The organism is Nocardia sp. NPDC057440 (genome assembly GCF_042802915.1).
Classification (GTDB): Bacteria; Actinomycetota; Actinomycetes; order Mycobacteriales; family Mycobacteriaceae; genus Nocardia.
The window spans coordinates 98,425-155,775 of record NZ_JBHVDF010000016.1; the positions used below are offsets into that span (position 1 = coordinate 98,425).

The following is a 57,351-nucleotide window of genomic DNA, read 5'->3' on the forward strand; positions in this document are numbered from 1 at the left end:
GGCCGGTATGACTCGAACCGCTTGCGGAGGTCGACAGAGTTGCCGGCGCCGCAGGCATCTCACTCACCACCGCCACCGCCACAGCCCCCTCCACCGCAACCACCCCCGCCGCTGCAGCCGCCGTCTCCACCACCACTGCAACCGCCACCGTTGATGTAGCTACCGAGTGCGGCGCCGCCGCCGGCCTGCGCCGCCCGAGCCCGGCCCGCAGCAGTCCACGACTCGGCACGTTTCCGCTGACGAAGGAAACGGACACCACTGACCCCCACCAACACGACCGCGATGAAGAAGGCAACGCCGCCCGCGACGGGATAGAACCCCACCAGCACAGCGCCCGCGAGCACAAAGACAACGGCCATCAATACATACATCAGAACTTCCCCCTCCCAAGCAGTGCACTCAGTTTACCGGGTGCCTCCGACAGATCCATGAAATAGCCTGCGGCACTTGGATGATCAACTCGGTGTCGGCACGCTATGTCCTGCATCACGACAACCCGCTCGATGCGCCGATCACGATCGCGCTAGACCATGCGTCGGCTAGTGTCAATCGGACACTCGACTGGTTGTATTCGGGGGAGGTTTGGACATCCGGCCGACTGGGCACTGTACCGAGAGGTATAAAAACGTGGAGGTAACGCGATGGTGGGCGGACGGCCCCGACAGTTCGACCCCGATGCCGCCCTCAACCGGGCGATGGACGTGTTCTGGCGCCAAGGATACGAAGGCACAGCACTCTCGGACCTGACCGAGGCGATGGGTATCAACCGCCCCAGCCTCTACGCCGCGTTCGGCAACAAAGAAGACCTCTTCCGCAAAGTCCTCGACCGCTACATCGAAGGCCCCCGCGCGTTCGCGACACACGCATTGAATCGCCCCACCGCGGTCGAGGTCGCCGAAGCACTGATGTCCGGCACGATCGCACTCACCGCGGGCCCGAACACACCCCGCGGCTGCCTGCTCGTCAGTCACGCACACGCCTGCGGCCCCGACACCGACACGATCCGGGCCGAAGTCATCGCACGGCGCACCAGCAGCACCGCGGCACTGTGTCACCGCCTCGAACGCGCCCGCGCCGAGGGCGACCTTCCGATCGAAGCCGACCCGAAAGCCCTGGCCTACTTCGTCACAGCCATCATCGACGGCATCGCCACCCAAGCCGCCAACGGCTGCAACCACGAAGACCTCCGCCACATCTCCGAACTCGCCCTGCGCATGTGGCCGGCCCGAACCCCCGTCTGGGCCGCGGACCTCAGTCGTCCGCTCTACCGAAGTCGGCCCGTGCGCGCGGCGACTTCGTAAACAAACTCCACACCATCGACCGGGTCGAGCTGCTCACCCACCCGCACGAAGCCGTACCCGCTGATCAACGCCAGAGACGGTTGGTTGTCCTGGCCGATCGACGCACGAACAACACGCACGCCAGGCGCACGCGCGGCCCGATCCAGCAACACCTCCAGCGCGGCCCGCGCATATCCGCGCCGCCGAAACCGCGGATCGATGGCGTACCCGACTTCGACCATCCCGCGCGCATCCGGCGGACCGTGATACCCGGCGCACCCCACACAGACTCTCCGCTGCCGGTCCAGCACAACACCCGTCGTCCACGCCGCTACCGCCGAGTCCGCCCGAACCTGCTCGTAGCGCAACCCCCACGTCCGCCGAAGATCCGGTTCGGTGAGATACGCGGTGATCGGCAGCCCAGAGGTCCGCGCAGCGGCACCCACGTCACCATCGGCGAGCGCTCGCAGTGTCGACAACTCCGGCGAAACCACCTCCACCAGAACTACCGCCCGCGATTGTCCGTTCATCACCACTCCTTCGCGCCGAACATCGTGACGTCTCGTAGTGTCCGCGCGATTCAGCAGCGGGCCACAGCATTTTCGTGCTTTCGTCCAAGAAGCGCCGACAGCGAGGTTCCCGGCACCGGGCCGACAAAGATCGGGGCCCGCACACCCTCGGCCGGTAATCTCCTCAGGATGCTCGGACAACACACGCGTACGCGCCTTCGGCGAATCACGGCCCTCGTCGCCGGTTGGACAGCGGTTGCCGTAGTGGCGATCCCCGCGACGGCGCAGGAACCGGGCCGATCGCCCGCCGCAGACGCATTGCGTGTGTGCACGCCGGGGGACTATCCGCCGTATTCGGTGGGCGACGGCGCAGGCGGATACGTCGGGATCGACATCGAACTCATCCGAGGCTTCGCCGATGTGCTGCACCGCCCGATCCGGTTCATCCCGGTGACCTGGGCAACGCTGGCAACAGATTTCGCGCCGCAGCAGTGTGATGTCGCGATCGGCGGAATCTCCGACCTGCCCGCACGCCTCGGGTTCTCCGACTTCTCGATCTCCTACGGCACCGATGGGAAGGCCCCGATCACCCGGCGTTCGAGCGGCGCCGACTACGCCACGATCGAGCAGATCAATCAACCCGGCGTGCGGGTGATCGCGAACCGCGGTGGCACCAACGAGGCATTCGCACGCAAGAACTTCCCCGACGCCCAACTGACTCTGTGGCACGACAATCTCACCCTCTTCGACGAAATCGATCAGGGCCGGGTGGATGTTTTCGTCACCGACTCCGTCGAAGGCCGATACCGCGTCCGCAGCCACTCCGGTCTGCAGGTCCTGCACCCCGAGCGCCCATTCGACTCCTTCCAGAAGGTGTTCCTGCTGAAGAAGAACGACCCCATGCTGGCCACAACCGTGAACGCATGGCTGGCAACCCAACTCGCCACCGGGGCCGTCGATCGCTCCTTCGCCCGATGGATCGGCGACCACGCGCCTCTCAGCGGCAACTGAGAGAAACCCGTTGGAGATCGGATCGCAGCGATCGCGCATCGACAGGACGCGGCTTCCTGCGAACAACGTTGCCCCACAACACTCAGCTGTGGCGCATCAGACCTTTCCGGTGCCTTCGCGGTCCTGGGGTTAGTGGCGCATCCGGCCGGAATCCGGCGCTAAGACCGCGACCTGGGGTTGAGACCGCCTGACCTGTTTGGCGAATCACGGGCGTCGTTGTGGCGCTGGTGGTTTCCTGTGCGGCTGTGCGTGATGAGGGCGCTGCTGAGTACGGCCGTTTCGGTACGTTGTCGCGGGTGGAGCTGGAACGCTTCTTCCACCTCGACGGCGGTTTCGCCTTCGCCGCCCGGCCACATCCCTGGCTTTCTGCTCGGAGTCCGCCGAGAACTCGCGACAGTTGAATACGCGAGCTCACCAGTCTGGCGGCGCTGGACCGCCAGGTTGCGGCTCTTCGTGCATCGTCGTCACGATTTGAGGCGGGCCCTGAACAGTGGCAGGCAATCCGCCAGCCCGGTCACCTCTACGCGCCGATGGGTTCCCATCGGGCGCAGCCTCCTCGCGTGCCCCGCTAGTCGATGAGTGCGTCGAGGTCGATCGCGTTCTTCGCCTCGTCTGTCCGGCGTGTGGACTCGGCGGGGTCGACCGTCTGGCGGTCGATCTGGGCCAGCGCCTGATTGATCTCCACGAATGGGCGCATGCGCCGTTCGTAGCGGGCGAACGCTGTCGAGTGGTCGCTGGTGCGGCCGAGTTCGTATGCGAGGATGTAGGCGCCGACGAGGGCAAGACTGGTGCCTTGGCCCGAGAGCGGGGCGGCGCAGTGCGCGGCGTCGCCGACGAGGGTGACGCGGCCTTCGGACCAGGTGTTCATTTTGATCTGGGCCATGGAGTCGAAATAGAAGTCCTCGGCCTTCCACATACGCTCGATGAACCCGGGCACCTCCCAGCCGAAGTCTGTGACGTGGTCGGCGACGAGTTGCTTCTGGGCCTGGACGTCGTGGTAGTCGTACTCGATCGGCTCGGAGCCGAAGCCGAGGTAGATGCGCAGTTCGCTGTCATCGCGGACGCTCATGACGGCGCCGCCGATGACCCCGTCGTTGAACCAGGTCTGCCAGTGGTCGAGGCCGAGGTAGTTCTCCTCGCTGAATACAGAGAGGTAGGTGCCGAGGTGGTGGCTGTACTGGGATTCGGCACCGAAGACGAGCCTGCGGGTGTTGGAGTGGCTGCCATCGGCGCCGACGACGAGGTCGAAGCGGCGGGGTTCGGCGTGCTCGAATTCGACGGTGACACCGTCGGTTTCCTGATGGATGGCGGTTATCGAGTCGCCGAAGAGGTATTCGACGCCGGCGTTCTGTTCGTGCATGAGGTCGACGAGGTCTTCGCGGAGGATCTCGATGTCGTCCGAGTCGAGGTTGCCGGAGGAGAGCGCGAACTCCTCGGATCGGAAGATCTCGTTGCCTTCGCGATCCAACATGGACATGCCGTTGGAGTGGTTCTTCAGCGCGATGGCCTTGTCTTCGAGGCCCATCCGCCGCAGGACGGTGAGGGCCGCGCCGCGGACATCGATGGCCTGGCCGCCGCGGCGCAGAGCCGGAGCGCGTTCGACGACGACGGGGGTCATGCCCTGCTCGCGCAGCCAGTAGGCGAGGGCGGTGCCGGCGACGCTGGAGCCTGAGATGAGGACGGTGGTCATTGTGGTTTCTCCCGTTACGCTGTATTTACCTGACTGTCGATAGCGTAGAAAACATGACTCTGACGTGCGAATACACGCCATAACTGACCTAGTGCAGACCCGAGCGGGAGGGGCGGCGGAGGCTAGGATCTGTCGTAGTACAGAACTGAGGGAGGGGCTGCCGTGTCTGAGCCGATCGAGCCGCCATACGTGCGCATCGCTGCCGAGCTGACGAGGCGCATTACCGAGCGGAAGCTGTCCGCTGGGGACAAAGTGCCGTCGACTCGACAGGTCGCCCAAGAATTTGGTGTGGCGCTCGCCACAGCAACGAAGGCCCTGGACGTCTTGAGGAGCGAGGGGCTGGTTATCACCCGTCCGCGCTCGGGAACGGTGGTCGCACCGAGGCGCGCGGGTAACTCAGGTGAGCCCGTAACAGAACTCACCCGCGAACGCGTTCTCGCGGAAGCCGTCTCGATCGCTGATGCCGAAGGGCTCGAAGCGGTCTCGATGCGTGCGGTGGCCGGGCGCTGCGGGGTCGCCCCGATGACCCTGTACCGGTTCGTCGAAGGCAAGGATGAACTGCTGATGGCCATGTCCGACAGCGTCTATGGCACCCCATCCTTCGAGTTCGCCGAGTCGGAGCCGTGGCGGACCCGCGTGGAGGCCGTGGCCACCGCGCTGTGGCGGGTGCACCGAGCCCACCCGTGGCTGGGGCTGGTCCACCCGCTGACCCGCCCGCTGCCGCTGCCGAATCTGTTGGGCATCAGCGACCGGCTCCTCGGATCCCTCGAAGTCCTCGGGTTACCGCCGAAGCTCCAGTTCGACGTACACGTCCTGGTCTACAGCCACATCGTGGGTCTGGCCTCGAACTTCGAGCGCGAGGATATAGCCGTTTCCGACACGGGCCTATCCTCTGAGGAGTGGACCGACCTCCAGTATTTGCCCCCTGTCAACGACAAAAGCATCATGAATCGCTACCCGCACTTCGCGAAGTTGTTCGGCCACTTCGGATCCCTGCCGTACGGCTATGACATGGATCTCGACGAGATGTTTCAACTGGGCCTGAACCTTCTCCTCGACGGCGTCGAAGCCCTGGCTGCCCGCCTCGCAGCCAAGGGGGCCCAAGGGTAGTGTGAACGGCCAGTTCAGCTGCTGGGGATCACGGTCCGGGCGAGCAGAGTTTGGCCATCACGTTCCAGTCGGGCAGCGGCGGGGGTTCGGCGCTCCACTGTCCTGCGGCCTCAGCGGATGCTGTGCGAAGTTCGGTGAGGATGGTGCCGAGGCGATGGCGGATGTCAATCATCTCTCCAGGGCCGGGGTGAACTCTGAAGCATCAGACAGGTATCGACGGAAAAAGGGCCGCAAACGGATGACGCCGCGGAGCGGGCAACTCCCGGCGTCTGACGAGTGATTTGGCAGATCTAGCCCGCGAGCGGATGTGCTTCATGTCCCGGCGCCGGGCCGCGATCAGCTTGTGGTCCTCGTCATCGCGGTGGAAAAACCGCTCGAGCTCGGTTCGGGACAACACCGAACCGGCCATCTGCCTCCGCGTCCTCATCACGCACAGGCGCACATGAAACCATTAGCGCCACAACCACGCTCACGGTTTCCGAATCAAAGCAACCGGTCCGCCCTCGTCAGCGCTGTCTAGCTCCGGATCCCGAAGGCTTAGCGCCGGATCCCGTTCAGTTACACCACTACTGCCGTTTCTAGCCGGACGTGTGCCGCGGCAACGACGAGGTCGTGCTCACTATCGATGCGGGCGGTCGATACGCCATCGAGCAATCCGGTGAAGGTCGCGTTCGCTCGGCGCCGGAACTCATCGCGTGTGCGAACGTGATCGGTCGGTGTCGGCCAGGTGAGTTCGACCGACCCCTTCAGCGCGAGCCGAGGGAGCGGCGATTCAGTCCGCGCGTCGGTTGACCGAGGAGAAGATCGGTCAGGCTGTGGCCTGGTAACGGGGTGGGGAGTCCCTTGCTCCGGTGGCCGCGCGGTTCGGTGTTGTAGCGGTGGCATGACTGCACCGTGCGGCCCGGTCGAAGTGGCTGGGCCGCACGGTCGGTGGAGTGGTCAGGCACCGAAGTCGGCGCGGTGGTCGGTGGCCCACTCGGCCAGGGTGCGTCCGGGCTTGCCGGTCACGGCGGTGGCGGGACGTACCTGGTCGGGTGTGGTGAGGGTGTCGCTCCAGTAGTCGAGCAGCATCTTCATGATCGGCTGCGGGATGAATTGCGCGGTCTCGGCGCGGAATTCGTCGGGGGTGATCTCGGTCAGTGGGATCTCTCGGCCGAGTGTGGCGCTGATCGTGGCGACCTGCTCGGTACGGGTGAGCGCCTGCGGGCCGGTGATCGGGATGGTCTGGCCGATGTGGTCGTCGGACAGCAGCGTCTCGGCGGCGGCCTCGGCGACGTCGTGTTCGTGGACCGGTGCTTGCGCGGATGCCAGGTACGGTGCTCGGATGGGCGCGCCCGAGCGAATCTGCCACCGCCATTCGAGCAGGTTGTTGGCAAAGGTGCCGGGGCGCAGGATCGTCCACGCGTCGGTGCGATCGGTGACGGCGGCTTCCACGGCGCTGTGGTGTAGCTGGCTTGCCGAGCCACGGTCACGGGGAAATTCCATCGCCGCGGCCAGCGAGGACAGGACCGTGAAGCGGTGCACGCCGGCGGCGACGGCCGCGTCGAGGAAGGCGTCGATGTCGCGCGCAGGGAAGATGAAAGCACGATCGACGCCCTGGAAGACATGCTGACCGAAGGTCGAGGCGTCGGCGAGGTCACCCGCGACTACTTCGACCGCCTCGGGCAGGTTCGCGTCCTCGGGTTTGCGGGTCACAGCACGGACTGCCGCGCCGCGGGCGAGGAGGGTGGTGACGAGGTGGCGACCGACGGTGCCGGTCGCGCCGGTGACGAGAACGGTCGGGCGGGAGGGGCGAATCTCTGTGCTGCTCATGACATGAATACTTCCGGTAAAGCCCATGTCGCCACATCACGAGAATTCGTTATTTCCTGCTCCCTTCTATGGACGTGAGCGCTAGGGAGAGCACGACCCGATGCAGGCCCTATCCAGACTCGAGACACACCGGACGCAGGCGGAATCCACGCGGGACGACGTCAGTTCGCAGCTTCGCCAGACGGTTCGTCGCCGAAACCGGGACTGCACCGCACAGCCGGCCGATCCGGCAGCGGGTACCGCGCGCCCGACACCTGTTGGAGGAGAACGACATCGGTGTGGAACAGATCGCCGAACGAGTCGGCTTCCTCTCCGCGCTGATGCTACGCGGGCACTTCCGGCGCATCATCGGCCTGGCGCCGACCGAATACCCGCCCGCCGCTTCGCCGACAACCACGCAGCGCACGCCGGAAACCTTCTGCCCGAAGCTTCGCGGAGCCGGCTAGTCCCATCCGGGGGTCCGAGTGGGGCTCAGTCGTGCGACGATCGCGGCGCTGGCGGCTAGATTACTAGCATGCTAGCATTTGCGTTGTGGGCGACGAGGATGTGAAGCAGTTCAACGTCTATCTCCCGATCGGGCTGATCAAGCAGGTCAAATATCAGGCGATCGAGTCGGGAATGTCATTGTCGGCACTGGTCGCCGACGCGCTGCGGGCATACCTCGACGACACCCACCGGCAGTCATCGTCGGGAAAGGATTGATATGACGACCGAAGGTATCGAGGCCGTGCTCCTGGAAACCCACAACTGGGGCAAGACGGCCAAGTTTCTGCAAGAGCTCGGATTCGAGGTGGAGTTCGAGACCGACCACAACTCGGGCCAGTTCCGCAACGGTGACGGTCCCTGCGTTTTCGTCGCCGAAGTCCCTCTGGCTCGGCAGCCGCGCACGCAGCTGGTTGTGAAGGTCGCCGGCACGCACAACCGCCCCGGCGGCGAGGTCGATATCGTCACCGAGTTCGAGCAGACCCACTACGGGACCCAGGAAATGACCGTCCGCGACCCGGACGGGCGGCTCTGGAGTCTGCAAGCACCGGCGGGCCAGCAGTGATCGCCGTGCCGGACGAGCAGATCGCCCCGGACAGCACCGCCGTCCGGGTCGCGCTGTGGCGGGCGATGCACGTGCAGATCGATTCGCCCCCTTACGTTTTCCGCGACGAGATAGGTCTGCGGCTGGCCTCGCCCGAGGACGGTTGGCGAAGTCGCCCGGATATGGACCCGCAGACCACCAGCCAGATGCGAGCGGGCATCGTGTCCCGGGCCCGTTTCATCGAGGACCTCCTCGCCGAACAAATCGAGCGTGGCGTGGATCAGTACGTTCTCCTCGGGGCCGGACTGGACACCTTCGCACAGCGCAGCCCCGAGCTCGCCGCACGCCTGACGGTGTTCGAGATCGACCAACCCGGCCCCCAAGCATGGAAGCGACAACGCCTCACCGAGCTCGGATACGGCGTCCCGGAATGGTTACGACTGGTACCCGTCGATTTCGAAGTGGACTCGTGGTGGGAGCGGCTGACCGCCGCCGGTTTCGACCCGGACCGTCCGGCGGTCGTGGCATCCACCGGCGTCTCCATGTACCTCACCACAGAGACGAATATCGCGACCCTGCGCCAGATCGCGAAGCTCGCGCCCGGCTCCACTCTGGCCACGACATTCATGCTGCCGCTCGAACTCGTCGGCCCCGACGAACAGCGACTGCGCCGGTATGTCGAGCAGGGCGCCCGCGCATCGGGCACTCCGTTCCTCAGTTTCTTCGGTCCCGACGAGATGGTGGCGCTGGCCGCGGACGCGGGTTTCGCTACCACCCGACATATTTCGCCCAACGACATCAACCGCCGCTACTTCACCGATCGCGACGACGGTCTGCGCCCCACCGAATCGGAGCAGATCCTGGTGGCGACGTCCTAGTCTGGATCAGTAGTTCGAAGCCGCACCGTCCGAACAACATTCGCCACCCCCTGCCTCCCGGCACGCGGGCTCATTACCCGGCGAACGCCGATACCGTGCCCATTCCGGCGGGCGCGGTATCGGCACAACCGTGCGCTGTGGGTGACCGGTCCAGGCCGGAGCCCGGTGACGGGCTCAGCTCACCGCTTTCTTCACAAGCAGGAACCCGACCTGCCGCTCAGCGCCCCTTACCTCAGCGGCGGCGGAACGAGGCCGCCTGCGCCCGATTGGATGCTCATCCACGTCGGTCTGCCACTTCAGTCTGTGGGAGGCTGTCGGCGAATCCGGCGTCCCGGCAGCAATCGCCGAGAAGCAACGGATAAGGCGTATTCGCTGGTGCGAGTGGCGACACTACGGGGTTGGCTTACCGAGATGTCGGTAGATGGTGGGCCGGGTGACGAAACTCGGCGGAGATCTGGGCGACGGTGCAGCGGCGGCAGCCAGACTGCGCCCACTGCCGATCAGCTGGACGTCGCCGTGGCGCGCGGGATGCGCTGCGCCCATTTCGGTATCCAGACCTCGGTGTCGGGTGGGTCGGCTCGTCTGGAGTCGAGGTGGTCGCGGAGTTCGATGAGCGCGGGATGCGGATTGTCGTCGCGCCAGATTATTGACATCGGGTAGACCGGCGTCGGGTGACGCACCGGTATACGCCGCAGGTCGTAGCTGTCTGGCCACAGATACCGCGAGCCTTCGCCGATCAGGGTCGCCAGGTCCGACGAGTCGGCGATCTCGTCCAACAGGGCCTCCTTCGCGAAGACAGGGCCGAGCACGTCGATGGTGAACCCGAAGGTAGTGGCGAGTTCGGCGTAATAGTCGGTCACTTCGCCACGGGCAGCAAGGCCGGGCATCCAGATTCGGTGTCCGGACAGTTGCCAGGGCGTGACGGCGTTGGCGTTGGCGAGCGGGTGGCGAGGGCCGACGAGCAGCTGGTGCGGCTCGTCGATCACTCGGGCAGTGCTGATCGCCTTGGGCAGATGCTGCTGCGGGGGGACGGCGTGGAAGGTGGCATCGATCGTTCCAGCTTCGACAGCGGCGATCGCTACATCGACGTCGGCATCGAGGGTGACAATGTCCAGCTCGATATCAGGATGCGCGCGGTGGAAGTCATGGAGGACCACTGCCGTTACGACGCGGCGGGCGACAACATCGACGCGTAGCGCGCGCCGGCCAGGGCGCACGGAAGCGTCGGCGCGCTCTGCGACCCGAAGCAGTTCGCGGGCATGGGGCAGAAATGCCTGGCCGTCGATCGTGAGCTGGGCGCCGCGGGCCATGCGGGCGAACAAACGCACATCCAGGTATTTCTCCAGAGTCGCGATGCGCTTGGAGACCGCCTGCTGAGTGATCGACAGCGCCGCGGCAGCTTCCTGGAACTGGCCCTCGTCCGCAACGACGACGAAGGTGCGCACGGCGTTGAGATCCACGCGGCAAACCCTACTCGCACAACATACGGTTGTGGCTCGCCGCTGGCTCCGTTGTTTGATTCCGCCTGCTCGGCCTTGCTTTGATCACAGCGATCAACAGCGAGTTGTTCGAAGCAGGAGGTACGGATCTTGGTGGCCAGACGATCGCTGGGCCGGCAGTTCGGATGGCTGTGGATGTCCTACGCAGTCAGCGCCTACGGCTCCGGGCTCGGATTCGGCGCGTTACCGCTGATCGCCGTGCTGGTGTTGCACGCCGGCCCCGTGCAGGTGTCCGCGCTGTCAGCGGTGGGGCCCGCGATGGGCGCGCTGATCGCGCTGCCGCTCGGGCCCTGGGTGGAGTTTCGCCGCAAGCGACCGGTGATGATCACGATGGACCTGGCGCGGTTCGCGGTCATGATGACGATCCCGCTCGCCTACGCCTTCGGCCGGCTGAGTTTCGTCCAGTTGATGGTCGTCTCGGCCGTGCTCGCCGCGGCCAAGATCGCCTTCAATGCGGCGAGCGGCGCCTACCTCAAGACCCTTGTCCGGCCCGCGGACCTGCTCGTGGCCAATGCCCGGTTCGAGTCGACGACGTGGAGTTCCATCGCCGTCGGGCCGCCACTGGGCGGGGCGGCGATCGGCCTGTTCGGGCCGGTCACCACCGTGATGGCCGACGCGCTGAGCTACCTGCTCTCCGCGCTGGGCGTCACGGCGATTCGCGACCGAGAAGAACACCCACAGCGAACCGACAAGCGCCAGGTCCAGGCCGGCGAGTTGCTCGACGGCTGGCGGCACCTCCTGGCTCATCCCGGCTTACGGGCGCTCTACCTCAACCAGCTGCTCGTCAGCGGACTGATCATGGCCACCGAGCCGCTGTTGGCCGTGCTTCTGCTCCGCCAGCTCGGATTCCCACCCTGGCAGTACGGTCTCGCCTTCGCTGCCCCCTGCGTCGGCGGACTCATCGGCTCACGCCTTGCCAGCCGTGTCGTGGCACGATTCGGCCAACACCGGGTCCTCCGTACAGTCGGCACGCTGCGCGCGGTCTGGCTGATCGGCCTCGCGTTCGTCCAGCCCGGTGTCGTCGGCCTCGCGACTGTGATCGCTGTCGAGCTCGCGATCATCACCAGCATGAGCCTCTACAACCCGGTGCTCGCCACCTACCGACTCGAGCACACACCCAAAGACCGCATCGCCCGCACCCTGACAGCCTGGTCGATCAGCAGCAGCGCCTCCATCGCCATCCTCAGCGCGCTCGGCGGACTGCTCGCCTACGCCACCAGCTCACGCACGGCTATCACGGTCGCAGGACTGCTGATCCTCGCCAGCCCACTACTGCTACCCCGCCGCCAGGATTCCGCACTGACACCCGACCTCGCGGTGGCAACAGCCCATGCCCAACCACAGACAGCGGTCGGTTCGCATGAAGCGGAGTAACGGGCCGCCGACAGCTTTCAGAGGCAAACCACGCGACAACAGTAAAGAACTGTCCCCGGACCACACATCAGACATCGCGGCTCAGCCGCCCATGCAGAAAAAGGCACAATCATGACTGTCACCGCACTCGACTCCTCCAGCGCGCTGGTCATCATCGACTTGCAGAACGCCATCATCAACGCTCCCACGACCCCTAATACCGGCCCCGAGGTGGTGGCCCGGGCGGTCGAGCTGGCCCGCGCATTCCACGAACACAACGCCCCGGTCGTCCTGGTGCGGGTCACGGCCCGTGCGGACGGATCCGATGCCGCTCCAGGCCGCAACGAGGTCCCGAGCCGGCCAGGTTCCTTGCCCGAAGGCTGGGACGTCATTGTCGATGACCTCGCCGGCCACCCTGGCGACATCACAGTGACCAAGCGCACGTGGAGTGCTTTCTACGGAACCGACCTCGACCTGCAACTGCGCCGCCGCAACATCACACAGATCGTGCTGGCCGGACTCACCACCAGCATCGGCGTGGAGTCGACCGCCCGTGCCGCCTACGAACACGGCTACCACGTGACGCTAGCGACGGACGCCATGGCCGATCTGGATGTGGAGGCGCACCGCAACAGCATTGAACGGATCTTCCCTCTCCTCGGCGAGACCGGTTGCACCACCGAGATCGTTGAAATGCTTGCCGAGACCCGCAACTGACAGCCGGGATCAGTCGTCCTCGTCAGGGTCGGTGTGGTCGGGGACGCGTCGCGGGCGCCAAGTGCCGCCGAGGTCGGGCAGCCGGAACGAGTAGCGGACATTGACGCGCGTGAGCACATACGCCGTCAGGCGCGCGACGTCTTCGTCCACCACTTGGGTAAGACAGCGACCGCGTAGGGAGTGATCAGAAGAGGATGTCGCGGACTCGTAGCGGCCGGTGTCCGGTCGGGCCGAGTTCGGCGTCGATGTCGACCTCGATCCCAGCGATCAGCCCTCACCAGGCACAACGCTATATCCGTTGTTTCTTCGGCGATTGCTACCGGGACCCAAGCGGTCCGAGCACACCCCGGCCATACCTACGGCCGACCCGCAATGGCGAACACGCGGATCTGACGACCTGTCAGACCCGTCGAAGCTCGAATATGCGGAACTCGCGGCCGCCGGAGAGCTCGTACTCCATCTCATAGCCGGGCCAGAACTCCACGGCCAGGTCCCAGGCTCGTTTGCGGTCCGCACCGGTGATCTCGGTGACGGTGACCTCGAGCTGTTCGGACTTGATCCGCACAGTGGCCGTGCTCGCCGCGCGCAGGTTCGCCGACCACACCGGATGCTTCACGCTGCCCCAATTGGAGCCCAGGACAAGGAAGTTCTCGTCGTGCGGCACATACAACAGCGACGTCGTGCGCGGCAGCCCGCTCTTGCGGCCCACAACGGTGATCTCCATCGACGGCAACCCCGCCAGATCGAGGATGCCCCGCTTGCCACCGCTCACCCGGCGCACCGCACGCTCCAGCCGCAGCACCACCGGCGCTGTGCGCATGACCCAGCGTTGCGCGGCAAGCCGTCGGGCGACAGCGGGCAAGGGATTGGACACCATCCTCGAATCCTGGCAGACGCCCGCACCCGACGAGCGTACTGAGACCACCCTCACTGCCATACCCCCGGTCGGCCCCGCTAAAAGTGGCGGGCGACACACTAGGTGATCGCGGGTGGGCGATCGACGGCCAACTCGGGCACGGCACCCGGAAACCGTTCGATCTCCACGAGCGCGAGCTGACCGCTACAGCCCTGACTCAGCGGCGAGGTCCCGCGATCTGCGGTGAGCACGTTCGGGTTACCGTGCCGGCAAAAGCTGGGATCTGCGGGGTCGGGGTCGTACCAGGCGCCCGTCGACAGTTGCGCGACACCGGCACGCACCCCGTCATCGACAACGACGCCCGCCAGGCAGCTGCCCCGGTCGTTGAAGATCCGCACGATGTCGCCGTCTCCGACGCCGCGCGCACCCGCATCGTCGGGATGCAGCCGAACCGGTTCTCGCCCAACAATTTTCGCCGATCGACTGTGCGCGCCGACATCGAGCTGACTGTGCAGCTTGGTGCGTGGCTGATTGGCGATCAGCTGTAGCGGGAACCGTGCGGCCGCCGGCCCGCCGAGCCATTCCTCCGGCTCCATCCACACCGGATGCCCCGGACAATCCGGATAGCCGAAACCGTTGATGGTTTCGGAGAAGATCTCGATCTTCCCACTGGGTGTGGTCAACGGGAAACGGTCCGGATCCGCCCGGAACTGCGCGAACAACACCTGATCGGGATCAGGTATCGGAAGCTCGAGCTGCTCGCTGTCCCAGAACACCTCGAAGTCCGGGACTTCTTCACCACGGCGGGTCTGCCACTCCCGATACAGATGCCGCAACCACTCCTGCGCCGTGCGACCCTCGGTGAATTCCTTTCCGACACCGAGGGTTTCGGCCAGCTCGGCGAAAATCGCATAATCGTCGCGCGCCTGCCCGTGCGGCCTGGTCAGCGCGCGCATCGGAAAGAAGACCCGATCGTTCTGCCCAGCGCCGTAGTCGTCACGTTCGATCGACATCGTCGCGGGCAGCACGACATCGGCATGCCGGGCAGTCGCGGTCCAGAACGCGTCATGCACGACCACCGTGTCCGGACGCGCGAACGCCCCACGCAACCTCGCCAGATCCTGATGGTGGTGAAAGGGATTCCCGCCGCACCAGTACACGAGCCTGATGTCCGGGTAGGTCAATGTCCGACCGTCGTAGTCGTAGTCCGCACCGGGGTTCAGCAACATGTCGGCGATCCTGGCGACCGGAATGAACGTGCCGACACCGTTGCGACCCTGCGGGAACTTCGGCACCGAATAGGCACGCGCGGCCTCACCGACATGCGCCGTCGACCCGTAGCCGTGGCCGAAACCGCCACCGGGCAGCCCGATCTGACCGAGCATCGCCGCCAGCACCACCCCCAGCCACAGCGGTTGCTCACCGTGCTCGGCACGCTGCAGCGACCAGCTCACCGTCACCATCGTCCGCGCCGCAGCCATATCGCGCGCCAACGCCCGGATCTGACCGGTAGACATCCCGGTGATCGGCGCCGCCCACTCCGGCCCCTTCACCACCCCGTCGTGCTCACCACGCAGATAGCCGGCGAACCGCTCATAGCCGACGGTGTACCGGTCGAGGAAATCCCGGTCTGCCAACCCCTCCGCATCCAACACCTGCGCCAACGCCACCATCAGCGCCGCATCGCTGCCCGGCCGCGGCGCGAACCACTCGGCCTGCGCTTCGCGCGGGATATCGTCACGCAATGGGCTGATCGACACGAACCGGCAGCCACGCGCCCGCGCCGCACCGATCCAGGTCCGCGTGTTGTGACGTGACACTCCACCCGGAGAGACCGCCGAGTTCTTCGGCGACAACCCGCCGAAGGCCACCACCAACTCCGCATGCTGCGCGAGCACACTCTTGGCCGTCGCATGCCCTTCCAAGACCGACATATCGGCGATCACATGCGGTAACAGCACACTCGACGCACCGAGGCTGTAGCTGTTCACATGCCGCACATACCCACCGAGACAGTTCAGGAACCGATGCAGCTGGCTCTGCGCGTGATGAAACCGCCCCGCACTGGCCCACCCATAAGACCCGCCGTACACCGACTCCGCACCGTGCTCGCGATAAACCCGGCTCAGCTCACCCGAGAGCAACCCCACCGCGGTGTCCCACGACACCGGAACAAACGGCTCGTCCCCACGCCGCGCGGGCCCCGGCCCCTGCTCCAGCCACCCCTTGCGCACATACGGCTGGTCGATCCGCGTCCGATGATGCTGTGCGGAGGCGACATTGCCGATCAACGCCATCGGCTCAGGATCACCACGCCACGGCCGCACGGAGGTCAGCCGCTCACCGTCACTACCAGCCTCGAACACTCCCCAATGCGTCAGATGCGTGGTCATCACACCACCGTAGCCCGCCTGCCCAAGCCCCGCTTTCCCCTATTTCGCCAAGTGCGCCGTAGTTCGGACACACCAGCGGATCATGAAAGACTATGGACGACTGGTCGAGCGCTGATCCGGCACCCGCGCACCGCGCACGACAACAGCAGATACGCGCGGCCGCCACCGCCGAACTGGCCAAACACCATCGCCTGCTCCGCACCGGCCGCGACGGCCGGATCCTCAGTGCCGCCATGCTGCCGTGGTTCCGGCTACGGCCGCCGCCCGGCTACGGCATCCTCACCACGACCGGTCGCAAGAGCGGCATCAAGCGCCGCAAATGCGTCCGCGTCATCCGCCGCGACAATCGCGCCTATCTGGTCCAACTGCAGCCACCGAACGCGGCAATCGAGCGCCCGGGAGCCGCCAGCAGCTGGCTGCTCAACATCCGCGCCGATCCGCATGTCGAACTGCGCATTCGCGGCGGCAACCACACCGGCACCGCACGCGAGATCACCGACCCCGACGAACTCCGGCTCGCTCGCACCACCCTCTGCGAAACAGTCCACCGCACCGATTACGGCGAATGCGCCCTCCACCTGCGCGGTCGCCCGACACGAGCGAAAATCCAAGAGCTACATCGCTATTGGTTCGGCACCGGAACCGCTATCGCCATCGACCTCGACGAGCGGCCCGCACCGTAGCCCAGCGTCACGCCCCGACCGGACCGAGCCGATCGGCGAGGTCGGAGCGCGCACGACAACCTGGACTGCGTCAGGATTCGGACTCGACCAGCAGACCCGCTTCGATCCAGTCCTGGATTCCGGCGCGGTAGGCGCGCACATTCGTATAGCCGAGCGCGCGCAGTTTCCCGGCGACGACCTCGCTGTTGTGACACGCCAGGTTCGAGCAGTAGGTGACAACGGGCGCGTCCCGATCCGGAAGCAGCTGGGCGGCACGGGAATCCACGTCGGCTTCCACCAGGGTGAGCGCGCCGGGCAGGTGCGCCTTCTCGTAGTAGCCGGCACCGAGGGTGTCGAGCACCGTCACCGCGCCTGCCTCGATCGCGGCAGCCAGTTCGGTCCGGGTGATCACTGTGGTCATGAGAATTTCCTTCCTCGATAACGCACGCATTTATGTGCGTGCGCACGCTATCATATATGTGCAGGCGCACATAATGGGTAGGATCATCACGTGACGAACTCCGAAAAGCACCGCCGCGCCGCCGCCACCGCATGGTCGGCACTACTGCGCGTGCACGCACAGCTCGTCCCGCAACTCGACACCGACCTGCGCCAATCGTTCGGACTACCACTCGCCTGGTACGACGTCCTCCTCGAACTCGACGGCACCGAACCACTCCGCATGACCGACCTCGGTGACCGCGTCGTCCTCAGCCGCACCCGAGTCAGCAGACTCGTCACCGAAATGCAGACCGCAGGCCTCCTCACCCGCCGAACCAACCCCGACGACGCCAGATCCGCCTTCGTCTCGATCACCGACGCAGGCCGCACCCGCCTCCGCGAATCCGCACCCCACTACCTCACCAACATCGACAAACACTTCGCCCACACACTCGACACCGACGAACTCGCCACCCTCGCCACCACACTCCGCAAAATCCTCGGCCCCACCCACCTCCCCCTCACCACCGACAACCACCGCACCCCATAACCCACAACCAGGCACACCCACCGACACGCCGTTATAGTCGGTGGCGTGTCACTCGTGCAGCTCGCACTCGATCGAATACCAGAGCCCTACCGCTCCAAGGCCATCCAACATCGCGAACTGCTGAAGTTCGCCGTCGTCGGCGCCATCACCTGGTTCATCGACACCGGAGTCGTCTACACGGTCAAACTCACCGTCCTCGGCGAAAAACCACTCACCGCACGACTTCTCGGCGTACTCATCGCCACCATCGCTTCCTACATCCTCAACCGCGAATGGTCCTTCCGCACCAGAGGCGGCCGCCAACGCCACCACGAAGCCGCGCTCTTCTTCGCCATCAGCGCCCTCGGCATCGGCGTCACCCTGCTCCCCCAAGCCATCTCGCTCTACCTACTCGACCTCAGAGTGCCGCACGTCGGACCCGTCACCCAAGCCGTAGCCAACTTCATCACCGGCCAGATCCTCGGCGTCCTCCTCGCAATGGTCTTCCGCTTCTGGGCATTCCGCCGCTTCGTCTTCCCCGACGACCTCCACGAAGCCGAACTGCAGAGCATCTGAGCACACCAGCCCCATCTGTACCTTTGATGACAAGCACACCGTGCGTCCACCCGCGGAAAGGATGCAGCCCCTTGTCGACCGGCGCAGCACACCCGAGACCATCGTCGGCCCAGCCGCCCAGCCGCCCCACGCAAGGAATCGGCTGATGTTCGCACGCTGGGGGAACCTGGTCCATCGCTTCCGCCTCGCCGTCCTCGGCCTCACCGTCGCAGCACTACTGGCCCTCAGCGGCTACGGCATCGGCCTCGAAGACCACCTCAGCTCCAGCGGACTCGACGACCCCACCTCCGAATCCGCCCGCGCAGGCCGGCTCGCCGACGAAGCCTTCGGCCGCAACCACGACGGCGACGTCATCCTGCTGTTCACCGCACCCGCCGGCAAAACTGTCGACGACCCTGCCTTCAGCACCACGGTGGTCGACCACCTCAACCGCCTCCCCCGCGAACATCCCAACGAGATCACCGGCATCAACGGCGCCTACTGGCACACCGAAACCGGATTCAGCGGACCACAGGCCGCCACCAACGACAAAACCACAGCCTTCGCCGCACTCGCCATCCGCGGCGACAACGACACCGACATGGTGCGCAACTTCCGAAAAGTCAAGGACGCCTTCCTCCTTCCCGGCGCCCAGGTCCAGATCGCCGGCCTGCAAGCTGTCGGCGGCACCCTCAACGACACGATCACCACCGACACCAAACGCATGGAGAAACTCGCCCTCCCCGCCGTCGCGGTACTGCTGTTCTTCATCTTCGGCGGCCTGGTCGCCGCCGCACTACCACTGATCATCGGCGGCCTCACCGTGCTCGGCGCAGGCGGCGTCGTCCGAATCCTCACCAACTTCACCGAAGTCAACTCCTTCGTCAACGGCGTGGTATCCATGGTCGGACTCGGCCTCGCCATCGACTACGGCCTCTTCATAGTCAGCCGATTCCGCGAAGAACTCGCCGAAGGCTACGACACCCCCACCGCCGTCCGGCGCACCGTCATGACCGCAGGACGCACCGTCGTCTTCTCCGCCACCATGATCATCGCCAGCCTCGGCGGACTGCTGCTGTTCCCACAGGGGTTCCTCAAATCCCTCGCCTACGGCGCCATCGCGACGGTCTCGCTCGCCGCCCTCACCGCCCTCACCATCCTGCCCGCGATCCTCGCGATCCTCGGCCCGCGCGTAGACCTGCTCGGACTCAAACGATTCCGCAAAACCAAGACCGCCGACGAAGTAGAAAACGGCTTCTGGGGACGCGCCACCGGCTGGGTCATGCAACGCCCACTACGCATCGCCATCCCCCTCTGCATCGGACTGTTCCTGCTGATCCTGCCGATGAAAAACCTCATCTTCGGCGGCATGAGCGAAAAGTACCTACCCACCGACAACCCGGTCCGAACCGCCCAGCAGAACTTCGACGAACTGTTCCACCTCCGCCCGACCGATCCACTACAGCTGATCATCACCTCCGACAACTCACTCGACGTCGGCGAAGTCACGCGACAAGCCAACGAAGCACCCGGCCTCGCCCAGAAATTCGGCGTCCCGACACCTGCCGCCTCGCGTCCCGGCGTCTACCGACTACAAGCGCCGCTCGTCGACACCGCCAAAGGCGGCACAACCATCGAATACCTGCGCGCCATGGACGTTCCCGACGGCCTCACCCTCATGGTCGGCGGCAAACCGGCAATCGAGAAAGACAGCATCGACGCCCTGCTGTACCGCATGCCCTTCATGATCGCGACGGTCCTGCTCATCACCACCATCCTGATGTTCCTCACCTTCGGATCACTGGTCCTGCCGATCAAGGCCGCACTCATGAGCGCACTCGGATTGGGCTCCACCCTCGGCATCCTGACCTGGATCTTCATCGACGGACACGGCGCACACCTGCTCAACTTCACCCCACAACCGATCATGGCGCCGGTGCTCGTGCTCATCATCGCGATCATCTACGGCCTCTCGACCGACTACGAAGTCTTCCTGCTCTCCCGAATGGTCGAGGCCCGCGCCAAGGGCGCGAGCACCAGCGAAGCCATCCGCACCGGCACCGCACACACCGGCCGCATCATCACCGCCGCCGCGCTCATCCTGCTCGTCGTCACCGGCGCCTTCGCCTTCTCCGATCTCGTGATGATGCAGTACATCGCCTACGGCATGATCGCCGCGCTGTTCATCGACGCCACCATCCTGCGCATGCTCCTGGTCCCCGCGATCATGAAACTCCTCGGCGACGACTGCTGGTGGGCCCCCGCCTGGATGAAACACCTCCAGCAGAAGATCGGCCTCGGCGAACCCATCCTCGACGATGAACGCCCCGGCACCAACGATTTGCACGACCTGGTGAAGTCCACACCCATCACCGACCCGGTCACCATGAAACTCCCTGTCGTCGGCGCGGCACGCTCGGAGCACGTCTGACAGCGCCCCGCGCGCCGAAACCGCTCGACAGCGCCGTCCACGGAGGTACGCTCACCGCCGGAAAGCGTCACCGCCGGCCACCGGACCGAAGGACGACCACCGATGAGCAGCCCCCGCCTCGAAGTCGAATACACCGATCCAACGCCGCTGCAGGCGCGCATCGACACCCACCGGAAATACTCCGAGAAGCCCGACGACCCCAGCGTCGATGTGCTAGCCGCGATCGAGCTGACCGGAACCGAGCACCTGGCCGACATCGGCTGCGGCGACGCCCGATTCCTCGCAAACCTCGCCGCATGTGGACACCGCGGCCCACTGGTCGGCCTCGACACTTCACCCGTCATGGTCGCCGCGGCCGCGGCCATCCCCGGCGTGCAAGCTGTACTCGCCTACGCCGAGCGGATCCCCTTCGACGACAACACCTTCGATGTGGTCACCGCACGGCACATGCTCTACCACGTGCCCGACCCGAGAGCCGCCCTCGCCGAGTTCCGACGCACCACCAAGCCCGGCGGCGCTGTCGCAGTGGTGGTGAACCACCCCCACAGCTGCCCGCGCACCGCGGAACTGATCGCCGCCCATGCGGGCAGCTACGGCATCACCACTACCGAAGCCTTCACCGCCACCGTCGATTCCGACACGCTGCCCGCGATGATGACCGACACCTTCGGCGCCGTGCGGATCCACCGCTCCGACAACGCCCTCGTCTTCGATGCCGCCGCACCGCTGATCCGCTTCGCCGAAGCATTGTTCGGCTTCCATGGCATCACCCCCGATCACCCCCAGCGGCAAGCGATCCTGACCGACATGAGCGAAGACATCGAGGATTGGTTCGCTCATCATCCCGGCCAGAGCTGGCGCGATCCCAAGGGATACATCGTCGCCACCGCGGAAACATAACGCGCCGCCGTTCCCAGCCCAGCCCCTCCCTCCTTGTAGTTTTTGCGCAGCGGTAGTGGAGATACGTCAGGGAAGGCGTGTTGTCGTGTTGATTAAAAGGTGAGCTGCATGCGTAGATGCGCATATCTACGTAGGATGATGTTTCAATCGAGCTGATCTTTGCCCGACTCCGCCGACTGCACTGGATTTGTTCACCAACTATCGAATCTCTTGGCTCACAGAAACTCCCCGCATTCCCAGCTGAGGTCGATCCGTCCCACTCCCCTTCCCCGGCGCAGGCCCGGCACCGCTCGATGCCCCTCCCCTGGCCCAACCGGCGCGGACGATAGGGATTTGCCCGCCGAGAACGGCCTCCCTGCCCCGGCCGGCTCGACGACGCCCGCTGCCGGATCTACTGCGCCGAAGCAGGCGGCACCACCACCTCTGCACTGGTCGCTGACCGAAAGCTACGAATAGAGTTCCTACACAGCCGGATTCGGCCTCTATCAACTGCAATCCTGCGTCGTGTGCACCATTGCACCGATTGCGGCTTCATGTAATGCGACAGAGTGGGAGTGTCGACTGGTCCAGCACCGGCAACGAGATTATGCTGACTTCGCCGTGGGACGTGGCGGCGTCCACGCGGCGCACGGGGAAGCGGCCCGCCCGGCTCCGCACACGCGGCGCCGGGCGGGTCATCTCGATCAACCCCTGATCGGACGGCCTGCCTCGAGCAGCATCTCGGTCGCCCCGGGGCGCACCACTGAACATCTACTGGATGCCGGCAGGGTTACCGCGCGAATGAGGAATACTTGCCGCGAAGCGTTGCAATCGCCGAGACGGAATGCCGGGGCAATCATGATCGAGCTCGTGCTGGTGGCGGTCATCGTCTTCGAAGCCGTTGGTCTGGTGGCGTTGTCGGTGCTGCTTGTCCGCAGCCGTCGCCAATTCGAGGCGTTGCAGCGCAGGGTCGACTCTCGATCGCTCTGGATGAACGGTAGTCGCGAGGCGGTCAAGACCGTGTGGGAGACCGCGAATCTGGTGCGTAAGAAGGGGTTGCGCGGCGCGGTTCTGAGCTCGATCGAGGAACTGGCGGACTGGGCTCAAGTCGAACGCCCAGACCTCGCCAGGCTGACCCCGGACGGCCACGTCGTGATCGCGTTCTCCGATATCGAAGGGTCCACCGCCCTCAACGAGCGGCTCGGTGATCGCGTCTGGGTCAAGCTGCTCGACCGCCACGACAGGCTGATCCGCAACTTCGTCACTGAGCACGGCGGGCACATTGTGAAAAGCCAGGGGGACGGCTTCATGATCGCCTTCGCACACCCGGAGCAGGCGGTGCGGTGCGGGTTGGATGTCCAGAACGCACTCGGCAACAGTGTCAAACCCATCGGCACCGAGCGGGTTCGCGTGCGCATCGGCATTCACATGGGTAAATCGGTTCGGCGCGGCGATGATCTCTTCGGGCGGAATGTGGCGATGGCGGCGCGGGTGGCGGGTCAGGCCGACGGCGGCGAAATCCTGATCAGCGCAGCGGTCAGAGACGCCGTCGATGCCGAACCCGACATCGTCGTCGAGCAAGGACGCGAAGTAGAACTGAAGGGTTTTCGCGGCACCCACCACCTCTACCCGGTCGAACGGGCTTGATTCGACGCTCCCCGATCTCCTCAGTCGGCCGAGGAGATCCCCGCGCCTAGGACCGGCCCTGCCACACGCGCGAACAATCGTTGCGGATGGAGATCACCGATCATTCGAAGCGACCGGCCGGGCCGGTAGCGGTCCAGGAGCTGCGGCTCCTGGTATCGGCCGACGGCGATGTGCCAGTTCAGGATTCCCGCCATCCAGTCCTGCAGCTCGGCCGCACGCCGATCGAGGACCCGGCGGGTGGAATCGTCGAGGCCGTGTTCCTCGTACAGGCGGGGCAGTTCGTCGTCGACCACATGCTCGAACTGCCGCATGCGAGCGGTCAGGAGTTTATCGACGATCTCGACTCCTTGATCTCTGTCACAGCCGAAGAAGTTCTGCATCACTCGGACGGCGTTGTGAAAGTCGCCTTCGAATTCCGTCTCCTTTTGATAGGAGAACACGTCGTTGACCATCGTCGCGTAGTCGCAGGCCGTATTCTCCAGGTCCCTGATCGTCTGTGTCGCATAGATTTCCGGCGGAATGACATCGTGGTGCGACAGCCTCGACAGACCCATGGTGAGGTCCGACCCGCAGGTCCGTCTGCGCATCTCCACGTAGTCGATCGGATCCGGGATTCGGTTCAGCACGGTGTTCGCGATCTCCCACTCGCACGCATCGAGGAACTTCACGACACCGGCCCGAAATGCCAGCTTCTGGTCGACTGTCATGTCCGCCGTCGTCCGTTGCCAGCAATCGGCGAGCGCCGATTCCATCGGACCGAAGGTCGCGGAGGCCGCCGCCGAATCGATCGGCATGCAGGCCAACAGTCGCCGCCTCTGCAGCTTCGCGCCGACAATGTCTTTGTCCCGGCCGAAGACGGTCGGATAGTAGTCGTCGACATAGGTGCCCCAAGCCAGCCAGGAAGCCGACAAGTCCAACTCGGCGGGCGTCGCGTCGGGATCGAGACCCGCGGAGCAGAGGGCATAATCGCCGTCACGCAGATCCTGCTCGCGCCATAGACCCGGACCCACCACACCGACCACCGGGTCGAAGAAGCCCATGCCACGCGCCCACCCCACCAGGTGCTCGCGCGCGGTGTTCAGATGCGGATTCAACTGGACCGCGTAGGGCATGTAGAACTGCGGCAGTCGCGTGGGACCGACCTTCGCGCGGTGGGCATGCATGAAGCTCTTCGACCTACCGAGTCCCAGCCGCCCGGCGAGGGGCGCGACGAAGGCAGAGGTACCGAGCCCCTGGGGTTTCAGCAGCATGGCGAGCGGGTCGGTCGCGGCGCGAACGCCGTTGCTGTTCATATATCGACTCGAGCGCAGATGCCACTCGTGACCACCGGATTGCCAATCCTGAAGGCCCTTGGTGTACGCCAGCACGGCCGCTTGCTCCCGTGGACCGACACCGAGTTCCGCGAAGAGCATCGGCAATTCGGTCACCGCGGTGTGCTCGAATTGCTGCACACGGGAGGTCAGCAGATCGTTGATGAGATCCGCCGCCTGTTGCGTCCCATATTCGAAAAACCGCTCGACCACGAGGATCCCATTGGCGTTCTCCCCCTCTTTCTGGACTTCGCGTTCGTAGGAGAAGATGTCGTTTCGCAGGTGCACGCCGTCGGAGAAGGTGTCGCGCAGTACCTTCAGCGGGCGGGTTCCTGCCAGGTCGGCGGGGAGCTCCGCGCCGATGGCGTGCTCGACGAGATTGGCCGACCACGGTGCGCCGCCGACCTTTCGCCGCATCTCGATGTATTCGATCGGATTGGCGATTCTGCCTTCGGATATATTGGCCAGCTCCCATCGTGACTCCTCGAGCAGCGCCCTGGTCGCCGCCACGAATCGCCGCCGCCAGTCGACCGACATGGTCGGCACCGTGCGAGACCACAGATCCGCGAGTCCGCGCTCCACCGGGTTGGTGGGCTCCGGCGTCGCATCACCCGAGATCGGCATGAAGACTCGCAGTCGCTCGAGGTATTGCCTGGCGCCCGCGGTGTCCTTGGTGCGCTTGAACAACTCGAGGAAGTGGTCGTCGAAGTAGAAGACCCAGACATACCAGTCGGTGATCAGATCCAGTTCGGGACCGTCGCACTCGGGATGGGTGTACGCGCACAACAGACCGTAGTCGTGACGCTCGAGATCGTCCTCGTCCCAGATGTGGCGCCCCTCTTGCGGTTCGAAGAAGCCCATCTCGGCGGCCCACTGCCGCGTGTGGGAGCGTGCGCCGTCGACGTGCGGATTGAGCCGCGCCGGATACGGCATGTAGAACTCGGGCAATTCGAAAGGCTGCATGAGGTCTCCTCGGACGGGCGACGTGCCGGAATCAGCAGGCGGAACCGGCGTGAGTGGCTTCCTGCGATGTAGAGCATTTCGGCGGTGGCGAACTCGGGCTGGTCCGATGTCGGCCGGACGCAATCGACCGGACATTCGGCGATGCAGCTCGCGTCGTTGCAGGACGGTCGGGTGATCACATACGCCATGACTCCGGCCCTTCATTTGGTGCGCACTATGGCGTCATCGGCGATGTGGCGCATGGCTTGGATCACCGCTGCGGGAAAGGGGGCATTGTCGAGCACACCGTTGGCTTCGGCCCACCGTGCCCGGATCATCCGGTGGACGGTTTCCTTGGCGGTGGCGGCAACGATGTCCCGGCACATGGCCGCACCTCGGTCGTCCAGTTCCGGGTCGCCGAGCAGGATGCGCAGGCGCGCGGATTGCTCGGCGTCGGCGTGTTCGAGGGCGATCGCCACCAGGACAGTGTGTTTGCCGTCGCGCAGGTCATCGAGATTGGACTTGCCGGTGCGTGCGGGGTCCCCGTACACACCCAGCAGATCGTCTTGCAATTGGAAAGCCTCACCGAGCGGTCGGGCATAACAGGTAAGGGCGTCATGAACCCGCGCGCCCGCATCGGCGATCGCGGCGCCGAGCTGCAGTGGGCTGTCGAAGGTATAGGCGACGGTCTTGTGACGGATGATCTGCAACGCGCGATCGATGTCGTTCGAAGGCCGGCCGGTGGCGAGCAGGTCGAGGTATTGGCCGTACATCACGTCGCTGCGCATCGCATCGACGACCGTGCGGGCCGCGGCGAGTCGCGTGGCCGACAGCTCAGCGGTGTTCAGCAGTTCGGCCGACCAGACCAGCGCGAGATCGCCGAGGACGATCGCGGCGTCCGCGCCGAACCTGCTCGGATCGGGTCGGTCGTTGTAGAGCCCGGCCAACGCTCGGTGGACGGTCGGGCCGTCGCGGCGCGTATCGCTGTTGTCGATGATGTCGTCGTGGATCAGGACGGCGGCGTGAAACATCTCCAGCGACGCCGCGGCCTTGATGACGAACGCGGGCGGCTCCGTGCTGCCGCCCGCGGCATACCAGCCGAGAACGCACAGCAGCGGCCGGATCCGCTTGCCTCCCGCAAACAGGAAGGCGTGCAGCGCGCGAGTGATCTCCTCGGGTAGCCGAAGTGTCCCGGCGGTGCGGGCCTTGTCGCGCAGAAAGTCCCCCAAAGCGACATCCACCTGTCCGCGGATGGCCTGCAGATCGAGCGGTTCGGCGACTTGCACAGATGCGGTCACGGTGTCGTCCCCGTTTCGTGGAGGTCTGCCAGAATGTGCGCAAGAGCGCCGGGCCCGAGCATCGCGGCGGACGAGGCCGCGGCGATGGGCACTGGTGCGGTCATGACCGGCGCCCGACGGGTGTCGGGGCCGCGAAGGCGATGTCCTCCACCGCGGTGCGATGCTCGCGGACCGTGACCGGGCCCATCGAGCGCAAGGCATCGATAACCCCTTCGACCAGCCGCTGCGGCGCGGAAGCGCCCGCGGACAGACCGATCACCGTCGCTGCCGTGAGCCAGTCCGGGTCGATCGCGGCGGCGTCTTCGATGAGGTAGGCCGGAATACCGTGGCGCTCGGCGACCTCGACCATGCGCTGCGAGTTGGACGAATTGGTGGAACCGACGACCAGGACGAGGTCGCTGCGTCCGGCGATCGCTTCGACCGCATGCTGCCGATTGGTACTGGCGTAGCAGATGTCGGCGCTGCTGGGACCGCGCAGCTGCGGAAAGCGTTCGTGCAGCGCCCGTACCGTGCGTTCGGTCTCCTCCACCGACAAGGTGGTCTGGGTGAGGTAGGCGATCGGCGCTCCGTCCGGGATCTGCAGCGCGGCAACATGATCGGGACTGTCGATGATCACCGTCGATTCCGGCGCTTCCCCGAAGGTCCCCTCGACCTCCTCGTGCCCGGCGTGCCCGACGAGCACGATCATGTCGCCGCGCGCGGCGAAGCGCTTGGCCTCGGTGTGGACCTTGGTGACCAGCGGGCAGGTGGCGTCGACGACCCTCAGCCCACGCTCCGCAGCTTGCCGGCGAACCTGTGGTGAAACACCGTGCGCGGAGAACACCACTGTCGCGCCATGCGGAACCTCGTCCAACTCTTCGACGAACACCGCGCCGCGGCCGGCGAGATCGTTCACCACGTGCGCGTTGTGCACGATCTGTTTGCGGACATACACCGGTTCGTGCCGGTCGGGGGCGGCAAGCAGATATTCCACCGTATCGATCGCGCGCTCGACGCCGGCGCAGAACGACCGTGGCGCGGCCAGCAATACTGTCCGGTGCCTCGACATCGACATCAGCCCCTCGCAGCGGCGGTGTCGACGTGCTCCATAATCCTGATGGCGTCAGGGACCAAGACCGCCACCGAGTAGTACGCGGTGACCGGATACTGCAAGACGGCGCGGTCGTCGATGCCCATGAAACGCACGTTGAGCCCGGGTTCGTACTCGTCGGGCAGACGGTGCCTCGGTGTGAAGCGTTGTGCCAAGTCCGCCAATAGTGCCGGATCATCGAAGTCGCGTAGCACGGGAATCTCTGTCAGCGACTCGGGAACGACTCGCACCTGGTCGGCGCCGGACTGGATGAACGGCACCCGCCCACGCCCGGTGCGCACCGTGAGGCAGCGGTTGACTCGGTACGTGCCGCCGGTTACCTCCACCCAAGGCAAGTGCCGCAGCAGCCACCGAGAGGTGATACCGGCCATTTGCGGCGGAGTCTTCGTGGTGGTGGCCAGATTTCGGGCCGCGGCGGCACTCGGGGACAGCTGTTCGACTCGCCTACGGGAAACGTCGGGCTCGTCGGTGACGGTCATTTCGGGATCGATAGCCATAGCGGCACCTTTTCGCTGTGGTGGGTTTTTCACCGGCGGCCGACCGCACTCGATGGCCCGAGCACGGAGCCTGTCATGATCCTGTGGCCGAGAGCGGAATGCGACCACGTGACCATTCTAGTATCGATGACAGTGCGGAATAGTGTTGTTCGCCAGCGCCTTTCGCTAATTCGATGAAATGTCGACAATTCCCTCAGAAACAATAGAAATCGCCGCCACTGCTCGATGCAGAGGCGTCGACGAATTCATGGGCTATCTATCGGTCTCTACGTTTCACCAGGTGAGCCAAGGCCATCAGATCATCGGCCGAGGTTTCTTCCGGCAGCGCGTCGATTGCCGCCCGAACCCGTTGGTCAGCATGCTGCTGCGTCAATTCCCTGGCACCGACACGATCAATGAGAGCAGCCGCGCGGATAACGTCTATAGAGGCCACGGCCGGGTCGCGCCGATAGACGTCGGCCAGCTCAGCCGCCGCGCCATTGTGCGTGGCAAGCGCGACGACGACAGGCAGCGACAGTTTGTGGCGCGCCAGATCATTCGCGGACTTTCCGGTGCGTGCCGGATCACCCCAGATGCCGATCACGTCGTCGACGAACTGGAAGGCCAGCCCCAGTTGCCGCCCGAATTCGTCCATCGCCGCGATGGTGGCGGCATCAGCGCCCGCGCACATCGCGCCGAGGGCACACGCACAACCCATCAAGGCGCCCGTTTTGCCCATCGCCATGTCCACGTAGTCGTCCACATCGATCCGCGAGCTCGCCTCGAAGGCACAGTCTTCGTTCTGACCTCGGCACATCTCGATCACCGCCGCTTCCAACCTGACGACCGCCGCGGCTGCCATCGCCGCAGGCAGACTCGTGGCCAACAATCTGGCGGCCTGGGCGTGCAGCGAATCGCCGAGCAGGATCGCGTCGGGAATCCCCCAGGTCGTCCACACCGCTGGACGTCCACGCCGGAGTCGGTCGACATCCATCACGTCGTCGTGCAGCAGGGAGAAATTGTGCACCAGCTCGACTGCTGTCGCGGCGTGCAGCGCGTGCTCATTCGCGCGGCCTACCGCCGCTGCTGTACAGAGGGTCAGCGCGGGACGTAGCGCCTTCCCTGGCCTGGTTCGCGTCGGCGTCCCCGACGCGTCCCACCAGCCGAAGTGATAGCCGGCCATGAGACGCAAAGGATCAGGCAGTGTCTCGACCGAATCCCGCAGTAGTGGTTCACACATCCGTCGGGACCGTGCCAGGATTTCCCCGGCTCGGCGCTGTAAGGATGCCGAATTCTTCGCCGTCGCCATCCAGACCCCCTCCCTCCCATATCATTTATGGCCGGCCATTGATGCCAGTGCTGCAACGGATCAAGCCGCTCAGTATTTGAAACTGATTCACGTTCGCTACGCATGATTCGATGACAGAAGGGCCGCTCGATAAATCGAACCGGCTATCCGGATTGAGGTGGCGATCTATGGGGCATGACGTATCGGTAAGGCTGTGCAACCAGTTCGATGGAGCTCCTACACCGGACCGAACGGCCCAGCGCCTGTCACCAACTGCGTTATGTAGACCGAGCTCTAATTCTAGTGTTCGAACGAGCACCGGTACAGCCCTTACGGGCGAGTAGGTTTCGACCTCTCGGATCAAGTGGACTCCGGATGATAGTGAGTACCAACCACTTCCGTGAATGAATTGCCCAGATCGTTCCGAAAACCATCGAATCGTATACGACCGAGCGAGTTTCCCGACTCGACGATCGTGACGCGCCGAACCGGAGTACACCAGCGTCCGGTCGATGGCGTCGAAAAGCATCCACATGTCCGCTCGACTCGAAGAGCCGCGCACCTCTCGCCCAGCCCCTTGGCTCTGCCATCGAGCACGGGGGAAACCCCTACCAACCCCGGTCTCCCCCGCCGAACCGCGCTCGGTTCACCTGTACACAACAGTGGCCCATCGCCCGGACCGAACGCATCGACCTGCGCGCTTCACCGATTCCTGTTCCACCGCAATATCTTTCGACAGCCGAGGTCGGACGTCCGAAGTCCGTTGCGATCGAGAACCGGCCCGAAACATTGTGACAGGGTGGCCGTCAAGAAGACGATCCTGATAAATCCGGCCAAGGCTGAAGCGCTGACGGCCATCGGCGTCGATCACGTCCTCCTGGACACCGGTGAGATCGCGAAGCAGGTGCGTGAACTCATCGACGGCGGCGTCGATACCGCACTGGAGCTCATCGGCACGCCGACCCTGGTGGATACGTTGCGCACCAAGCATTTCACGGCGTCGACCGCTTCACTGACATGCTGTCGAATCAGTGGACGGTCGAAAACTTCTATCCCATCGGCTATCTCCCGCGCGGGGTCCGGCTCGCCGCCTACGGTGGCGACGCGGCCGACCTGCCTGCGGAAATCCTGCAGGGCTTCCTGGACACCGTCGCCTCGGGTATAGCGCAGGCCCTCCCCTCCCCTATGTCTTCACCCTCGACCAGATCCACGAAGCGCACGCCTATCTGGAATCGGACCGCGCGACAGGCAAACTCGTCGTCACCACTGAGGCTCGTAGACCCCGCGAGCATGCTCAGCGTGGCGGGTTCCACGGGATCAAGACGATCTTTCCCCTGACCCGGCCGGACTCACTGATTCGATGAGCTTGTGCGGCCTCCGACAGGCTCATCACTCGATCTATCTCGACGTGGAGCTCGCCACGTTCGACAGCAGCGGTGATCTCCTCCAGACCTGAGCCCGACGGCACGACATAGTGGCGGCGATACCGAGGGTCGGCTTCGGCGTCGTTGCCCTGCGCATCGATGAGGCGACCGCCAGGAGCCAGGACCGGCAGCGAGCGTGAGCCGTATTCCCCGCCGACGAGATCGAGAACTACATCGATGTTCCGCACTGCGGTGGCGAAATCGGTTGTCGTGTAGTCGATCAGCTCGTCTGCCCCGATGCCGCGGAGGAATTCATGGTTGACGCCTCGGGCGGTGCCGGCCACATGCGCGCCGCGAGCTTTGGCTATCTGTACCGCAAGATGGCCGACGCCGCCCGCAGCCGCGTGCACGAGCACCCGTTCGCCTGGGCGCAGATCCGCGAGGGCCTGCCAGGCCGTCAGCGCGCCGGTCGGCAATGCGGCCGCGTGCACGTGATCGAGGGTCGGCGGTTTGGCGGCAAGAGCAACCTCCTGTGCGACAACATATTCGGCGTACGCGCCGAATCTGCTGAACACCATGCCGTGCACCTCGGCGCCGGGCTGGAATCGCGTCGCGCCCGGACCGAGCTCTTCGACGACTCCGGACACATCGAAGCCCAGAGTGAACGGTGGATCTCCGAGTTCGCGGATCAACCCCGACCGCACCTTCCAGTCCGCCGCGTTCACCGCGGTCGCGGCCACCCGGACCAGCACCTCACCGGCCCCTGGCCGAGGCCTATCGACCTCCACCGCCTCGAGAACTTCGGGACCGCCGTACGTCTTCTGTGTGATTGCCAGCATGCCCATGATTCTCAGGCAGTCTAGTATCAATTGGGAAGAAGGCACCTTTCCGATACCGAGGTACCCAAATGGATACTGCCTGGGACTGGGACCCGTCCCCGAACCTGGTCGAAAGCTACCTCCGGCACTGCCCGGCGCGGGACGTGCTGAGCGTCCTCGCGGACAAATGGGTATTACTGGTGCTCGGCGTCCTGCGCGAGAGCGAGGCCCCCGTGCGGTTCAACGACCTGCGTCGCCGTCTCGACGGCATTACCCAGAAGATGCTCACCAAGACCTTGCGCGGTCTGGAACGTGACGGCCTCGTCCGCCGCGACGTGTACCCGACAGTCCCGCCCCGAGTGGAGTATTCGCTCACCGAACTCGGCGCCAGCCTCGGCGAACTCAGCCACGCCATGGGCATGTGGTCGGAGCAGCACCACACCGAAATCCTCACCGCACGTGAGGATTTCGATGCGAGGGCGGCGCGGGAGCCCGAGCCGCTCCGTTAGCGCAAGCGAGCAGCGAGCCGGGTGGCGTTCATGTAGGCGATGGCTTCGATCGACACCATCGGATTCACGCCGGACGCGGTGGGAAAGCAGGACCCGTCCGCGACAACGAGATTCGAGTAACCCCACACCACACCATCCGGGTCGGTGGCCGAATCCACCGGGGATCCACCCATCCTGGCCGAGCCCATGATGTGCAGCGCGCCCATCGCGCACCGACCGGGGTCATAGCCCACGCTGCGGCACTTGGCCACGAATTCATCGTAGGAACCGTGCACACCCGGCTCGTACGCGGGCCCCGCCTGATGTCCCGAGGAGATTCGCCGCGCTCCCGCGGCTTCGAGAATCCTTGCCGCGCCCTCGATTCCGGCGTGCATGTGTTTCTTGTCGTAATCCGACAACCGGTACCGCACCACCGCTTCGCCATCGCGATCGGTCGACACCTGGCCATGGTCACGGTCGCGCGTGATGACCCCCACCGCGACGGTGTGCGCGAGATTCAGCATGGAATCGCGATGCTGAGCGCCGCCACTCCAATTCATGAAACCCACCGACATGGCCGGTGTCATGGGCCCGGTCTCGTAGATGACACCGTAACCCGCGCCGTCCAGGTCGGCATGCTGCGTCGAGTAGCGAGTCTGCATGCCGCCTTCCCACGGCCGTATCTCTTCGTCGAACGTCCCGAACACCGCGGTGGCCGGGTGCAACCGCAGGTATCGGCCGATATTCTTGCCGGTGATGCCGGATCTGCGCAGCAGCGCAGGTGTCTGAATCGCGCCCGCGGCAACGACAACAGCGCGGGATCTGATGCTGATCGACTTTCCGTCGGCGGTGACGGCTTCGACACCGGCCGCGGAACCATTGTCCACCACGATCTTTCGCACGTCGGTGCCTACCAGGATCCGCGCGCCGTGTTCGGCGGCATCGGCCAGCCACGTCTTCGCGACAGATTGTTTGGCGCCGATCCGGCAGCCGAACCCACAACGACCGCACTCGATTCCAGCATCACAATTGCGGACATTGCGCGGCATCGCATCGATATGCCATCCGAGCTCGGTCGCACCGCGCTCGAGCACAGCGTCGCGGGCGGAGATGGCGGAATGGTCGCGATTCACCGAGATCCTGCGCTCCACCGCGTCCAGCGCCTCGGTGAACTCGTCGGCCGCGAACTGCTTGGCGCCCAGGCTCGCCCATTCGTCGCGCACCGAATCGGGTGTGCGGAACGACGTGGTCCAGTTGACAACGGTGCCGCCGCCGAGGCAGGTGCCTGCCACGAGGCCGAGTTGCCCCTCGGCGGTAGTGGCCGGGCCGGGAGCGTACAAACGCAGCAATCCGTCGAGCTCACCGGAACCGAAATTCGCGTCGTCGTAATAGCCGCCGCGTTCGACGACCACCACTGCCAGCCCGGCCGCGGCCAGCACCCCGGCCGCGGTCCCGCCGCCCGCGCCCGACCCGATCACCACGACATCGCAATCCAGGGTGGTGTCCTCGGTCGGCTGCACCGGCCGCAATCCCGGTGCGGGCGCGTCGGGCAGCGGGCCCGGCGGCGGCGTGAATCCCATTCGCTCCCAGACGGGATGGATGCCCGTCGGCCCGGAGGCCACGTAGTAGGCCGTGACTGCCGCGGATTTCAGCGCCTGGAACAACGCGCGCTTACGAGCGACGCGGGAGTTGCCAAGGCCGAGCAGTGCCCGCTCACGATCCCGCGGAGTCAACGAGGAGAAGCGGCGCGCGCCGCGGCCGGTGAGCAGACCGAACGTCCGGGAATCCCAGGCGTTCAGCAGCAGGTCGAAGGCCTTCCCGTCGGCCGCACTCGGATTGCGTTCGAGCAACTGCTCGACAACATCGACCGCGCCTATCTGCGTCGCGGACGGCAGCTCGGCCCCGTCTCCCGGTGTGAAGGTATCGCAGATGAGGCCGAGCGTGGCTCGCTGCTTGGCAGTCAATGGCATGACGAGAAGCATATTGCCCAACTCACTCAATGGCAGCAGAAGCGTTCCCAAAGACTGCGGCGCACATGCCGTTGCGACACCGACTCGGGCGACCGCAGCGCGGCCGCCCGAGTGACACGTGGGCGCGGCGTCAGCTGAACCGGGTCCGCTCGAATTCCCGATTGAGCACTCCCGAACGGAATGCCTCGACCTCCGCCGCGCTGAAGTGCAGCTCCACGCCTTCGACCGGCTGCGGTGCGGCGGCATCCGCACTGAACATGTAGACGCCGTCGACGTGCCGCGTGGTCAAGTACAGGTCGGCTCGCCCAGCACGTAGGCCCTCTTGAAAGGCGTCGAACTGCTGATCGGTGAAATACAGCAGCTGTTCGCCGGACAGGGTCGTGTCGAGGGCGGTGTGCTCGTCGGCCAGTTTGTCGTCCCAGACGGCGGTCCAGCCGTCCCGGCGGGCGACGCGGACGCAGTTCTGTTTGGGTGAACTGGCCGCGGCCTTGATGAATTCGCCAATAGTGAAGGTCGGCTCCATTGTCGTTCCTTTCTACAGGGTAAAGCTGGGGCGGCACAGGGACTCACGAGCCCTTGCCCGCCCCGTGTTAGGGCGTATAGCCGACGGCGGCGAAATTACACGGCCGCGCCGGATGATCGGCATCGACGGCCAGGTCGGGTCGCCAGTCCGGGGCATAGACGATGCCGGGCTCGACCAGTTCGAAGCCGTCGAAGAGCGCCGCGAACTGCGCGCGACTGCGTAGCGTGACCGGATCCGAGGTTTCGTCGTACAACTCGGCGGCCGAGGCCATCTGCCGCTGGATCTCGGCGCCCGCGTCGTCCAGCGACACATGGGTCATGGCCACGTAGCTGCCGGAAGGTAGCCGATCGCGCAATCGAGCCATCAGCTCCAGCGGCCGTTCGGACTCCGGCACGAAGGGCCAGACGCTCACGATCAGCAAGCCGACCGGCCGGTCGAAGTCGATGAGGCGACGCGTTTCCGGGTGATCGAGGATCAGATCTGGGTAGCGTAGGTCGGCTTCGACGATGGCCGTCGCGTCGAGCGCGTCTTGCTGCAGCAGCAGGTCATGGGCGCGGTTCACCGCTTCCAGGTCGTTGTCGACATAGACGACACGCACGTCGGAAGCCGACTCGCGGGCGATGTCATGGGTATTGCCGCCGGTCGGCAGGCCGGAGCCGATGTCGAGAAACTGCCGAATACCCTGCTCGACCATGAATCGCGTAGCACGCCCGAGGAACTCACGGTTGTGATGCGCCCAGGTGTCGAGGTGGGAGAAGCGCGCGAAGACCCGCTCGGCGAACAGCTTGTCGGCATCGAAGACAGGTTCGCCGGTCAGGTAGTAGTGGTAGAGCCGGGCGGCCGACGGCACGCGCGGGTCGATCTCGCGGGACTCGAAGTCGTTGGTGGCCATGGGGGCTCCTGTTCGTGCGGCTACGAGCGGTTGGCTGTTTTGCGACGAAACGAGCGGGCGACGTGTTCCATGAACTGCCGCGAATCCTCTGCGCTGAGTGCGGCGGCGCTCAGCCGCGACCACACGGTCTCGCGGCGCGCGACAGCGGGTTTCTCATCGATGTAGCGGATGTCGCCTTGTAGTTCGTCGATCGCCATCTCGAGGTCCCCCGCGGCACCGGGCGAGGGCACTCGGATCAGCGTGTACCGGTCCTCCATGCCCGCGCCGTTGGTCGGGATCGCGAACGGCAGCACCTGGATGAGGATGTTCGGTCTTCGAGACAGCTCGTGCAGCTGCTCGAGCTGATCGAGCATGACATTGCGGTCACCGTATTCGCGACGCAGGCAGGACTCGGAGAGGATCGCGCGGAACTCGGGCGGATTACGCTTGACCAGGACTTCCTGCCTGGCCATCCGCGCCTGCACCAAGTCCTCGACAGTGATGCCATCGGCCTCGCCCACACCGGGGATCTCGGGCTTGTGCAGGGCGCGAATGTAGGACTCGCATTGCACGAGGCCTGGCATGATCTCCGACTCGGCCGTGCGTAGCAGATCGGCGTGCGCCTCCAGATCGACAAGTAGTCGTAGCTCTTCGCTGTACGCACGTCGATGGCTGGTACTCCAGTAGCCGCGGCGATGATTGTCACGCCTGAGCTCGAGCAAGGTGTCGACATAACGTGCGTCACCGAAACCCAGCCCGCCCGCCAACTTTTCGAGATCGCCGACCGAGATCGTGCCAATCCCATTGATGAGCCCATTGATTCGGCTCTGACCTACCTCGATGATCTTCCCCGCGTCGGCCTGGCTGATGCCAGCGGTCTTGATCATGTGCTCGATCTCGCGTCCCAGCAACAGTTTTCGTGCGGTCCGCAGTCGCGTAGCCATGGCCCCCAACATATCCAACTGCACCGATATCGCCACTCCGCTTCCTGAAGCGTGATAATCACGGTACATTTAACACATTCACGATATCACGGAACGCCGAGGCGGCGGGTGTCATCGCTCGCAGTCCCCGCAACTCTGAGAGGGGCATCGGCTGATGACGACCAGACCGATCGCCGACGACGAGATGCGCAGGAAAGCCACTGTGCCGCAACACATTTCAGCCCGCAAGCCCGTCTCCGGAACCGTGCCGGCAGCCGGGAAGCGGATTGCCGCCGGCCACCGCTGCTGTCAGCCGGACAGCATCGAACCGGACCTCAACGACCCCACCGCGCGAGCTATCCTGGCCGCCGAGCACACGCTGCCGTGTGATCGCTGGCTAGCGGCCGCCGCATTCATGTCGGCCGATTTGGACGACGACTAAGGGCATGGATCGGATCCATACACGGCGACGCCTGTTGGAGCGGCGTCCGCGAGCGGAGCACAGATGACTATCCATGACGCACAACAGTTTCGGCAGCCACAGACAGCCACGGCGGCAGGCAGGCCTGGGCTGCTACCGAGCGCCGACGAACTTCTGGACGCGATCCAGGACGACCGGTCGAGCAACCACCCACTCGCGGTGTCGGCGAGTCACGCGGGCAGCCTGCACCGCCGCCGCATCGACGAACCCACGCGCACAGCCGAAATCGACACCTACCGATCCACTTTGATGAGCGCGATCGACCTGTGGGTGAGCCGAAACGTGCCGACCGCGCACACCGGTCCGACCATGCACACCGAAGGACTCGGGCCGGTCGTCGACCGACTCGCGGAGCGGCTCGTGCAGGCCGAACACGCCACCCGCGCGCTGCCGGCGCACGATACGCGGGCACGCCGAGCTCGCAGTCGCCTCGAAGAAATCCGCCTCGGCTATGACGCGCTTATCGCCGAGGTGCTCGGCGGCAAGCGTCAACTCCCCCGCACTGCGGCACGGCGATGATCAGCAGATCGCTGCGACCAGGACCCCGGTAGCCCCGCCAACTCGGTAGGACATCTCGCGGGGCCGAGGTGCGGCCCGGGTGCAGGTCCGCACTGATCGAATGCGAACGGTGCCGGAACGTCGCGACCGCGCTGTTTGCTGCTCGACCGCGAAGTCACGGTCACGGTAGCGACGACCTCGGGTACTGCCATGGCATTTTCCTGAGTCGGTGCTGGTAGATCGGGTAAGTTGACGCCAGGCGAACACGTGGACGGCGACGCGCCCGACACGGCGAATCAGCGTCGCGATCGAACTCGCGGGCGAGTAGCAGCACGGCACCTTCTCCGAGGGAGCAGCGCTATGGATCTCAACACGATCACCGACATCGTCCGGCGCCCCCCGGACCGACCGGGTGCGGTCTGGCGCGATGGTGACGCGTGGCTCGCCGGGGGAACATGGTTGTTCTCCACCGAACAGCCGGAGCTGCGCCGTCTCGTCGATCTCACCACACTCGGCTGGGACAGCTTGGCGCCCAGCGATGCCGGGCTCGAGATCGGCGCGACGTGCACAATCGGTGAGCTGGCGGCCTTCGCACCGCCGAGCGACTGGCGCGCGGGCTCGCTGTTCGCCACCAGCTGCGAGGCGTTCCTGTCGTCGTTCAAGATCTGGAACGCGGCGACGGTGGGCGGCAATATCTGCATGTCGCTGCCCGCAGGCCCGATGATCACCATGACGGTCGCGCTCGAAGCCACCTACACAGTGTGGGCCGCGGATGGGTCCGAACACACCGTCGACGCGGCCGACTTCGTCACGGGCGACCACCACAACGTCCTCGCCCCCGGCGAGATTCTGCGGCGTATCGACATCCCGATCGGCGCGCTTCGCAAGCGGCACACGCACCGGCGCTTCACCCTCACGCACCTGGGCCGCTCGACACTGTTCATGATCGCCACCCAGTCGCCCGGGGCCGCCGACCTGCTGCTGACCATCACGGCGGGCACCACTCGTCCGGTGCGCCTGACGTTCGACACCATGCCCGGCGCCGAAGAACTGCGGCAGGGCATCGATGCACTACCCGACGACCTGTGGTTCAGCGACCCGAACGGCACACCCGACCACCGTCACCACCTGGCCAGGCACTTCGCCGAGGAGATCCGCGTCGAGCTCGCCGAGGGATGCCCGGCATGACATACACCGTCAACGGAACGACCTTCGACGACGAGCCGAACCCTGGTCAATGCCTGCGCACATTCGTGCGCTCGCTCGGCTACTACGGCGTCAAGAAGGGTTGCGACGCAGGCGATTGCGGTGCGTGCACGGTGTGGCTCGACGGCATTCCGGTGCACAGCTGCATCACGCCCGCGTTCCGAGCGGACGGGTGTGCGGTCACGACGATCGAAGGCCTCGGTTCGCCGGATGACCTGCATCCGATGCAACGGCAGTTCCGCGACGCCCCCGGCTTCCAGTGCGGCTTTTGCACCGCGGGCATGATCATGACCGCGGTGGCGCTCACCGACGCCCAGACGGCAGACCTGCCCCGCGCGCTGAAAGGCAACCTCTGCCGTTGCACCGGCTACCGGGCGATCGAAGATGCGCTGAACGGCGTAGCCGAGATCGAGGTCGCCGGGCCGGGCCGGGCAGTCGGCACGAGCGTCGGCGCGCCAGCGGCCACCGAGGTGGTGACGGGCCGTGCCGAGTTCACGATGGACACCGCCATCGACGGCATGCTGCATCTCAAGATATTGCGCTCACCCCACGCTCATGCCCGCATCGTGTCCATCGATAAGACCGCGGCGCTCGCGGTTCCCGGTGTGCATCGGGTGTACACCTGGGCGGATGTGCCGCGCAAGAGGTTCACGACGGCGATACACACCGATCACCTCGTCGATCCAAGCGACACCTACATCCTCGACAACACAGTGCGTTTCGTCGGCCAACGGGTGGTCGCCGTGCTGGCCGACACCGTCGCAGCCGCGGAAGCGGGCTGCCGCGCGGTGATTGTCGAGTACGAGATGCTGCCCGCGGTCTTCGACCCGGAGGAGGCGATGGCCGACGGCGCTCCCCCGCTGCACGGCTCGGGCGACCCGTTCGTGCACGATCCCGAGCACAACATCCTGCTCGAGGTCCACGGGCACGTCGGTGATGTCGAGGCCGGGTTCGCCGAGGCCGATGTGATCCACGAGGGCACATACCTTTCACCGCGCGTGCAGCACGCGCACCTCGAGACGCATGGATCGATCGCGTGGATGGACGACGGTCGCCTGCACGTGCGCACCAGTTCGCAGTCCCCGTCGATCGCCAAAGGCAAACTCGCCTATCTCTTCGACCTCCGTCCGGATCAGCTGCGCGTGTTCAGCAAGCGGGTCGGCGGCGGGTTCGGCGGCAAGCAAGAGGTTATTTCCGAGGATCTGGTCGCCCTCGCCGCCTTGGACACCGGGCGGCCGGTCTGTCTCGAGTTCACCCGGGAGGAGGAATTCACTACAGCGTCACCGCGACACCCGATGGCGCTCACGATCAAGCTCGGCGCACGGGCCGACGGCACACTCACCGCGTTCCAGGTCCGCAATGTGTCGAACACGGGCGCGTATGGCAACCACGGTGGCGAGACCCTGTTCGCGGGTGGGGCCGCCATGGCGATCTACCGTTGCCCCAACAAGAAGTTCGACGCCTACTCGGTCTACACGAACACGGTGCCCAGTGGCGCACTACGCGGCTACGGCATGACCCAGCCCACGTTCGCGGTGGAGTCGGCCATGAACGAGCTGGCAATCGCGCTCGCCATGAATCCCTTCGAGCTACGGCGGCGCAATATCGTGCGTCCCGGTGACGCCCTCATCGCGCTCGACGACGGGCCCGACGACGTCATGTTCAGCGAGGACGGCCTCTCGCAATGCATCGATCTCGTCGACACGGCCCTCCGCCGCAACACCGACGGACCGCCACTCGGAGACGGCTGGCTTATCGGTACGGGTGCCGCCAGCTCCCTGCACGAGACCGCGCCCCCGACCGACCATCTCTCCGAGGCATGGCTGACCCTCGGCGATGACGGCGTCTACGAGCTCGCGATCGGCACCGTCGAGTTCGGTGAGGGAACCTCGACCGCCCACGTGCAAATCGCGGCCGACCAGCTCGGCACCACACCCTCGCGGATACGCATCGTGCAGTCCGACACGGACCGAACAGGTTTCGATACGGGGGCATTCGCCAGCGCGGGCCTCTTCGTCGCCGGGAACGCGGTACTGCGGGCCGCCGAAGCCCTGCGCGATCGCATCCTGGCCTTCGCCGCCGCGCATGCGCGAGTCGATGTCTCGTCGTGCTCGATGGACGATGACGGGGTCATCTGCGGCGGCAGCCGCTTGTCCTTGTCCGAGCTGGTCGAGCTGGCGCGTCGACGAGGCATCCGATTGACGGAGGCGCGCAAGGCTTTCGGGTCGCCGCGCAGCGTGGTCTTCAACAGTCACGGCTTCCGCATCGCCGTCCATCGGGTGACGGGTGAGGTCCGCATCCTCTATAGCGTGCACGCCGCCGACGCGGGAGTCGTCATCAACCCGGCGCAGGTGCGTGGCCAGATCGAGGGCGGCGTCGCCCAGGGCATCGGCTTCGCGCTGACCGAGAACTTCCACATCGACGAGAACGGCGTCATGGTCAATCCGAACTTGCGCAATTACCGCATACCGACCTATGCCGATGTTCCCCGCACCGAGGTGCTCACTGTCGACTCGACAGATTCTGTCGGGCCGATGCATTCGAAGGGTATCGCGGAATGCTGCATCAACCCGGTGGCGCCCGCACTGGCCAACGCGCTCGAGAATGCGACGGGGGTCCGATATCGGGCGCTGCCGTTCACGCCGGAACGCATCTACCGCAGGCTCTGCGAAGACACCGGTTTCGATGCGGGCTGAGCCGTGAGGAGATCGTGATGGAACCCGCAGAGCTCACCGACAGTGCCGCGACTGTCATCATCGGCCAGAAGGTACACGCCGGTTTCGGGCGGGCCTTCAAGACCTGGCAGCAGGAAGTGAACGACGCGGCCTCCGGCTACGCCGGATTTCTCGGCGCCGAGATCGCCGCCCCGACGGCCGCGCAAACCGAGTGGGTCGTGGTCTACCGCTTCGATTCCCTCGCCCACCTGCAGGCCTGGATAAACAGCGCCACCCGTCAGGACTTTCTCGACAAGGGCAGGCAATACTTCGACGGCCCCGCCACCCAGCAGGTCATCAGCGGCGGCACGCGACCTACGGATCCGCTCGTCACGGTTGTCGTCACCCACCGCGTAAATCACGACAGCGTCGCCGATTTCGTTGCGTGGCAGAAGCACCTGACTCAGGAGGAGGCCAAATTCGAAGGCTTCCGCGGCAGCGAGCTCTTCCGTCCCATCGAAGGCATTCAGGACGAATGGACCGCGCTGTACCGTTTCGACACTTCTGCGAACCTGGCCAGGTGGCTCACCTCGAACCGGCGCCGGGAACTGCTCGCCGAGGGTGAGAAGTTCAGCGACTTCGAGCTGCGCACCATCGACAATTCGTTCGGTAGCTGGTTCGCCTTCGACGAGAACGGCAACACTGCTCCCGCTCCGTCGGACACCAAGACAGCCATCGCGGTCTGGGTTGGTCTCTACCCGACCGTCGTGCTGCTCACCCTCGCGCTGTCGCCGCTGAAGATGCCGCTGTGGCTCGGGCTGCTCGTCGGCAACCTGTTGTCCAGTTTCACCATGAGTTTCTTCACCATGCCCTACTACGTGAACCGGCTGCTGAAGCGGTGGCTGCGGCCACCCCCGGACGCACCGGCCGCGAAGACGAATCTGCAGGGGCTCGCAGTTGTCGCCGTACTCACCCTGACCTGGGTCGTCATCTTCTATGTAGTGACCAGGCAGCTCTGGTCCCTCCCCTGACCGGTCGGCACCCGCTATCGACCGGCGAGCGGTGCGGGCCCGGACGGTGCGGGAATCGGGACAAGCGTGTTCAACAACCTCGGCGACAGGGTCGTGGCGCCCGGAGCCGCTCGACTCAGCCCATACCGTCGGACCTCGCTTCCGTTCCCGCCGAGCCCACTGACGAGCAGATCCGCACCCGCGGTCGTACTGGTGGTCGCGACCTGGACCCCGGTGCCGCCGACGAAGGGGGTGAATGACGTTGTCTCTCTGAAGGAAACCGTGCCCGAATGATGGTTCGGGCTCTCGGTGTACATCGCAGGCTCGCCGTCGAGCCGCGATCCGCTCGACCAGACCCGCACCGTGCCATCGCCGGCGATCATGCCCGTGATGATGCTCTTCGCCCCGCCCTCGGCGCCGGCCACCCACCCTGTCGAGAGCGCGACACCGCCACGATAGTTCTCATCGAAGGCCAGGAAATCCGAGGTCATCTCCGGCTCCCCCGGACGACCGGCATGCGGGCCTGTCGTGCCTTTCGCCGCCGCGGAGGCAGTCGGCGTGTACAGGTCGTAACGGAAGGTCTTCACCCATGGAGCCTCGCCGGGCCCCGGGGCCGTCACGATGCTGGCCCGGCCCGAGGCGGTATCGACCATTCCGGTCGCAACTGTGACCCCGGCCTTCGATCCGGGATACGGCGTGAAGCTCGAATACAGCTCGGGCGCCTTGCCCAGCTCGCTGGTCAGAGCCGAAGAGAACACGCGCACTGCCGATTCGATGCCAGGACCCGAGCTGACGATGAGGTTGTCAGCCGATCCGTTGCCATCGATATCGGCGCCTCCGACGTTGACGCCGCCACGGAAGTCGGGCCCGAACGGTGTGAACCGAGCCAGTTCCGTGCTGAAACGTGTACCGCCGACACCGCTGTACGCCACGACCTCGGAACCGACGCCGGCACCGGTGCCGGCGACGAGGTCGAGCACCGCGTCGCCGTTGAGGTCGGCCATGGCAACCGTGGGCGTGCCAACGAAGGAGGGAAACGGTGTGACGGTCGCGACCAGCTTGTCGCCGTCGCCGTCGTAGACCTGCACGGTCGCGGGATTACCCGGTCCCCCTGCGATCGCCACCGCGTAGGTCGATACTTCGGGGATCACGTTGACGATCGCCATCAGGCCGTTGTCTTCGTGGTTGAGGCGATGGCAATGGATCACGAAGGTGCCGGTGTAGTCGATGAACCTCATCCGCAACGTCACCGAAGCGGGGATCAGTGGGTTCTCATTCTCGTCGGTCACGGGAGCCGGGACGTTGACGTTGTCCACGCCCCACATCTGCACTCCGGTAACGGACTTCGCGACCGGATCGACGATCCCCATCACCTGTAAGTCGTTGACGTGGATGTGCATCGGGTGCTCGTCGTTGTTCAGGTTCGTGATCAACCATTCCTCGACCGAGTTGAGTCGCGGCTGGAGCAACGGGATGTTCGGAAAGGTGTTGTCGTCGAACTGGTAGGTGAACGCCTTCGGGTCGCTGTTGCTCGCCTTCTCGTTGCCGAAGCCACCCGAGACCGTCAACGTGCGCTGCACAGCGGGCGTGGTGGCCGACGTGTCCACGAAGGACGTGTAGGCGTCGAGCTGCTGGCCGGGCACGAACGGTGTGGTCCGGCCCTCGCCGCGGTCGGGCCGCACCTGAATGAGCTTCTGGGTGGGAAAGGTGAAAAAGCCGTCCTGGTAGCTGATGACCGAGGGGTCGACGCTGACCGTGCCCAGTACGGCGGGCGGCTGGTCGGTGCCGTTGTTCGTGTAGAGCACGCCGGGCTCCGTGCTCGGCCTGGCGTCGGGTGCGGCTGGCATCTCGAGCACCAGATCGCCGGTTTTCGGCATCGTGACCGCGATCGCGTACCGCGAGGCCGGCGGGATCACCAGACGCGTGCCGTCGCCGTCGACCGGCAGGTTGACCTCGGAGAAGGGAACGCCGTCCTGGCCGACAATGGCGAACTTCGGATGGTTGCCGGTCGCCGTTTCGGTCAGCATGACGGGGATGTAGGCCATGTCGCTGATGTTCGCCAGGACCCATATCTCGGTCTGACCCGGTTTCAGCTTCAGTGCGGGCTGGAACTGCCCGTTGATCGTGAACTGCACGTCGCGTTGGTTGTCCGGTAGCGCGAGATCCGCGGGGACCGAGAGGGGCGACGACGTAGGACCGCTGGTGAAGCTCTGCAGGTTGCTCGGCACGAACTGGTTCTGACCACGGTGGTTGGCCGGCGACAGTGGCCCGCTGTACCAGTTGGTGACATACCGGGAGCCGTTCGTCGTCTCCGCGAAGTTCGCCGGGACCAGACTCGGCCGGTACGTGCCGTCGGCGAGCTGCGATCCCTCGGGAGGCTTCAGCGTGCTCACGTACTGCGGCCGATTCGGGTCGTTCAACTGATGACCGCTGCCCTTGCGATCGAAGACGTAGTTGTACTGCAGCGCCATAGTGCGGATCGGGAGGTGATCACGCGTCACCAGCGGCAGGTTGCCGTCGGGCCGTCCGATCTCGAGCAGACCGGCCAAACCCTTGTAGGTCTGCTGAGCCGTCAGCGTGTGGCGATGGCTGTGGTACCAGTACAGGCCGTTGGGCATGTCCTTCGGCAGCGCATAGTCGTAGACGTTGCCCTTACCGGCGGGGATGTCGAGCAGGACGTTGTCGACGTTGCCGTCAGGACTGACATGGAGTCCGTGGGTGTGCAGGTTGAGCGGCGACGAGGTGAGGGCAGGCGGGTAGATCGGAACGTCCTCGCCCGCTGGGGTGAAAGCGGGATCGTAGTAGTCCTCGATTGTCAGGTCCCGCAGATCGTTGTCGTAGTGCACGATCAGGCGCTCGCCCGGATCGACATGCAGCGTTGGCGCCGGGTAGAGGTTGTCGCCCTTGGTCGAGCCGTCCGAGGCGAGGCCCTTGATGACCTCGTAGCCGAAGACCAGGAAGTTCGACACAGGTTTCGAGACGGTGTCGAGCGAGACAATGCCCGCATGGGCCGACAGCCGCACTTCGAGAACGCCGTCCTCGCTCGTGAGCTTCACCGGCTCCCGGTAGGCGACCGGGATGCCGTCGGGACCGGCGTTGCCACCGCCCGATGTCCTCGACGCATCGGACCCGCACGCTGCGAGCAACAGCGTAATGGCCACGGCGACGGCGACAAGGGAGATATTCGGCTTCCAGCGATGGGTGACCATGGTTTCCCGTTCCACAGCTGCGGATGAGTGGCTACGCTCCAAAGCATCGATCGACGGGTCGAAGACTACTCAGAAACTGCCCTACCAGCACCGAGTCGGGGAAATGCCGGGCTGCCCCTCACCAACCGGGGTTGCCCTCCACCGGGATGTTCACCCAACTCGGCTCGTCCGGGTCGAGTTGGACGTGCTGCGGCTTCAGTCCGCTCTCGTTCAGCAGCGGCCGCAGCGGAATCCCCCGCGGAAAGTTCATGGCATAGATGTCGATCCGCAGCCGATGGCCCGGTTGCAGCACACCGTCGGTGGCGGCGAGGCCGATGTCGACGATGGTCGGCTCACCGGGGACGATCGCCTGGCGGGTGTCCAGGGTCAGGATCGGATAGGGGTCGGTGTAGTCGCCGTTGGCCGAACGAACAGCCTTCTGCTCGTTCACTTTCCGTAGCGACGCGGTCAGCTGGCCACTGGTCCACACCGTCGAACGACCGTCGGGGGCAACGTCGTTGACCGTAGCCGACCAATATCCGTCGGTGGCGTCGAGCACGGTGTTCAGGTGCAGGTTGATCGGTCCGGACACCTGTGTCGGCTCCGCCACCGGGGCGCTGGTGAAGGTGATGGCGTTCAGTTCACTGACGCGAGAGTCCTTGGCGCACAGGTCGAGTGCCGCGGTGATGCCCGCTGTGCCGGTGGCCGAATCGCGCGAACACAGGGTGGCGAGTCCAGGCGCGACCGTCACCCGCGCCGGATCGCCCGGTGTCGCGGTGAGGCTGCCGTCGTGCAGGCTGTTCGCCGTTGCGGAGGCCGTCGCGTTCAGATACATGCGCCGGTAGTCCATGTTCGGCCGCGGGAAGCTGGGGCTTTCGGTCCACCCGCCGCTCTGCTGCCACATGGTCACATTCGCGATCGAGTCGATGCCGTTATCGATGCCTTTGAGCCACTTGTCGAACCACGCCCGCTGCAGCACATCCAGGCGCGGCGGACCGCCGGGCAGGCCGTTGCCACTGCCGCTGGTGAGGTGGTAGACGTCGCCCATCACCAGCTTCTTCTGCCCCTGCGGCACATTCACCGCGTTGTAGACCCGCGGCGAGGAGTAGGTGAAGATGTCGTGCCAGCCGCCGTAGACGAAGGTCGGTATGGTCACCTGCTCCGGATGCCCGAGCCAGGAGGTGCGGATCGGGCTGTCGTCGCGGATCAGCGTCTCGAGCTCCGGCGGGATCGCGTCGATGCTCGGAACCGTCAGCGCCGCAATCAAATAGTTGAAGAACGTCATGGGGTCGCGCACCCGATCGGCCAGCCACTTCCAGTCGAAGGCCCCGGCGATCATCGACAGCACATCCGGAAGCAACTTGGTGCCGTTGACTCCGATCAGCCACACGGGCAGGAATCCGAACCCGACGCCCGCGCCGGTGGCCGCGATATCGCGCAGCAGATCGCTGCCCGGCACGATCGGGAAGATGGCCTGCAACGCGGCCGGATGCCGTTGGGCGGTCTGCAACTGATTGATCGCCGAGTACGAGATGCCGTTCATCCCCACCCTGCCGTTCGACCAGGGCTGCGTGGCGGCCCAATCGACGACCTCGACGCCGTCCTGCTGTTCGCGTTCGCCGAACACCTGCCAGATGCCCTGGGAGAAACCTGTTCCGCGTACATCGACGACCACCTGGGTGTAGCCGCTCTGCACGAGTTTGCGGTCGACGCCGAACGCGCGCAGCGTGCCTGCGGGCAATGCCTTGGTGATCTCGGTGAACCCGCCGAGTCCGTACGCCGACAGGTCGAAGGTCTTGAAGACCTCGGTGAGCGCGTCGGCGAGTATCGGGAAGGTCATGGCCGAATCGAGCACATTCGAAATGAGTTTCGTGTAGGGGGTGAGGTTCACGATCGTCGGCGTCTGCTCGTCGATAGGTCGCCCGCCGGCATCCGCCGGGCGGTACACATTGCCCTTCAAGACGGTGCCGTCGCTCATCGTGATCGGAACATCCCAATCGATGTGCACGTTCGGATATGCCCGTGGCCCATCATGAGTCGCGGTCCACTGCGCACCGAGGGCACCTGCGTCGGGCGCTGCCTGCACGGACTGCGCCGACACGATGCCGGTCGCGATCGCAATGACGGTCACCACCGAGGTGGCGAATATCCGGACACGACGGTGCCGTCGATTCATGATTCCCCGCTCATGTCGGCGTCACCGGTGACGCCCTTGACCTACTGGCGGGTAACTGTAGCGTCCGACACATCAGTGGACAACAGTGGCTTGTGCCACATCATGAGAAACCCAGCAGCTCCACCAGCCGGTCGAGCTGCAGTTCGAACAACTCGGACCGATCGGCGAACGTGTCGCGGCCGTACATATCGAATACATCGAAGCTCACCGCACCGAACATCGCGCTCCATACCGTGATGCCGCGCGAGAACACCCAGTCCGGCGCATCCAGCGCGAACTCGCTGCGAATTTGGGCGAAACTCGCTGCCAGCACGGGAGATACGGCAACAGGCTCGGAAGGCTCGGCGAGCAGTCCGCCGCGATAGGCCTGACCGTAGATCTGCAACAGCGCGGCGATCACCCGAACTCCCGGAGAGACGGTCTGTTCGGCCGGCGCGTCGTAGCCCGGAACCGGCGTGCCGAAAAGTAGCCCATACCAAGCAGGTTCGGCGAGCGCCCAGGCGCGCACGGTCCGGCCGACCACCCGCAGCCGCTGCGCCGGGTCTTCGGGGGCTGCCGCAAGGGCGGCGTCCACGGCATCGCCCAGCGCGTTGTAGCCCTCGACGACCAGCAGAGTGAGCAGCTCATCTCGGCTGCGCACATACCGGTAGACCGCCGAGGACACGACGCCGAGGTCACGCGCCACCGCACGCAACGACAGCGCAGCAGCGCCGTCGGTCGCCAGATGTTCGCGGCCGATCCGGACGATGTCGGCCATAGTTTGCGCGCGGGCTCGGGCGCGGGGAGTAGTCGGCACGATTCCACCGTGCATTTTCGAGAGAGCATTGTCAACAACCGTGAGCAATGCTCTTGACAGCGCAGCGGAAGTGCCGCATCCTTGAGCGATAGAGAGCATCGCTCTCTAAGGAGAGCCAGGGAGCGCAATGACCGAACTGCACGTTGTCACCGGAGCCGGACCCACCGGCGCCACGATCGCCGAGCAGCTGGCCGCCGCAGGCAAGCAGGTGCGTTTGCTCACCCGCTCCGGCAGCGGGCCCGCGCATAGCCTCATCGATCGGCGCGCGGTGAACGTTACTCTGCCCGAACAGCTTTCGGGCCAGTTCGACGGCGCTACCGCCATCTATCACTGCGCGGGCGCCTCGCGCTACGCCGCGAAGACATGGCAGGCCGAGTTGCCTCCCACCGAACAGGCGGTCATGGACGAGGCCGGGAAGGCCGACACCGTGGTCGTTTTCGCCGAGAATCTCTATTCCTATGGCAAGGTCGAGGGCCCCATCACCGAAACCGGGACCCGCGATGCCGATTTCGGCAAGCCGGCGGTCCGGACTCAGCTGGTGCGGGCTCGCGCGGCCCACGCCACCCCGACGGTGAGCGTCGCGGCCTCGGACTTCCTCGGCCCGTACGTGCGCGCCTCGGTGGCGGGCGAACAACTCTTCACCCCCATCCTCACCGGCAAGAAGGTGCAGGCGCTCGGCAAACTCGACGTCCCGCACTCCTTCACCTACGTCCCCGATCTCGCCGCCGCCATGATTCGAGCGGCCGCCGACGAATCGGCATGGAACACCTTCCTGCATGCGCCGACCGCGCCGCCGATCACGCAGCGCCAACTCATCGACGCCATCGCCACCGCCGCCGGTGTCACCGCCCCCAAGGTGTCCGCCGCGCCGATCACCGTGATCCGGCTGTTGGGGCTGTTCAGCGCCCAGTTGCGCGAGCTCGCGGAAATGAGCTATCAAGTCGCGCGCCCGTTCGTGCTCGACTCCACCGACAGCCAGCAGCGGCTCGGCCTGCACCCCACTCCCCTCGACGAGGCCGTCGCCGCCACCGTCGCCTGGTGGAAAACTCAGCTGTGAAATGTCACTGCCTGCTCATATCCACCCGCTGACAGCCCACAATCGACCGTAACCTACCCAGTAGTAGTGTTAGCGGTGTCACTGGCGACACCGATCGAGGAGCACCACATGGACCAACGAGAGACGGATTTCGACGTACTCGTCGTCGGTTCAGGATTCGGCGGCAGCGTGACCGCGCTGCGGCTGATCGAGAAGGGCTACACGGTCGGCGTGCTCGAGGCCGGTCAGCGCTACGCCGATAACGAACTCCCCGAGACCAGTTGGGACCTGCGAAAGTTCCTGTGGGCGCCCAAACTCGGCTGCTACGGCATCCAGCGCATCCACCCGCTGCGCAATGTCCTCATCCTCGGTGGCGCCGGCGTCGGTGGCGGGTCGCTGAACTACGCCAACACCCTGTATGTGCCGCCGGAGCCCTTCTTCCAGGACGCGCAGTGGCGCGACATCACCGACTGGCGTGCCGAGCTCACGCCGTACTATGAGCGCGCACAGAAGATGCTCGGCGTAGTGCGCAATCCGCACATGACTCCGGCCGACGAGATCTTCAAGGAGGTGGCCGACGATCTCGGCGTCGGCGACACCTTCGTACAGACTCCGGTCGGCGTGTTCTTCGGTGAGCCGGGCAAGACCGTGGCGGACCCGTATTTCGGCGGTGTCGGTCCTGAGCGCACCGGCTGCCTCGAATGCGGTGAATGCATGACCGGCTGCCGGCACGGAGCGAAGAACACACTCGTCAAGAACTACCTGTACCTCGCGGAAAAGGCAGGCGCGCAGGTGATTCCGATGACGACGGTCACCGAACTGCGCCCACTACCGGACGGCACCTGGGATGTCGCGACCGAACGCACCGGCGCGTGGGTGCGCAAGCGTCCCGTGACCTACACCGCCCGTCAGGTCGTCCTGGCCGCAGGCACCCTCGGCACCCAGAAGCTATTGCACGCGATGCGTGACAAGGGTGTGCTGCCCGACCTTTCCGATCGACTCGGCGAACTCACCAGGACGAACTCCGAATCCATCGTCGGAGCGGCGACCAAGAAGGTCACCCCCGGTGCGGATTTCACCAAGGGCGTCGCGATCACCTCATCCATCCACCCCACCCACGACACGCACATCGAGCCGGTCCGCTACGGCAAGGGCTCCAATGTGATGGGCCTGATGCAGACGCTGATGGTCGACGGTGGCGGCCGGATCCCGCGCTGGCTGCGGTTCCTCGGCGTCGTGTTGCGCAATCCGTTCACCCTGCTCACCTTCCTCAGTGTGAAGAACTGGAGTGAGCGCACGATCATCACGCTGGTGATGCAGCACCTGGACAACTCCATCACGACCTACACCAAGCGCGGCCTGTTCGGCCGCAAGCTGACCAGCAAGCAGGGCCACGGCGAACCGAACCCGACCTGGATTCCGGCGGGCAACGACGTCACCCGCCGGGTCGCCGAGAAGATCGGCGGCATCGCGGGCGGCAGCTGGGGCGAGATCTTCAATATCCCCTTGACCGCACACTTCTTGGGCGGAGCGCCGATCGGCGCCGACCGGGAAACCGGTGTCATCGACGCCTACCACCGGGTGTACGGCTACCCGACCCTGAGCGTCGTGGACGGTGCCGCGGTGTCGGCGAATCTCGGTGTCAATCCCTCGCTGACGATCACCGCGCAGGCCGAACGCGCCGCGGCCTATTGGCCGAACAACGGCGAGCAGGACACCCGCCCGGCGCTAGGCCTTGCCTATCAACAGGTTTCGCCGGTGGCGCCCAGGAATCCGGTCGTGCCCGCAGGCACGCCGACCGCCCTGGTGCTACCGATCGTCGAGATCCGTGGTGGCCGCAGCGCGGCCGACGAGACTGCGACCGCCTGAATCCGCGCTCAGCCAGGGGGCGCGATCTTGGTGATGACGATCGAGCCTTCGCGGTCGGCCACAGTCACGACCTGCCGATAGGTCCGCACGGTCGAATTGGGGCGGCTCTCGGTGATCACCACATCGAATCGGCCATCACTCATCGGCACGATCAGGACACAGTGCTGACTGCCGGGCGGAATGGACGCGATACCCGCATCGATCACCTCGATCTTCGGCACCGACGCGTCCGGTGTGGTGACCGCCCGCGCCGCCTGCCCCGAACGCTCCACGTAGTAGGCGTGCTGGAATGCCAGAATCACTTCCGGCCCGGTCGCGCTCGAACCGATGCCGTTGCCGCGCACCAGCTGTTCGGTCCGGGTCGCCTCACAGCCGGGCCGACCGCCGAGCACCGGATCGACCACCGTCGCGGACTGGCGCGGGTCGGTCGCCGCGGCGCTGTAGACCAGCACGATCGCCGCTGTCGCCACTGACCCACCGATCGCGAACGCGCTGAGCCACCAGAATCGCAGCGGTCCGTGGTGCGCACGATCGGCGCGCCGCCGCGAGCGGCGTTGTCGGCCGAGGCTCTGTCGCGGGTCCACGCGCTGCGGCGCCTCGAGCCGCCGTGGCGGCTGCAGCCGCTGTGATAGGTCGAGGCGTTGTGACAGTTCCGAGGAGATCATGCCCGGCCACAACGGTACGGCCGAAGCCCTATCCCGGCCGCGCCGCGCCGCGATATGGCCGCCGGACCCGGATGTGTTCGACGACGACATATTTTCGCCGCACCCCCTTCGCCGACGCCCGTGGGCAAGCTCGGGTTCCCTATGAATGCCGTTGTGCAATAACAAGATTGCACACCTTTGCCGTTTATGCGACCGAATGACCGACAGATAACCGAAAGGCCAACCAGTTATCCTCTGGCACACAATGTTTCGGATACTCCGTGCCTACCACACTTGCCCGGAAGGCATGCCGGGCCGCCCTCAGAACAGGCCGCGTTGCCGCAGGTCGGAAGTGTATTTACGGATCAGCGACCGCGACAAGTGCGGAATGTCGTTGCCGGGGCGGATGTTCGCGGCCTGCACCGCGGCAGTGAAGCCCTTGGCCGGAATCACCGATCCGGCGATGGGCAGACTGGGCCGGCGATAGGCGTGCAGCAACGGCAACAGCGAGGCCTGCCGCTGCCGCTCGGGTAGACCCCGAAGCGCGGTGCCGAAGCGGGCGAACCACTCTCGATAGTCATCGATGCGCTGGATCGGGTGACCCGCTTCGATCAACCAGTCGACGAATACGTCGAGTGAGATACCGTCGTCGTGCGGGTTCAGCACATCGAAGGTCTGGAAGCCCGCAGTGGCCTGCGCGCCGAGAGCGGCGATCGCTTCGGCGGTGAAGTCTGCGGGCAGGCCGTCGTAGTGTGCCCGCTGCCGAACGCCGTCGGCAGCTGTCTCGTAGAAGGAGGTCGGCGCGATGCCGGTGGCAAGCAAGCTGATCAGCAAACGCGTGAACATGTCGGGCACGTTCAGCTGACCTGCGTAGTGACTGTGGGCCAGAATCATGTCCGACCGGAATACGGCGACCGGTAGGCCACAGAGGTCGTGGGCTTCCCGCAGCAGCACTTCACCCGCCCATTTGCTGTTGCCATAGCCGTTCGCGTAACTGTCGTCGACGACGCGCACCGGACTGATCTCGCGGATGTCGCCGTCTTCCTCGAAGATCGCGGGCGGGATCTGAGCGGCCACCGCGACGGTCGAGAGATAGTTGACGGGCTTGAGCCGTGTGGTGATCGCCAGGCGGATGAGTTCCGCGGTGCCGACGACATTGGGTCCGAACAACTGGCTGTAGGGCAAGACATGGTTCACCAGCGCAGCTGGATGCACGATCAGGTCGACGCGTTCCGCGAGACGATGCCACGTCGCGTCGTCCAAGCCCAGATTCGATTCTCCGATGTCGCCTGCGAGAACCTCCAGGTTCCGGCTCGCCAAATCCCGGAAACGCCTGAGCAGTCCGGCGTCGCCGCTGTCGAACGCCTTCTCGAGCCGTGCGCTCGCCGCCGCCGCGTCACGCCCCCGGACGAGACAGATCAACGTGCCGCCGGTTCGATCCAGGCGTGCAAGCCATTCGAGGCAGAGAAACCGGCCGAGATACCCATTCGCGCCGGTCAGCAGAACCGTGTGGGCAGGCGCGGCGCGCGGGAGATCCCGTGCCGCAGTGCGAGTTCGGACGTCGATGAACTTGTTCAGTGTGAGGTCACGGGCTCGGGCTCGGTGAGCCCCCTTGCCGTGCACAGCCGCGACCGTCGGACGCTCGGCCGCGGAGTCCTTCGCTGCCTCGATGTACACCGCGAGCTTGTGGAGATCGCTGGCCGGGCTGACGATGATGCCGACCGGCACCTCGACACCGAGGATCTCCTGCAGCAAATTCGAAAAGGACAGCGCAGCAAGGGAATCGCCACCGAGGTCGGTGAAGTGCGCGTCGGGCCGCAGATCCGTGATCGCGCAACCGAGCAACGCTCGGGCCGCACGGCTGATGGTGTCGAGCACAGGCAGGTCCGCCGCCTCGCGCCGCAGCGCGAGCAATTCGTTCGCCTGCCCTTCGGCAAGGTCGGCGTACAGCTGCTGGAGCCGCGCACCGTAGCGCCGGGTGAGCGTGGGCCGCAGCAGCTTACCGATGCCGGTGAGCAAGCCGTTGTCGGTGGTGAACGGCTCAGTCTCGATGAGGAAGTCGCGCGGGATCTCGTAAGGGTTCAGATTGCCGTCCTTGGCGATCCGTTGCAGCGACTCGGTCAGCGACACTTTCAGCCCATCCGAGTCGTCGGCGGCAAGCGCGTCCGCGGTGGGAACGATCACCGCAAGCAGGTAGGCGCGTTCACTACTGCCGTACACGAAAATCTGGCGAATCAGTGGACTATTGGCGAAGACGGCCTCGAGATTCGACACGGCCACGAACTCACCCTGGGACAGTTTCAGCACATTGTTGCGGCGATCGACATAGACCAGCCGATCCGGTCCGAGCTCGGCGACGATGTCACCGGTCTTGTAGAAGCCGTCAGCGTCGAATACCTCCGCGGTGACCTCCGGCCGTTTGTAGTACCCGGGAATCATGGTTGAGGTCTTCAACAGCAATTCGCCACGCGGGTGTGGCTGATCGGTACGGAAGTAGCCGAGCTCGGGCACGTCGGCAAGTTTGTAGTCGAGCACCGGTGGCCGCCGCACCTGGTTGTCGATCACCAAACCGCCGCCTGCCTCGGTCGAGCCGTAACCGTCGTGCAGATCCAGGTCGAGCAGGGACTCGATGAACACCTTCATCTCCGCGGCCAGCGGCGCGCTTCCGCAGAGCGCCGTCATGAAGCGGCCGCCGAAGAAGTCGTGCCGCAGTTGCGCTTTGACCTCGCCGTCGAGCGCCGCGAGGTCGACGCCCGGTACGGTGCGGCGGTCCATCTCGCTCTGATAGCGCTGAAACACCATCTCGCACACCCGCGGAACGAAGAACAGCTCCGTCGGTCGCACCAGCGCGATGTCATCGAACAGTGTCGAAATATCGCTCTTGGCGGCGAAGTAGGCGGTGCCGCCGCGGGCGAGCACCCCGAACAGGGACATGCGCCCCGCGACGTGGCTCATCGGCATGTAGTTGAGATTGATCGCGGACACCGGCGGTGCCCCGAGCCACATCGCCGCCACCAACCGGTCGGTGTACATCGCGCCTTTCGGCGTGCCTGTGCTTCCGGAGGTGTAGATGAGCAGGGCCAGCGGATCGTCCTCGGCCTCCGGGACGACGAGCGGGGCCTGCGGGAGGGCACGCCCCTGTTCGAGGACGGTCTGCAATGGTTGGACATGCACCGCGCTGCCCGCACTCGCGAGACGTCGGCGCGCGGATTCGAACGCGTCGCGCTGGTCGTCGTCCTCGGGGTGGTAGTCGAAAACGATCAGCCGCCGCGGCGGTGTGCCCGCCAGAATGCACTCGACTGCGACCTCGAGATGTTCGGGAGTCGCGGCCAGAATGCGCGGGGCAGTCTCGGCGATGATGGCCCTCAGCTGGGAGACCGACGCGCTCGCCTGCAGCGGGACGACAACCGCGCCGAGATGCACGCAGGCCAGATCGATCGTGGTGTAGTCGCGGCTGGTGAATCCCAGAATCGCCACGAAATCGCCAGTGCACAAAGGCTGTTCGGAATCGTGGTGCCATGCGCTCGCCACGGCGGTCACCCGCGCCCACAGTTCGCCGTAGCTGATTGTCTCGAAAGCTGGCAGCAATCGCAGCGATCGACGGCCCGTCGCGGCATCCACAGTTAGCTCGATCGCGCGCTGTCCGAGCGCGGGACGGTCGGCATAGGCCCTCGTGATCGCGGCCACGAGCTGCGCGAGGCGCATGTCAGGTCGCCGAATCGCTGCGGTGACGGTGTCGATCGGCTGCGCGTCGCGAATCTCCTGCTCGGCCGCGTACAGGTCGGCAATACGCCGCATCAGCCGCTCGCGCGTGTCGGGTGCCACTGCCCGCCTCCTCGGGTCGTTCCTCAACCTTCGGTCGCTTCGTGCACTCACAACAGACACCTTTGTCCGGCAATACGTTAGCTTATCTAAGTATTCCAGGACGGGCGCGGATCCGGCAATGGGCGTCTGACAGCTGCCCGTAATCTGCGCCTAGCCGCCGACCAGCGTCACAGTGGCGGAAGTTCGAGATTCTCGCGGAAGGTTCCGCCCAGGTAGTCATTCCCGACGATGCCTCGGCGGCGCAGTTCGGGGAGAAGTCCGTTGGTGAGGAAGTCGCGGGTCCGTGGGTCCGCGAGACCGCCCAGCGAGATGACGTCCAGCACCCCTGCCAGGTACCGTTCCTCGATCGCGTCGGCGAGCCGCTCCGGAGTGCCTGCCGCGGCCCAGTGTCCGGTGTCTTTCGAAGCGATGATCAACTCGCGCAGGGTCAGGCCCGAGGCCGCGAGCTTGGTGAAGATCTCGACGCGCCCACGTCGGCGGTTCACCGAGGCCACCTCGGGCAGCAGGTGCTGTGGGATGGGTTTGTCCACCGGGAGTTCCGAGAGGTCGATACCGCCGCCGAACATGTCTGCCAAGCGGATTCGACCCGCGTCGAGATCGGTGGCTTCGGCGTCCTCGCGGACCAGTCGGCGCACCTCATCCTCCGTCGCGCCGTAGGTGGCGTGGAAAGAGCTCATGATCAGCGGCACTGCGTCGGCACGGCCGAGTTCGGCCGCGCGGGCGCGCACCGTTTTCGTATAGGTGACGGCATCTTCGAGCGTGGGCAGTGAGGTGAACACGACTTCGGCGAACCGTGCGCCGAGCTCGATACCGCCCGCCGATTGACCCGCCTGGAATTGCACAGGTCGCCGCTGCGGCAGCGGCGGGATGTTGAGCGGCCCTTTCACCGTAAAGTACTGTCCCGCATGGTCGATCGGCCGCACACGCGTCGCGTCGAGGACCGCGCCGCCGTGCCCGTCGGGAGTCAGCGCGCCCTCGTGCCAGCTGTCGAACAGCGCGTTGACCACCTCGAGGGATTCGGTTGCCCGCGCGTACCGCTCCTCCGGGGCAGGCAGGTCCTGGTCACCGTAGTTCTCTTCGCCGACCGACGACGTGACAACATTCCACGCCGCGCGACCGTTACTCACGTGATCAAGCGTTCCGAACAGTCGCGCCAGGTTGTAGGGGTGATGGAATGTGCTGGTCACGGTGGCGATCAGACCGACGTCCGTGGTCACCGAACTCAATGCGGACAGATAGATCAGCGGCTCCTGCGCGCCGATCGCGCCTTGTGCGCCGAAGCTGAGCAGGTCGGCGGCGAACAGGGCATCGAACTTGTTGGCCTCCGC

General features: G+C 65.4%; 51 protein-coding genes (2 of these 51 cut by a window edge). 25 read left to right on the forward strand and 26 right to left on the reverse strand.

Going from position 1 to position 57,351, the window contains the following annotated elements:
- Positions 1-154, forward strand: partial view of a helix-turn-helix domain-containing protein gene (locus ACFU4Z_RS28480; RefSeq protein ID WP_379068863.1) — the 3' portion only. 185 nt of this gene lie to the left of the window's left edge; 154 of the gene's 339 nt are visible here — the last part of the coding sequence; its start codon lies off the left edge, out of view; the stop codon is at positions 152-154.
- Here the strand turns inward: ACFU4Z_RS28480 and ACFU4Z_RS28485 are convergent.
- Positions 60-371 (reverse strand): hypothetical protein, encoded by a 312-nt coding sequence (locus ACFU4Z_RS28485; RefSeq protein WP_379068873.1) that lies wholly within the window; start codon positions 369-371, stop codon positions 60-62. The genes ACFU4Z_RS28480 and ACFU4Z_RS28485 overlap by 95 nt on opposite strands.
- Positions 372-641: 270 nt before the next feature.
- On the opposite strand from ACFU4Z_RS28485, the gene ACFU4Z_RS28490 reads away from it, so the two are divergent.
- A complete protein-coding gene (locus ACFU4Z_RS28490; RefSeq protein WP_379068679.1) occupies positions 642-1,301 on the forward strand; it encodes a TetR/AcrR family transcriptional regulator in 660 nt (219 codons plus the stop codon).
- Here ACFU4Z_RS28490 and ACFU4Z_RS28495 read toward each other — a convergent pair.
- Entirely contained in the window at positions 1,265-1,810 is a 546-nt protein-coding gene (locus ACFU4Z_RS28495; RefSeq protein WP_379068682.1) for a GNAT family N-acetyltransferase, read from the reverse strand. The genes ACFU4Z_RS28490 and ACFU4Z_RS28495 overlap by 37 nt on opposite strands.
- Before the next feature lie 168 nt (positions 1,811-1,978).
- On the opposite strand from ACFU4Z_RS28495, the gene ACFU4Z_RS28500 reads away from it, so the two are divergent.
- Positions 1,979-2,800, forward strand: a complete 822-nt coding sequence (locus ACFU4Z_RS28500) for a transporter substrate-binding domain-containing protein (protein WP_379068685.1) — start codon at positions 1,979-1,981, stop codon at positions 2,798-2,800.
- A 568-nt stretch (positions 2,801-3,368) separates the two neighbouring features.
- On the opposite strand, the gene ACFU4Z_RS28505 is transcribed toward ACFU4Z_RS28500, so the two are convergent.
- On the reverse strand, positions 3,369-4,490 hold the full coding sequence (locus ACFU4Z_RS28505; RefSeq protein ID WP_379068688.1) for an FAD-dependent monooxygenase: 1,122 nt from the start codon (positions 4,488-4,490) through the stop codon (positions 3,369-3,371).
- Positions 4,491-4,652: 162 nt separating this feature from the next.
- On the opposite strand from ACFU4Z_RS28505, the gene ACFU4Z_RS28510 reads away from it, so the two are divergent.
- On the forward strand, positions 4,653-5,600 hold the full coding sequence (locus ACFU4Z_RS28510; RefSeq protein WP_379068691.1) for a GntR family transcriptional regulator: 948 nt from the start codon (positions 4,653-4,655) through the stop codon (positions 5,598-5,600).
- A gap of 28 nt (positions 5,601-5,628) precedes the next feature.
- On the opposite strand, the gene ACFU4Z_RS28515 is transcribed toward ACFU4Z_RS28510, so the two are convergent.
- Both ACFU4Z_RS28515 and ACFU4Z_RS28520 read right to left on the reverse strand, forming a co-directional pair.
- The gene (locus tag ACFU4Z_RS28515) at positions 5,629-5,772 is read right to left on the reverse strand and encodes a hypothetical protein (RefSeq protein ID WP_379068694.1); all 144 of its coding nucleotides are present in this window, start codon (positions 5,770-5,772) and stop codon (positions 5,629-5,631) included.
- 767 nt (positions 5,773-6,539) lie between these two features.
- Positions 6,540-7,412, reverse strand: a complete 873-nt coding sequence (locus tag ACFU4Z_RS28520) for an SDR family oxidoreductase (protein WP_379068696.1) — start codon at positions 7,410-7,412, stop codon at positions 6,540-6,542.
- Positions 7,413-7,480: 68 nt separating this feature from the next.
- Between ACFU4Z_RS28520 and ACFU4Z_RS28525 the strand changes: the two genes are divergently transcribed.
- The 4 genes from ACFU4Z_RS28525 (at position 7,481) to ACFU4Z_RS28540 (ending at position 9,317) form a co-directional block, all read left to right on the forward strand.
- A complete protein-coding gene (locus ACFU4Z_RS28525) occupies positions 7,481-7,858 on the forward strand; it encodes a helix-turn-helix domain-containing protein (protein WP_379068699.1) in 378 nt (125 codons plus the stop codon).
- A gap of 85 nt (positions 7,859-7,943) precedes the next feature.
- Positions 7,944-8,114, forward strand: a complete 171-nt coding sequence (locus ACFU4Z_RS28530) for a CopG family transcriptional regulator (protein ID WP_379068702.1) — start codon at positions 7,944-7,946, stop codon at positions 8,112-8,114.
- 1 nt (position 8,115) lies between these two features.
- Entirely contained in the window at positions 8,116-8,460 is a 345-nt protein-coding gene (locus ACFU4Z_RS28535) for a VOC family protein (protein WP_379068705.1), read from the forward strand.
- 20 nt (positions 8,461-8,480) lie between these two features.
- Entirely contained in the window at positions 8,481-9,317 is an 837-nt protein-coding gene (locus tag ACFU4Z_RS28540) for a class I SAM-dependent methyltransferase (protein WP_379068866.1), read from the forward strand.
- 500 nt (positions 9,318-9,817) lie between these two features.
- Here the strand turns inward: ACFU4Z_RS28540 and ACFU4Z_RS28545 are convergent, their stop codons facing one another.
- Entirely contained in the window at positions 9,818-10,777 is a 960-nt protein-coding gene (locus ACFU4Z_RS28545) for a LysR family transcriptional regulator (protein ID WP_379068708.1), read from the reverse strand.
- A gap of 132 nt (positions 10,778-10,909) precedes the next feature.
- Here ACFU4Z_RS28545 and ACFU4Z_RS28550 point away from each other — a divergent pair, with 132 nt between their 5' ends.
- Positions 10,910-12,190, forward strand: coding sequence for an MFS transporter (locus tag ACFU4Z_RS28550; RefSeq protein ID WP_379068711.1), 1,281 nt, complete (start codon positions 10,910-10,912; stop codon positions 12,188-12,190).
- A 111-nt stretch (positions 12,191-12,301) separates the two neighbouring features.
- Positions 12,302-12,886: an isochorismatase family protein gene (locus ACFU4Z_RS28555; RefSeq protein WP_379068714.1), complete on the forward strand. Its 585-nt coding sequence runs from the start codon at positions 12,302-12,304 to the stop codon at positions 12,884-12,886.
- A gap of 9 nt (positions 12,887-12,895) precedes the next feature.
- Here the strand turns inward: ACFU4Z_RS28555 and ACFU4Z_RS28560 are convergent, their stop codons facing one another.
- From ACFU4Z_RS28560 to ACFU4Z_RS28570, 3 genes are all read right to left on the reverse strand, one after another.
- Positions 12,896-13,039, reverse strand: a complete 144-nt coding sequence (locus ACFU4Z_RS28560) for a hypothetical protein (protein WP_379068717.1) — start codon at positions 13,037-13,039, stop codon at positions 12,896-12,898.
- A gap of 247 nt (positions 13,040-13,286) precedes the next feature.
- Entirely contained in the window at positions 13,287-13,763 is a 477-nt protein-coding gene (locus ACFU4Z_RS28565; RefSeq protein ID WP_379068720.1) for a nitroreductase family deazaflavin-dependent oxidoreductase, read from the reverse strand.
- Positions 13,764-13,861: 98 nt separating this feature from the next.
- Positions 13,862-16,135, reverse strand: coding sequence for a molybdopterin-dependent oxidoreductase (locus ACFU4Z_RS28570; protein WP_379068723.1), 2,274 nt, complete (start codon positions 16,133-16,135; stop codon positions 13,862-13,864).
- Between the two features lie 92 nt (positions 16,136-16,227).
- Between ACFU4Z_RS28570 and ACFU4Z_RS28575 the strand changes: the two genes are divergently transcribed.
- Positions 16,228-16,818, forward strand: coding sequence for a nitroreductase/quinone reductase family protein (locus ACFU4Z_RS28575; protein WP_379068726.1), 591 nt, complete (start codon positions 16,228-16,230; stop codon positions 16,816-16,818).
- Positions 16,819-16,888: 70 nt separating this feature from the next.
- Here the strand turns inward: ACFU4Z_RS28575 and ACFU4Z_RS28580 are convergent, their stop codons facing one another.
- Positions 16,889-17,218: a rhodanese-like domain-containing protein gene (locus ACFU4Z_RS28580; protein WP_379068733.1), complete on the reverse strand. Its 330-nt coding sequence runs from the start codon at positions 17,216-17,218 to the stop codon at positions 16,889-16,891.
- Between the two features lie 90 nt (positions 17,219-17,308).
- Between ACFU4Z_RS28580 and ACFU4Z_RS28585 the strand changes: the two genes are divergently transcribed.
- The 5 genes from ACFU4Z_RS28585 (at position 17,309) to ACFU4Z_RS28605 (ending at position 23,279) form a co-directional block, all read left to right on the forward strand.
- Positions 17,309-17,788, forward strand: coding sequence for a MarR family winged helix-turn-helix transcriptional regulator (locus tag ACFU4Z_RS28585; RefSeq protein WP_379068737.1), 480 nt, complete (start codon positions 17,309-17,311; stop codon positions 17,786-17,788).
- A 45-nt stretch (positions 17,789-17,833) separates the two neighbouring features.
- Complete coding sequence (locus tag ACFU4Z_RS28590; RefSeq protein ID WP_379068740.1) at positions 17,834-18,343, forward strand: GtrA family protein; 510 nt, start codon at positions 17,834-17,836, stop codon at positions 18,341-18,343.
- 145 nt (positions 18,344-18,488) lie between these two features.
- Positions 18,489-20,753 (forward strand): MMPL family transporter, encoded by a 2,265-nt coding sequence (locus ACFU4Z_RS28595; RefSeq protein ID WP_379068743.1) that lies wholly within the window; start codon positions 18,489-18,491, stop codon positions 20,751-20,753.
- Between the two features lie 102 nt (positions 20,754-20,855).
- The gene (locus ACFU4Z_RS28600) at positions 20,856-21,653 is read left to right on the forward strand and encodes a class I SAM-dependent methyltransferase (RefSeq protein ID WP_379068747.1); all 798 of its coding nucleotides are present in this window, start codon (positions 20,856-20,858) and stop codon (positions 21,651-21,653) included.
- 837 nt (positions 21,654-22,490) lie between these two features.
- Positions 22,491-23,279, forward strand: coding sequence for an adenylate/guanylate cyclase domain-containing protein (locus tag ACFU4Z_RS28605; RefSeq protein WP_379068751.1), 789 nt, complete (start codon positions 22,491-22,493; stop codon positions 23,277-23,279).
- A 20-nt stretch (positions 23,280-23,299) separates the two neighbouring features.
- Here the strand turns inward: ACFU4Z_RS28605 and ACFU4Z_RS28610 are convergent, their stop codons facing one another.
- The 5 genes from ACFU4Z_RS28610 to ACFU4Z_RS28630 all read right to left on the reverse strand — a co-directional run bounded on the left by ACFU4Z_RS28610 (position 23,300) and on the right by ACFU4Z_RS28630 (position 29,635).
- Positions 23,300-25,552 carry a germacradienol/geosmin synthase gene (locus ACFU4Z_RS28610; RefSeq protein WP_379068754.1) on the reverse strand — a complete coding sequence of 751 codons (2,253 nt, stop codon included), beginning with the start codon at positions 25,550-25,552 and terminating at the stop codon, positions 23,300-23,302.
- A gap of 200 nt (positions 25,553-25,752) precedes the next feature.
- The gene (locus ACFU4Z_RS28615) at positions 25,753-26,829 is read right to left on the reverse strand and encodes a polyprenyl synthetase family protein (protein WP_379068757.1); all 1,077 of its coding nucleotides are present in this window, start codon (positions 26,827-26,829) and stop codon (positions 25,753-25,755) included.
- A gap of 100 nt (positions 26,830-26,929) precedes the next feature.
- The gene (gene ispH / locus ACFU4Z_RS28620; protein ID WP_379068760.1) at positions 26,930-27,877 is read right to left on the reverse strand and encodes a 4-hydroxy-3-methylbut-2-enyl diphosphate reductase; all 948 of its coding nucleotides are present in this window, start codon (positions 27,875-27,877) and stop codon (positions 26,930-26,932) included.
- 5 nt (positions 27,878-27,882) lie between these two features.
- Entirely contained in the window at positions 27,883-28,416 is a 534-nt protein-coding gene (locus ACFU4Z_RS28625) for a hypothetical protein (RefSeq protein WP_379068763.1), read from the reverse strand.
- Positions 28,417-28,672: 256 nt separating this feature from the next.
- Positions 28,673-29,635 carry a polyprenyl synthetase family protein gene (locus ACFU4Z_RS28630; protein ID WP_379068766.1) on the reverse strand — a complete coding sequence of 321 codons (963 nt, stop codon included), beginning with the start codon at positions 29,633-29,635 and terminating at the stop codon, positions 28,673-28,675.
- A gap of 847 nt (positions 29,636-30,482) precedes the next feature.
- On the opposite strand from ACFU4Z_RS28630, the gene ACFU4Z_RS28635 reads away from it, so the two are divergent.
- Positions 30,483-30,848, forward strand: a complete 366-nt coding sequence (locus tag ACFU4Z_RS28635) for a hypothetical protein (RefSeq protein WP_379068769.1) — start codon at positions 30,483-30,485, stop codon at positions 30,846-30,848.
- A 129-nt stretch (positions 30,849-30,977) separates the two neighbouring features.
- Here ACFU4Z_RS28635 and ACFU4Z_RS28640 read toward each other — a convergent pair whose 3' ends face one another.
- On the reverse strand, positions 30,978-31,886 hold the full coding sequence (locus ACFU4Z_RS28640; RefSeq protein WP_379068772.1) for an NADP-dependent oxidoreductase: 909 nt from the start codon (positions 31,884-31,886) through the stop codon (positions 30,978-30,980).
- Positions 31,887-31,954: 68 nt separating this feature from the next.
- Between ACFU4Z_RS28640 and ACFU4Z_RS28645 the strand changes: the two genes are divergently transcribed.
- The gene (locus tag ACFU4Z_RS28645; protein WP_379068775.1) at positions 31,955-32,374 is read left to right on the forward strand and encodes a winged helix-turn-helix transcriptional regulator; all 420 of its coding nucleotides are present in this window, start codon (positions 31,955-31,957) and stop codon (positions 32,372-32,374) included.
- Here ACFU4Z_RS28645 and ACFU4Z_RS28650 read toward each other — a convergent pair.
- From ACFU4Z_RS28650 to ACFU4Z_RS28665, 4 genes are all read right to left on the reverse strand, one after another.
- Positions 32,371-34,323: a GMC family oxidoreductase N-terminal domain-containing protein gene (locus ACFU4Z_RS28650; RefSeq protein WP_379068778.1), complete on the reverse strand. Its 1,953-nt coding sequence runs from the start codon at positions 34,321-34,323 to the stop codon at positions 32,371-32,373. The two genes, ACFU4Z_RS28645 and ACFU4Z_RS28650, sit on opposite strands and share 4 nt — an antisense overlap.
- A 130-nt stretch (positions 34,324-34,453) precedes the next feature.
- Positions 34,454-34,846, reverse strand: coding sequence for a hypothetical protein (locus ACFU4Z_RS28655; protein ID WP_379068781.1), 393 nt, complete (start codon positions 34,844-34,846; stop codon positions 34,454-34,456).
- Between the two features lie 67 nt (positions 34,847-34,913).
- A complete protein-coding gene (locus ACFU4Z_RS28660; protein WP_379068784.1) occupies positions 34,914-35,738 on the reverse strand; it encodes an SAM-dependent methyltransferase in 825 nt (274 codons plus the stop codon).
- 20 nt (positions 35,739-35,758) lie between these two features.
- Positions 35,759-36,661, reverse strand: coding sequence for a helix-turn-helix domain-containing protein (locus ACFU4Z_RS28665; RefSeq protein WP_379068787.1), 903 nt, complete (start codon positions 36,659-36,661; stop codon positions 35,759-35,761).
- 154 nt (positions 36,662-36,815) lie between these two features.
- Here ACFU4Z_RS28665 and ACFU4Z_RS28670 point away from each other — a divergent pair, with 154 nt between their 5' ends.
- From ACFU4Z_RS28670 to ACFU4Z_RS28690, 5 genes are all read left to right on the forward strand, one after another.
- Positions 36,816-37,082 carry a hypothetical protein gene (locus ACFU4Z_RS28670; protein ID WP_379068790.1) on the forward strand — a complete coding sequence of 89 codons (267 nt, stop codon included), beginning with the start codon at positions 36,816-36,818 and terminating at the stop codon, positions 37,080-37,082.
- Positions 37,083-37,145: 63 nt separating this feature from the next.
- Positions 37,146-37,640: a DUF4254 domain-containing protein gene (locus ACFU4Z_RS28675; protein WP_379068793.1), complete on the forward strand. Its 495-nt coding sequence runs from the start codon at positions 37,146-37,148 to the stop codon at positions 37,638-37,640.
- A gap of 339 nt (positions 37,641-37,979) precedes the next feature.
- A complete protein-coding gene (locus ACFU4Z_RS28680; RefSeq protein WP_379068796.1) occupies positions 37,980-38,807 on the forward strand; it encodes an FAD binding domain-containing protein in 828 nt (275 codons plus the stop codon).
- The gene (locus ACFU4Z_RS28685) at positions 38,804-41,521 is read left to right on the forward strand and encodes a molybdopterin-dependent oxidoreductase (protein WP_379068799.1); all 2,718 of its coding nucleotides are present in this window, start codon (positions 38,804-38,806) and stop codon (positions 41,519-41,521) included. The genes ACFU4Z_RS28680 and ACFU4Z_RS28685 overlap by 4 nt, the downstream gene beginning before the upstream one ends.
- A gap of 17 nt (positions 41,522-41,538) precedes the next feature.
- Positions 41,539-42,510, forward strand: coding sequence for an antibiotic biosynthesis monooxygenase (locus ACFU4Z_RS28690; protein WP_379068802.1), 972 nt, complete (start codon positions 41,539-41,541; stop codon positions 42,508-42,510).
- A 14-nt stretch (positions 42,511-42,524) separates the two neighbouring features.
- Here ACFU4Z_RS28690 and ACFU4Z_RS28695 read toward each other — a convergent pair whose 3' ends face one another.
- The 3 genes from ACFU4Z_RS28695 to ACFU4Z_RS28705 all read right to left on the reverse strand — a co-directional run bounded on the left by ACFU4Z_RS28695 (position 42,525) and on the right by ACFU4Z_RS28705 (position 48,649).
- Positions 42,525-45,698 (reverse strand): multicopper oxidase domain-containing protein, encoded by a 3,174-nt coding sequence (locus ACFU4Z_RS28695; protein ID WP_379068805.1) that lies wholly within the window; start codon positions 45,696-45,698, stop codon positions 42,525-42,527.
- Positions 45,699-45,816: 118 nt separating this feature from the next.
- On the reverse strand, positions 45,817-47,853 hold the full coding sequence (locus ACFU4Z_RS28700) for a CocE/NonD family hydrolase (protein ID WP_379068808.1): 2,037 nt from the start codon (positions 47,851-47,853) through the stop codon (positions 45,817-45,819).
- A 100-nt stretch (positions 47,854-47,953) separates the two neighbouring features.
- The gene (locus ACFU4Z_RS28705) at positions 47,954-48,649 is read right to left on the reverse strand and encodes a TetR/AcrR family transcriptional regulator (protein ID WP_379068811.1); all 696 of its coding nucleotides are present in this window, start codon (positions 48,647-48,649) and stop codon (positions 47,954-47,956) included.
- Between the two features lie 127 nt (positions 48,650-48,776).
- On the opposite strand from ACFU4Z_RS28705, the gene ACFU4Z_RS28710 reads away from it, so the two are divergent.
- Positions 48,777-49,706, forward strand: coding sequence for an NAD-dependent epimerase/dehydratase family protein (locus ACFU4Z_RS28710; RefSeq protein ID WP_379068814.1), 930 nt, complete (start codon positions 48,777-48,779; stop codon positions 49,704-49,706).
- 108 nt (positions 49,707-49,814) lie between these two features.
- Positions 49,815-51,554 (forward strand): GMC oxidoreductase, encoded by a 1,740-nt coding sequence (locus ACFU4Z_RS28715; RefSeq protein ID WP_379068817.1) that lies wholly within the window; start codon positions 49,815-49,817, stop codon positions 51,552-51,554.
- Positions 51,555-51,562: 8 nt separating this feature from the next.
- On the opposite strand, the gene ACFU4Z_RS28720 is transcribed toward ACFU4Z_RS28715, so the two are convergent.
- The 3 genes from ACFU4Z_RS28720 to ACFU4Z_RS28730 all read right to left on the reverse strand — a co-directional run.
- Positions 51,563-52,219: a hypothetical protein gene (locus ACFU4Z_RS28720; protein ID WP_379068820.1), complete on the reverse strand. Its 657-nt coding sequence runs from the start codon at positions 52,217-52,219 to the stop codon at positions 51,563-51,565.
- A 300-nt stretch (positions 52,220-52,519) separates the two neighbouring features.
- Positions 52,520-55,996, reverse strand: coding sequence for a carboxylic acid reductase (gene car, locus ACFU4Z_RS28725; protein WP_379068869.1), 3,477 nt, complete (start codon positions 55,994-55,996; stop codon positions 52,520-52,522).
- A gap of 194 nt (positions 55,997-56,190) precedes the next feature.
- Positions 56,191-57,351, reverse strand: partial view of an NtaA/DmoA family FMN-dependent monooxygenase gene (locus ACFU4Z_RS28730; RefSeq protein ID WP_379068823.1) — the 3' portion only. 126 nt of this gene lie beyond the right edge of the window; the window shows 1,161 of its 1,287 coding nt (coding positions 127-1,287); its start codon lies beyond the right edge, outside the window — the gene reads right to left on this strand; its stop codon occupies positions 56,191-56,193.

Bases quoted from the DNA above. Each gene is read 5' to 3' on its own strand.
- ACFU4Z_RS28570 (WP_379068723.1), bottom strand. From the start codon at position 16,135: ATGACCACGCATCTGACGCATTGGGGAGTGTTCGAGGCTGGTAGTGAC.
- ACFU4Z_RS28485 (WP_379068873.1), bottom strand. From the start codon at position 371: ATGTATGTATTGATGGCCGTTGTCTTTGTGCTCGCGGGCGCTGTGCTG.
- ACFU4Z_RS28685 (WP_379068799.1), top strand. From the start codon at position 38,804: ATGACATACACCGTCAACGGAACGACCTTCGACGACGAGCCGAACCCT.
- ACFU4Z_RS28640 (WP_379068772.1), bottom strand. From the start codon at position 31,886: ATGCTGGCAATCACACAGAAGACGTACGGCGGTCCCGAAGTTCTCGAG.
- ACFU4Z_RS28710 (WP_379068814.1), top strand. From the start codon at position 48,777: ATGACCGAACTGCACGTTGTCACCGGAGCCGGACCCACCGGCGCCACG.
- ACFU4Z_RS28625 (WP_379068763.1), bottom strand. From the start codon at position 28,416: ATGGCTATCGATCCCGAAATGACCGTCACCGACGAGCCCGACGTTTCC.
- ACFU4Z_RS28690 (WP_379068802.1), top strand. From the start codon at position 41,539: ATGGAACCCGCAGAGCTCACCGACAGTGCCGCGACTGTCATCATCGGC.
- ACFU4Z_RS28650 (WP_379068778.1), bottom strand. From the start codon at position 34,323: ATGCCATTGACTGCCAAGCAGCGAGCCACGCTCGGCCTCATCTGCGAT.
- ACFU4Z_RS28665 (WP_379068787.1), bottom strand. From the start codon at position 36,661: ATGGCTACGCGACTGCGGACCGCACGAAAACTGTTGCTGGGACGCGAG.
- ACFU4Z_RS28525 (WP_379068699.1), top strand. From the start codon at position 7,481: ATGGACGTGAGCGCTAGGGAGAGCACGACCCGATGCAGGCCCTATCCA.
- ACFU4Z_RS28645 (WP_379068775.1), top strand. From the start codon at position 31,955: ATGGATACTGCCTGGGACTGGGACCCGTCCCCGAACCTGGTCGAAAGC.
- ACFU4Z_RS28520 (WP_379068696.1), bottom strand. From the start codon at position 7,412: ATGAGCAGCACAGAGATTCGCCCCTCCCGCCCGACCGTTCTCGTCACC.
- ACFU4Z_RS28660 (WP_379068784.1), bottom strand. From the start codon at position 35,738: ATGGCCACCAACGACTTCGAGTCCCGCGAGATCGACCCGCGCGTGCCG.
- ispH (WP_379068760.1), bottom strand. From the start codon at position 27,877: ATGTCGAGGCACCGGACAGTATTGCTGGCCGCGCCACGGTCGTTCTGC.
- ACFU4Z_RS28675 (WP_379068793.1), top strand. From the start codon at position 37,146: ATGACTATCCATGACGCACAACAGTTTCGGCAGCCACAGACAGCCACG.
- ACFU4Z_RS28700 (WP_379068808.1), bottom strand. From the start codon at position 47,853: ATGAATCGACGGCACCGTCGTGTCCGGATATTCGCCACCTCGGTGGTG.
- ACFU4Z_RS28515 (WP_379068694.1), bottom strand. From the start codon at position 5,772: ATGATTGACATCCGCCATCGCCTCGGCACCATCCTCACCGAACTTCGC.
- ACFU4Z_RS28565 (WP_379068720.1), bottom strand. From the start codon at position 13,763: ATGGTGTCCAATCCCTTGCCCGCTGTCGCCCGACGGCTTGCCGCGCAA.
- ACFU4Z_RS28715 (WP_379068817.1), top strand. From the start codon at position 49,815: ATGGACCAACGAGAGACGGATTTCGACGTACTCGTCGTCGGTTCAGGA.
- car (WP_379068869.1), bottom strand. From the start codon at position 55,996: ATGCGGCGTATTGCCGACCTGTACGCGGCCGAGCAGGAGATTCGCGAC.
- ACFU4Z_RS28630 (WP_379068766.1), bottom strand. From the start codon at position 29,635: ATGTGTGAACCACTACTGCGGGATTCGGTCGAGACACTGCCTGATCCT.
- ACFU4Z_RS28600 (WP_379068747.1), top strand. From the start codon at position 20,856: ATGAGCAGCCCCCGCCTCGAAGTCGAATACACCGATCCAACGCCGCTG.
- ACFU4Z_RS28500 (WP_379068685.1), top strand. From the start codon at position 1,979: ATGCTCGGACAACACACGCGTACGCGCCTTCGGCGAATCACGGCCCTC.
- ACFU4Z_RS28655 (WP_379068781.1), bottom strand. From the start codon at position 34,846: ATGGAGCCGACCTTCACTATTGGCGAATTCATCAAGGCCGCGGCCAGT.
- ACFU4Z_RS28695 (WP_379068805.1), bottom strand. From the start codon at position 45,698: ATGGTCACCCATCGCTGGAAGCCGAATATCTCCCTTGTCGCCGTCGCC.
- ACFU4Z_RS28595 (WP_379068743.1), top strand. From the start codon at position 18,489: ATGTTCGCACGCTGGGGGAACCTGGTCCATCGCTTCCGCCTCGCCGTC.
- ACFU4Z_RS28720 (WP_379068820.1), bottom strand. From the start codon at position 52,219: ATGATCTCCTCGGAACTGTCACAACGCCTCGACCTATCACAGCGGCTG.
- ACFU4Z_RS28535 (WP_379068705.1), top strand. From the start codon at position 8,116: ATGACGACCGAAGGTATCGAGGCCGTGCTCCTGGAAACCCACAACTGG.
- ACFU4Z_RS28555 (WP_379068714.1), top strand. From the start codon at position 12,302: ATGACTGTCACCGCACTCGACTCCTCCAGCGCGCTGGTCATCATCGAC.
- ACFU4Z_RS28605 (WP_379068751.1), top strand. From the start codon at position 22,491: ATGATCGAGCTCGTGCTGGTGGCGGTCATCGTCTTCGAAGCCGTTGGT.
- ACFU4Z_RS28505 (WP_379068688.1), bottom strand. From the start codon at position 4,490: ATGACCACCGTCCTCATCTCAGGCTCCAGCGTCGCCGGCACCGCCCTC.
- ACFU4Z_RS28495 (WP_379068682.1), bottom strand. From the start codon at position 1,810: ATGAACGGACAATCGCGGGCGGTAGTTCTGGTGGAGGTGGTTTCGCCG.
- ACFU4Z_RS28575 (WP_379068726.1), top strand. From the start codon at position 16,228: ATGGACGACTGGTCGAGCGCTGATCCGGCACCCGCGCACCGCGCACGA.
- ACFU4Z_RS28670 (WP_379068790.1), top strand. From the start codon at position 36,816: ATGACGACCAGACCGATCGCCGACGACGAGATGCGCAGGAAAGCCACT.
- ACFU4Z_RS28610 (WP_379068754.1), bottom strand. From the start codon at position 25,552: ATGCAGCCTTTCGAATTGCCCGAGTTCTACATGCCGTATCCGGCGCGG.
- ACFU4Z_RS28490 (WP_379068679.1), top strand. From the start codon at position 642: ATGGTGGGCGGACGGCCCCGACAGTTCGACCCCGATGCCGCCCTCAAC.
- ACFU4Z_RS28580 (WP_379068733.1), bottom strand. From the start codon at position 17,218: ATGACCACAGTGATCACCCGGACCGAACTGGCTGCCGCGATCGAGGCA.
- ACFU4Z_RS28680 (WP_379068796.1), top strand. From the start codon at position 37,980: ATGGATCTCAACACGATCACCGACATCGTCCGGCGCCCCCCGGACCGA.